Annotated in this window: 47 protein-coding genes (1 of these 47 running past the window's edge); 10 read left to right on the forward strand and 37 right to left on the reverse strand. The window is 42.3% G+C overall.

The window, feature by feature from the left end:
• The first annotated feature begins 537 nt into the window (after positions 1-537).
• A complete protein-coding gene (locus tag TV75_RS16330; RefSeq protein ID WP_044339874.1) occupies positions 538-2,580 on the forward strand; it encodes a hypothetical protein in 2,043 nt (680 codons plus the stop codon).
• Positions 2,581-3,012: 432 nt separating this feature from the next.
• On the opposite strand, the gene TV75_RS16335 is transcribed toward TV75_RS16330, so the two are convergent.
• The 9 genes from TV75_RS16335 to TV75_RS21910 all read right to left on the reverse strand — a co-directional run bounded on the left by TV75_RS16335 (position 3,013) and on the right by TV75_RS21910 (position 16,973).
• The gene (locus TV75_RS16335) at positions 3,013-8,592 is read right to left on the reverse strand and encodes a pullulanase (RefSeq protein WP_044339875.1); all 5,580 of its coding nucleotides are present in this window, start codon (positions 8,590-8,592) and stop codon (positions 3,013-3,015) included.
• A 314-nt stretch (positions 8,593-8,906) separates the two neighbouring features.
• Positions 8,907-11,009: an SA1320 family protein gene (locus tag TV75_RS16340; RefSeq protein WP_044339996.1), complete on the reverse strand. Its 2,103-nt coding sequence runs from the start codon at positions 11,007-11,009 to the stop codon at positions 8,907-8,909.
• 32 nt (positions 11,010-11,041) lie between these two features.
• Positions 11,042-11,968 carry a DUF1672 family protein gene (locus TV75_RS16345; protein WP_044339876.1) on the reverse strand — a complete coding sequence of 309 codons (927 nt, stop codon included), beginning with the start codon at positions 11,966-11,968 and terminating at the stop codon, positions 11,042-11,044.
• Positions 11,969-12,817: 849 nt separating this feature from the next.
• Positions 12,818-13,039, reverse strand: coding sequence for a DUF1672 family protein (locus TV75_RS16355; protein ID WP_156142487.1), 222 nt, complete (start codon positions 13,037-13,039; stop codon positions 12,818-12,820).
• Positions 13,040-13,153: 114 nt separating this feature from the next.
• Positions 13,154-14,065, reverse strand: a complete 912-nt coding sequence (locus TV75_RS16360) for a DUF1672 family protein (protein WP_044339879.1) — start codon at positions 14,063-14,065, stop codon at positions 13,154-13,156.
• Positions 14,066-14,407: 342 nt separating this feature from the next.
• On the reverse strand, positions 14,408-14,989 hold the full coding sequence (locus TV75_RS21230) for a DUF1672 family protein (RefSeq protein WP_052504592.1): 582 nt from the start codon (positions 14,987-14,989) through the stop codon (positions 14,408-14,410).
• A gap of 24 nt (positions 14,990-15,013) precedes the next feature.
• The gene (locus tag TV75_RS16370; RefSeq protein ID WP_044339880.1) at positions 15,014-15,910 is read right to left on the reverse strand and encodes a DUF1672 family protein; all 897 of its coding nucleotides are present in this window, start codon (positions 15,908-15,910) and stop codon (positions 15,014-15,016) included.
• Positions 15,911-15,926: 16 nt separating this feature from the next.
• Complete coding sequence (locus tag TV75_RS16375) at positions 15,927-16,823, reverse strand: DUF1672 family protein (RefSeq protein WP_044339881.1); 897 nt, start codon at positions 16,821-16,823, stop codon at positions 15,927-15,929.
• Positions 16,824-16,847: 24 nt separating this feature from the next.
• The gene (locus TV75_RS21910) at positions 16,848-16,973 is read right to left on the reverse strand and encodes a DUF4408 domain-containing protein (protein ID WP_172655792.1); all 126 of its coding nucleotides are present in this window, start codon (positions 16,971-16,973) and stop codon (positions 16,848-16,850) included.
• 1,049 nt (positions 16,974-18,022) lie between these two features.
• Between TV75_RS21910 and TV75_RS16380 the strand changes: the two genes are divergently transcribed.
• The 3 genes from TV75_RS16380 to TV75_RS16390 all read left to right on the forward strand — a co-directional run bounded on the left by TV75_RS16380 (position 18,023) and on the right by TV75_RS16390 (position 20,320).
• A complete protein-coding gene (locus tag TV75_RS16380) occupies positions 18,023-18,709 on the forward strand; it encodes a SipW-dependent-type signal peptide-containing protein (RefSeq protein ID WP_044339882.1) in 687 nt (228 codons plus the stop codon).
• 242 nt (positions 18,710-18,951) lie between these two features.
• Positions 18,952-19,527 carry a TasA family protein gene (locus TV75_RS16385; RefSeq protein ID WP_044339883.1) on the forward strand — a complete coding sequence of 192 codons (576 nt, stop codon included), beginning with the start codon at positions 18,952-18,954 and terminating at the stop codon, positions 19,525-19,527.
• Positions 19,528-19,609: 82 nt separating this feature from the next.
• A complete protein-coding gene (locus tag TV75_RS16390) occupies positions 19,610-20,320 on the forward strand; it encodes a SipW-dependent-type signal peptide-containing protein (RefSeq protein ID WP_044339884.1) in 711 nt (236 codons plus the stop codon).
• An 88-nt stretch (positions 20,321-20,408) separates the two neighbouring features.
• Here the strand turns inward: TV75_RS16390 and TV75_RS16395 are convergent, their stop codons facing one another.
• The 9 genes from TV75_RS16395 to TV75_RS16435 all read right to left on the reverse strand — a co-directional run bounded on the left by TV75_RS16395 (position 20,409) and on the right by TV75_RS16435 (position 32,261).
• Entirely contained in the window at positions 20,409-21,482 is a 1,074-nt protein-coding gene (locus tag TV75_RS16395) for a DUF5305 family protein (RefSeq protein WP_044339885.1), read from the reverse strand.
• A 36-nt stretch (positions 21,483-21,518) separates the two neighbouring features.
• Positions 21,519-22,712, reverse strand: coding sequence for a signal peptidase I (locus TV75_RS16400; RefSeq protein ID WP_044339886.1), 1,194 nt, complete (start codon positions 22,710-22,712; stop codon positions 21,519-21,521).
• Positions 22,713-22,723: 11 nt separating this feature from the next.
• Entirely contained in the window at positions 22,724-23,563 is an 840-nt protein-coding gene (locus tag TV75_RS16405) for a hypothetical protein (RefSeq protein WP_044339887.1), read from the reverse strand.
• 42 nt (positions 23,564-23,605) lie between these two features.
• Positions 23,606-24,019: a hypothetical protein gene (locus TV75_RS16410; protein ID WP_044339888.1), complete on the reverse strand. Its 414-nt coding sequence runs from the start codon at positions 24,017-24,019 to the stop codon at positions 23,606-23,608.
• A gap of 29 nt (positions 24,020-24,048) precedes the next feature.
• Positions 24,049-24,687, reverse strand: a complete 639-nt coding sequence (locus TV75_RS16415) for a response regulator (RefSeq protein ID WP_044339889.1) — start codon at positions 24,685-24,687, stop codon at positions 24,049-24,051.
• 11 nt (positions 24,688-24,698) lie between these two features.
• Positions 24,699-26,384, reverse strand: a complete 1,686-nt coding sequence (locus TV75_RS16420; protein ID WP_044339890.1) for a sensor histidine kinase — start codon at positions 26,382-26,384, stop codon at positions 24,699-24,701.
• Between the two features lie 455 nt (positions 26,385-26,839).
• The gene (locus TV75_RS21235; protein WP_052504593.1) at positions 26,840-29,920 is read right to left on the reverse strand and encodes a S8 family serine peptidase; all 3,081 of its coding nucleotides are present in this window, start codon (positions 29,918-29,920) and stop codon (positions 26,840-26,842) included.
• 971 nt (positions 29,921-30,891) lie between these two features.
• The gene (locus tag TV75_RS16430) at positions 30,892-31,863 is read right to left on the reverse strand and encodes a glycosyltransferase family 2 protein (protein ID WP_044339891.1); all 972 of its coding nucleotides are present in this window, start codon (positions 31,861-31,863) and stop codon (positions 30,892-30,894) included.
• 20 nt (positions 31,864-31,883) lie between these two features.
• A complete protein-coding gene (locus TV75_RS16435; protein ID WP_044339892.1) occupies positions 31,884-32,261 on the reverse strand; it encodes a GtrA family protein in 378 nt (125 codons plus the stop codon).
• Positions 32,262-32,444: 183 nt separating this feature from the next.
• Between TV75_RS16435 and TV75_RS16440 the strand changes: the two genes are divergently transcribed.
• The gene (locus TV75_RS16440; RefSeq protein ID WP_044339893.1) at positions 32,445-33,944 is read left to right on the forward strand and encodes a hypothetical protein; all 1,500 of its coding nucleotides are present in this window, start codon (positions 32,445-32,447) and stop codon (positions 33,942-33,944) included.
• A 100-nt stretch (positions 33,945-34,044) separates the two neighbouring features.
• Here TV75_RS16440 and TV75_RS16445 read toward each other — a convergent pair whose 3' ends face one another.
• A complete protein-coding gene (locus TV75_RS16445) occupies positions 34,045-34,347 on the reverse strand; it encodes a DUF5658 family protein (protein WP_044339894.1) in 303 nt (100 codons plus the stop codon).
• Between the two features lie 267 nt (positions 34,348-34,614).
• Here TV75_RS16445 and TV75_RS16450 point away from each other — a divergent pair, with 267 nt between their 5' ends.
• On the forward strand, positions 34,615-36,717 hold the full coding sequence (locus TV75_RS16450; RefSeq protein ID WP_044339895.1) for a GDYXXLXY domain-containing protein: 2,103 nt from the start codon (positions 34,615-34,617) through the stop codon (positions 36,715-36,717).
• 320 nt (positions 36,718-37,037) lie between these two features.
• Here TV75_RS16450 and TV75_RS16455 read toward each other — a convergent pair whose 3' ends face one another.
• From TV75_RS16455 to TV75_RS16475, 4 genes are all read right to left on the reverse strand, one after another.
• Positions 37,038-37,265 carry a ferredoxin gene (locus TV75_RS16455; RefSeq protein WP_044339896.1) on the reverse strand — a complete coding sequence of 76 codons (228 nt, stop codon included), beginning with the start codon at positions 37,263-37,265 and terminating at the stop codon, positions 37,038-37,040.
• Between the two features lie 12 nt (positions 37,266-37,277).
• On the reverse strand, positions 37,278-38,300 hold the full coding sequence (locus TV75_RS16460; RefSeq protein ID WP_044339897.1) for an NAD(P)/FAD-dependent oxidoreductase: 1,023 nt from the start codon (positions 38,298-38,300) through the stop codon (positions 37,278-37,280).
• Positions 38,301-38,334: 34 nt separating this feature from the next.
• Positions 38,335-38,814, reverse strand: coding sequence for a RidA family protein (locus tag TV75_RS16465; protein WP_253275557.1), 480 nt, complete (start codon positions 38,812-38,814; stop codon positions 38,335-38,337).
• Between the two features lie 263 nt (positions 38,815-39,077).
• Positions 39,078-39,425, reverse strand: coding sequence for a 2Fe-2S iron-sulfur cluster-binding protein (locus tag TV75_RS16475; protein WP_044339899.1), 348 nt, complete (start codon positions 39,423-39,425; stop codon positions 39,078-39,080).
• Between the two features lie 174 nt (positions 39,426-39,599).
• Between TV75_RS16475 and TV75_RS16480 the strand changes: the two genes are divergently transcribed.
• Positions 39,600-40,406: an aspartate dehydrogenase gene (locus tag TV75_RS16480; RefSeq protein WP_044339900.1), complete on the forward strand. Its 807-nt coding sequence runs from the start codon at positions 39,600-39,602 to the stop codon at positions 40,404-40,406.
• Between the two features lie 49 nt (positions 40,407-40,455).
• Here the strand turns inward: TV75_RS16480 and TV75_RS16485 are convergent, their stop codons facing one another.
• The 9 genes from TV75_RS16485 to TV75_RS16525 form a co-directional block, all read right to left on the reverse strand.
• Entirely contained in the window at positions 40,456-41,133 is a 678-nt protein-coding gene (locus tag TV75_RS16485) for a GntR family transcriptional regulator (RefSeq protein ID WP_044339901.1), read from the reverse strand.
• Between the two features lie 141 nt (positions 41,134-41,274).
• Complete coding sequence (locus TV75_RS16490) at positions 41,275-41,808, reverse strand: chromate transporter (RefSeq protein ID WP_044339902.1); 534 nt, start codon at positions 41,806-41,808, stop codon at positions 41,275-41,277.
• A complete protein-coding gene (locus TV75_RS16495) occupies positions 41,805-42,401 on the reverse strand; it encodes a chromate transporter (protein ID WP_044339903.1) in 597 nt (198 codons plus the stop codon). The genes TV75_RS16490 and TV75_RS16495 overlap by 4 nt, the downstream gene beginning before the upstream one ends.
• 49 nt (positions 42,402-42,450) lie before the next feature.
• Positions 42,451-42,924, reverse strand: coding sequence for a GlcG/HbpS family heme-binding protein (locus tag TV75_RS16500; RefSeq protein ID WP_044339904.1), 474 nt, complete (start codon positions 42,922-42,924; stop codon positions 42,451-42,453).
• Between the two features lie 24 nt (positions 42,925-42,948).
• Positions 42,949-44,412 (reverse strand): aldehyde dehydrogenase family protein, encoded by a 1,464-nt coding sequence (locus TV75_RS16505; protein ID WP_437176719.1) that lies wholly within the window; start codon positions 44,410-44,412, stop codon positions 42,949-42,951.
• Between the two features lie 102 nt (positions 44,413-44,514).
• Positions 44,515-45,243 carry a TenA family transcriptional regulator gene (locus TV75_RS16510; protein ID WP_044339906.1) on the reverse strand — a complete coding sequence of 243 codons (729 nt, stop codon included), beginning with the start codon at positions 45,241-45,243 and terminating at the stop codon, positions 44,515-44,517.
• Positions 45,244-45,497: 254 nt separating this feature from the next.
• A complete protein-coding gene (locus tag TV75_RS16515) occupies positions 45,498-46,964 on the reverse strand; it encodes a hypothetical protein (protein ID WP_044339907.1) in 1,467 nt (488 codons plus the stop codon).
• Positions 46,965-46,996: 32 nt separating this feature from the next.
• A complete protein-coding gene (locus TV75_RS16520) occupies positions 46,997-47,767 on the reverse strand; it encodes a creatininase family protein (RefSeq protein ID WP_044339908.1) in 771 nt (256 codons plus the stop codon).
• Positions 47,768-47,826: 59 nt separating this feature from the next.
• On the reverse strand, positions 47,827-48,156 hold the full coding sequence (locus tag TV75_RS16525; protein WP_044339909.1) for a 2Fe-2S iron-sulfur cluster-binding protein: 330 nt from the start codon (positions 48,154-48,156) through the stop codon (positions 47,827-47,829).
• A gap of 282 nt (positions 48,157-48,438) precedes the next feature.
• Between TV75_RS16525 and TV75_RS16530 the strand changes: the two genes are divergently transcribed.
• Positions 48,439-48,774, forward strand: a complete 336-nt coding sequence (locus TV75_RS16530; RefSeq protein ID WP_044339910.1) for a hypothetical protein — start codon at positions 48,439-48,441, stop codon at positions 48,772-48,774.
• 628 nt (positions 48,775-49,402) lie between these two features.
• On the opposite strand, the gene TV75_RS16535 is transcribed toward TV75_RS16530, so the two are convergent.
• Positions 49,403-50,788 (reverse strand): hypothetical protein, encoded by a 1,386-nt coding sequence (locus TV75_RS16535; RefSeq protein ID WP_044339911.1) that lies wholly within the window; start codon positions 50,786-50,788, stop codon positions 49,403-49,405.
• 1,409 nt (positions 50,789-52,197) lie between these two features.
• Between TV75_RS16535 and TV75_RS16545 the strand changes: the two genes are divergently transcribed.
• Positions 52,198-52,740, forward strand: coding sequence for a tubby C-terminal domain-like protein (locus TV75_RS16545; RefSeq protein ID WP_044339913.1), 543 nt, complete (start codon positions 52,198-52,200; stop codon positions 52,738-52,740).
• A gap of 284 nt (positions 52,741-53,024) precedes the next feature.
• Here the strand turns inward: TV75_RS16545 and TV75_RS16550 are convergent, their stop codons facing one another.
• From TV75_RS16550 to TV75_RS21240, 3 genes are all read right to left on the reverse strand, one after another.
• Positions 53,025-53,654 carry a TasA family protein gene (locus TV75_RS16550; RefSeq protein ID WP_044339914.1) on the reverse strand — a complete coding sequence of 210 codons (630 nt, stop codon included), beginning with the start codon at positions 53,652-53,654 and terminating at the stop codon, positions 53,025-53,027.
• Between the two features lie 82 nt (positions 53,655-53,736).
• Complete coding sequence (gene sipW / locus TV75_RS16555) at positions 53,737-54,282, reverse strand: signal peptidase I SipW (protein ID WP_044339915.1); 546 nt, start codon at positions 54,280-54,282, stop codon at positions 53,737-53,739.
• Positions 54,251-55,009, reverse strand: coding sequence for a DUF4047 domain-containing protein (locus tag TV75_RS21240; protein ID WP_052504594.1), 759 nt, complete (start codon positions 55,007-55,009; stop codon positions 54,251-54,253). Before TV75_RS21240 ends, sipW begins: the two co-directional genes overlap by 32 nt.
• Positions 55,010-55,242: 233 nt before the next feature.
• Between TV75_RS21240 and TV75_RS16565 the strand changes: the two genes are divergently transcribed.
• Positions 55,243-56,967 (forward strand): M4 family metallopeptidase, encoded by a 1,725-nt coding sequence (locus tag TV75_RS16565; RefSeq protein WP_044340001.1) that lies wholly within the window; start codon positions 55,243-55,245, stop codon positions 56,965-56,967.
• Positions 56,968-57,610: 643 nt separating this feature from the next.
• Here TV75_RS16565 and TV75_RS16570 read toward each other — a convergent pair.
• On the reverse strand, positions 57,611-57,671 hold the end of the coding sequence (locus tag TV75_RS16570; RefSeq protein WP_052504595.1) for a hypothetical protein. Its footprint extends 224 nt past the window's final position; only the last 61 of its 285 coding nucleotides appear in the window; the start codon falls outside the window, past its right edge; the stop codon is at positions 57,611-57,613.

Consider the following 57,671-nt stretch of genomic DNA (forward strand, 5'->3'; position numbering starts at 1 on the left):
AACCGCTTGACCAATGGGCCATATTTTCTTAACGTCCCGCTTAAGGACAAGTATTACTATATCATCTGATTTCGCAGAAGTCAACTTCTAAATAACTAAAAATGAAAACTTTTTTAACTTACTTACCAAAGCAATTTTGTAAGCCGAAAAAGAATATACCACAGTTTTAAAGTTTATATCAATAGTAAATTCAATAATCCATCCAAAATAGTTTTGTTATTCTAATTCACAAAATACTATGGACTACTATTGCTCTTTACATATTTAAGAATGCAGTAAAATATCACTACATCGCCAAGTATAAACTATTAGCAGCTAAGATAAAAACATCCTCTGCCCTCCTTCCCCCATTAATTAGAATCACTTCTGATTTTAGAACCCAAAACTTTGAACCTACCCAACAATTTCACAAGAGGTCCGTCCCTCATCACATTAAAGCGATGAGGGACGGACCTCTTTTCAGGTTTAAGCTTGTTTACACACTACCTTTAGGACTTGAATACGATAGTAGTAGATTATGAATGGGGTGATGGATTCATGGAGCTTCCAACGATTTTGTGCGGGCCGATTGTTCGTCGGGTAGAACCTGCAAAAGCTTTTATTTGGATTGCATTGAGTAAACCATATGATATGAAAGCAGAGTTATTTAAGATAAAACAGGATAAAGAATCTCAAAATTTTCACTATATGAGCATAGCCTGTGAAACTGAAACGAAAACGGTACAAGCCGGAAAGAACTTATATATAAGTTTGATAAACGTTTTTCCACAAGCCGGATCTTTTCCTATAAATAAGTTATTGGGATACAATTTATTGTTTGATAATAGTATTGAAACACTTGACCTTGGCAGCTTTGACTTACTTTCCCCTACTCATCCACACTCGATTGTCTACGAAAATCTCGCTTACCCTACCTTTTATATCAACGAAGGAAATCCATCGAATATTCTATACGGTTCATGTCGAAAGCTCCACGGGGTTGGAGCAGATGTGTTGTCAGAAGCAGATAATATCATTGCGTCGTCCTTTATGAATACTGATAGACCCTCCTCTCTATTTTTAATGGGAGATCAAATATATGCTGATGATGTGGCAGATCCCCTATTTAAGATCATAACAAGGTTCGGCAAAGAACTGGTGGGACAAGAGGAAGACCTATGTGCCGTCGATCCCCGCTTAAAAGAAGAACCTTTCAGACAGGGACTTCAACAGATCAATGGCAGGCAATATATTACGGAACATTTTTGCAAATTCACTTCCAGAAAAGCTGCAAATCATCTGCTAGACTTCAGTGACTATGCAGCCATGTATATGTTGTCTTGGAGTCCCTCATTATGGGAACTCGCACATAAGGAAGGGATGTTCGAGACCTTTCAAGAAGCTGCGCATAAGAATGAAGTCTATTTTGCCTTTAAAGATTGTCAAAGCAAAGAGCATGAAACGGAATATGGGCAGCTTCAAGACCGCTACCAAAAGCAGGAAAAGGAACTCGCTAACCTGGAGGAAGCTTTGTATGCTGTCAGAAGAGTACTGGCCAATACACCGACCTATATGATGTTTGATGACCACGATATAACGGATGATTGGAACCTGACACAGGATTGGAAGACGAACGTTTGGAACGCTCCTTTAGGGAGACATGTGATTAGCAACGGCTTGGCATCCTATTGGCTTTTTCAAGGCTGGGGCAATGAGCCGGCTACGTTTACCCATTTTGGTCAAACCATGCAAACCTATTTCGATTCTTTTCAACCTGGTTCACTCTCTCACTCTAACTGGGTACAGGCTCTGTGGAACTATGACTCTTGGCATTTTACCGCCCCGACTGCGCCAAAGGCCGTATTTCTTGATACAAGAACCCAACGCGGTTATGTAAATAAACCAAAGCCTGTGAAAGTTTGTAAACGGATAGATGAGGAAAGGTATAGCCCAAACCTTCTTAGTCAGGAGGGATGGAATAGGCTTTCCACTAAACTGAACGCGACTGGTTGGAATCAGGGTGAACCCTTAATCCTTGTATCCCCCGCCCCTCTTTACGGGATCGGATTAATTGAAAACTTTTTACATGACTACATGCTTCCACTGAGGATGTTTGGTTTACCTGTGCAAAGCAATTTCGACTTAGAAGCATGGAAGTACAATGGGAAAGGCTTTAGCGACTTCCTCCATCAAGTATCGGCTTGGAGCCCGAGTGACTGCATCATCTTATCGGGAGATGTGCATTCGGCTTCGTCCGTTACATCTGATGTTTCCTTTCGCGATGGTCGAACCCTTACGATTCATCAGTTTACAAGCAGTCCAATCAAGAATATGAGCTATACAGGAATTTGGGGCGCCATCATAAAATTCATCATTGGCTTGAATGCCAGAAAAAGGACTGACCGGACGATCTTCCGCTACTGTGATCATCAGTTTGATTTATTTCAGGAGGAACAGGAAAGCAGGGTTCTTTCTGACTATGTATGGAAGGAAAGCATTCGTTATCAAAATATAAGCGATTCTTCCATTATTGAAACTAATAATAATATCGGTTTGTTCAGGTGCGGAGGGACTGGTCCGTTGTCAAGGCTCATCACTTAAAACATTCGCCTCTCCCCTTGACCGGACGGACTAAGTCATATACTTCTTTATGGCTTTCTATCGATTCAAAAATAGAGGAGATGTAAGTAGCCATTTATCCGAATAAGAGTTTTTGCTGTTCTAACTCTCGCCTCCTCCCTACAGTTCAGAGAATCTTTATAAAAGAACTTCAATAGTTAAAATATTCTAATATGTATCGTGCCGATTTTCTCTTCGGTAGCTAAGGTATCTTCAATATTAAACAAACGTTTAATAAGTTTATTTTTTGCAAGGAGTTAGAAGAACTCAACAATTAATCAAACGATTGTTTAACAGTAACCAGTTGACTTCTTTTTCTGAAACCACTCTACCACTTTTTTAATTAATCCTAAACAAAACCTCAACCCTTTTTCTCAGGGTTGAGGTTTTTTGTTTTTATCCAGTTCTATAATACTATTGCTTCTTTTTCTTCCCCTTCTCATCCACCTTAATCACAACAGTAGTCAAAGGATCCAAAGTCAAAGTATCTTTCGTCAGTGTAAATCCAGACTTCTTAGAAACCGGCTTAGTTCCCGCTTCGTCGTTATCCACGATAACCTTGCCTTTAGAGAAGTCATAGCCACCCACCGATAGGGTACGCGCTTCACTATCCGCATTGACGAATACGTAGTACTCGCCCGTACCATCCGTAGATGCATTCTTGTAAGCCAGCATCAAGTCTGTATCCTGGATTTCAGGCAAGTCTAGCAGCGATACATTCTGATCTACGAGCTCTTTCTCACCCAAGCGGAAGGCATTGGTCGATCTTCTTAGCTTGATCAAACCTTCTGTATATTCTCTCGTCGTTGTATTCACTTCATATTTCTTCTTATTCGTTGCTTTTTCCCAGTCGAACTTGTTGATGGCGTCGGATGAATCGTATGAGTCGTGGATGAAGTAACCGAATGGGTTGCCCTCTTCGTCTTCCAACTCATGATATTTCTGTTCCGGTACGCCTTCACCAAGCCATTGCTTGGTTCTGCCGTATTCCTGTCCTGCATGGATGAAGGCTGTTCCCTGCGATGTCAGGATCATGGAGTTACCAACGCGGATACGCTTGTGGATCTCCAGGTTGTTTTCCGGAATGGCCGGGTCCTTTTTGATTGATTGGGCAATGACATCGTATAACGGCAGGTTGTCATGGGCCGCGATATATTGGACCATGTCGCCCGGATCGTCGTCTGCTGTGTTGCCAGGCTGCCCTTTGATGTTGTTAAAAATGGTGTTGATGTCGCGAGCGCCGCCTGTCAGGAATCGCGGCTCCCCTTCTGAACCGAATCCGGATTTCAGTTCGTTACGGATTTCGTCGGAGAAGACTCCTACGTCATCGGTTTTGTCCATCCAATCCTGATCGGCACCCATTCCTTCTAAGGAAGGATCCGATAAGTGACCGGCAAATGTTCTCCAGCCTTCACCGATAAACAGGGCATCCGGGTTGATTTCAGCCGCGGCGTCATAGGCTTTTTGGATGGATGGGTAGGTTGCGTCACCCATCATATCGAACCGCATGCCATCGATCTTGTATTCATCGAACCAGTATTTCACTGAGTCGACCATCAGCTTTTCAGCCATTGTATGGTTGGTTGCCAGGTTGTTACCGAAGCCTCCAAGGAAGTTTCCTTTGTCATCTTGGAATGCATAGTAGTTTGGCACGATGTCGTTCAGTGTACTTGTTTTCGCCATATGCGTGTAGACGACGTCAAGCACGACACCCATACCCTTATCATGAATCGCGTCGATCAAACGTTTCGTTTCTTCAATTCGTAATTGCGGATCGGTGGCATCCTGTGAATACGCACCATCCGGGGAGAAATAGCTGTGTGGGTCGTAGCCCCAATTGTATTCATTGCCACCCGCTGAATACTCAAGCTCACGTTCGCCCATATTCGTTTCATCACCGTAGTACCAGGCCATGATCGGTAGCAGTTGAACGTGTGTCACACCCATTGACTTAATATAATCAAGCTTTTTAATGAAGGCGTCATACGTACCCCATCTTTCCTTCTTCAAATCTTTCTCAATCGAAGGATCGGACGTGAAGTCACGGACGTGTACCTCGTAAATGACGGCATCTTCCCTTTTTTCATAACCATCGATGGAAGCATTGGTGAATTTCTTAGGATCGGTTCCTTTTAAATCGACGATTGCTGCCTTCCCTACGTTATCGCCGTCAGGTCCTGCTTCTCCCTCAGTATTCACGGTAAAAGCAGCCATTGATTTCGCGTAAGGATCCAATACTTTTTTCGTTACGCCATCATTAGTTACTTCGTATTGATAGTAGTAGCCTTTCAGATCCTTTACCTTTAAGTCTTTCGCTTTTACTTCCGTTGACCAGACCCCTTGTTCACCAAGCGTAAGCTCCACACTGCCGATTGGTTTTGCGGCATCTTTTTTGTCAAAGAAGTTCGCGACTACCTTGCTTGCTTTCGGCGCCCATAATTTTAAGGTTGCGTTACCTTTATTGTATGTGGCACCAAGATCGTCACCATCGTAGGCATACTTGTTATCGATCAGTCTCCAGCCAGCCGCCGCTTTAACGGTTCTGCCAGAATAGGTGATGGAAAGCGGAAGTTTTTCCAGGTCAAAATCAGCTTTCACTTCCACTGTTTTGTCTCCGGTGATTTCAGCACTTTCCACTGTCACATCGGATCCGGCACTGTCTTTGATGGCCAGACCGGACACTAATGCTTCTTCCGTCAGACCATCTGTCATCGTGAAATTCAGACGGATCGTATCGTCAGAAATGACCTCAGACGAAATCAGTCCTGTTGCCACGTCGCCGTGTGGGGAAATGTAGACGGTATCGTCACCCTGTTTCACCCATAGATGATTATATTTATCTAATAGATTGAACGTTTTGTTGCCTCCATCCTTACCGGCATCGCCTTTCGACTCATCCAGCACAATGAAGCCAATTTCTTTCGCATTTTCTTTTAGCGGGATGTCTACAAACGCACCATAACGGTCTTTACCCGCTAAATCAGCCGCACCTGTCGGCCAGTTGTCTGAAGGAGCTTCAACATCTCCCCAATTCCAGACACCGAAGTTCTCATAATTCCCGTCTTCACGCTCATAATGGATACGCACCGTGTTCTCCGGCAGATCAACCGGCTCATACGTATACACCTTATCCGAACCTTGTTGGATCCAAATCTCGTTTACCTCAGGAGAAGGGATCGTAAATCCTTTGTCTCCACCATCTTTACCGGCATCCCCTTTGGTTACATCCATGACAAGGAAGCCGATATTCTTCGCTCCTTCAGCAAGAGGGACGTCAATGTATGCGCCGTAGCTGTCGGTTTTCTCAAACATGGTTGCTCCTGTCGGCCATCCGGCAGATGGTGACGCTACATCATTCCATAACCATGCACCAAAGTTTTCGTAGTTTCCGTCGCTACGGTTGTAGTGGATGCGGATGTTGTTTTCCGGAACCGGCTCTACTTCAGGATCTTCTCCCCCTGAACCTGATCCTGCTTCAGCGCCTGTAATCTTCCCGCCTTGGGCAGTCAACAACGCTGTACCACCGTCTGCTTTAGAAGGAAGTGTCAACCTGATTTCATTTCCTCCGTCAGCATTGAATGTCTCACCGGAATATGTATTCGTCACGACTGCATCCGGAGAATCCACTGTCAATGTAATCTCTTTCGCTTCGTCTGCCACGTTCAACCCAACGTATACGGAGTCTTCTTTATAGTCACGGGAGAATACCAGGAACTGATCGCTATTCGAACCACCGACCGTCTTTCTCTCCCCTTTAGCAAACACATCGGAATGTGCCCCTCTAAAGTTTAAAATCTTCGTATAGTGCTCTAACACGTCATTACCTTTTACATCATCCCAAGCAAAATCATAGCGGTTATCATATTCCGGATAATTGTTCGCCCCGCTTTGCCCGAGTTCTTCACCGTAATAAATGACCGGCTGTCCCTTCGACGTTGCCTGAAGAGAAGCGGCCACTTTCAGCTTTCCTTCATCTCCGCCTAACGAATACAGGAATCCGTCTTCATCATGACTCCCTAAAAATTGTCCAAGGGTTGCCGTATTATCAATTTTCCCGTTTCGAGCCGTCAGTTTATCATTGGCTGCTTTCAGGTTGCCGTTCACAAAATCTTTTGCAATATCTTTGAAGCCGAAGTCCAGAAGGGAGTCCATCATTCCGGTATCAAGGTATCCCTGCTGATTGTCGGCACTTGCTCCCCAAGCTTCACCAATCATCTTGTGCTGAGGCATTTTTTCCGTGATGGCGTTTTTAAAGGCCATCCACGTCGTATCTTCCACGTGCTTTACAGTGTCAACGCGGAAATAGTCGATCGTATTCCCTTTTGCCGTTGTTGCTTTTTCAATCCAATCCGTTTGCCAATCGATGATTTGCTGGCGAACTTCTGGATTTTCCGTGATGATGTCTGGAAGTCCCGCTAATTCACCGACCACTTCATCAGTACCTACGTTGCCTTGACGAACGATATTACTGTACTTGTCTCGTTCTGCATCAGATGGGTAACCTGCAGGACGCTGATCTTCAGCCAAGTCACCATCGATTTCTTTTAACCCATACCCTGTATGATTCAAGACCACATCAACCATGATTTTAATGCCCCGGTCATGTGCCTCATCGATTAAGGTATGGAAGTCTTCCATGGAGCCGAAGTGAGGATTCAGCTCGCCGAAGTTGCTGGCCCAGTAACCGTGGTATGCGAAGTATGGCTGGTCCTCTTCCCCTTGACGGACATCATACTTGATGTTTTCCACAACCGGACTGATCCAGATCGTATTTACGCCAAGATTATCAAGGTAATCAAGTTTCTCCGTGATCCCTTTAAAATCTCCACCTTGGTACGTACCGCGTTTGCTTTGATCATAATTCAAATTGTAAGGATCATCATTCGACGTATCCCCATTGAAGAATCGATCTGTCAGCATAAAATAAATGATGGATTCATCCCAATCGAGATCCGAATCGCCGACAGACTGTCTTGCTTTTACTTCGATTTCCGTCGTTCCTTCATAATAGTTCCCGTATGAATCTACTACGGTCAGAGGAATCGATTTTGTTCCCGCTGTTATATCGTCATCGACTGCTAAAGTCACTTCTTTTAATGAAGGATCGATTTCAAGTTTCTCCGACCCGCCTAATGAAGAAACATCCGCTGTGATCTTATGGATTTTCACATCCTCTGTCAGTCCGTCGATAGCAACCGATAAGACAGCGTTTTCATTATAATCTACAGCAGTTGGTGAAACTGAACCCGTAACCGTCAGATCAGCTTTTTGGAAATCAAGGAACGATTCCCCGTCCACTGAATTGTAAGGGTCACTTACTTCTGTCGTTACACCATTTTTTGTAACCAAGAATGAGTACGGGTTTTTTCCATTCGGAATGTTCTCGTATGATAGAGAGAACCTTTCATCCTCAGGTTCATACGTCATTTCTCTCGTTTCCCCGTTGTACTTCAACTCTACTTTTTCAATCGTATCCATCGCATTATTTGCGAACAATTCTTTATCACGATAATAGAACGTCGCATTTCCTTGATCGATGACCGGGGCCGATCCATCAGGCACAATGCGGATTTCCTCGACGCCGCTTGTTATGTACGCCTTGGTGATAGTGTCGTTTTTGTTCACTGGAATAAAACGATCGCCAAACTCCTTCTCCGCCGTATTCCAATCCTCCGTACTGCGAAGAACAAAGCCGAATTGCTCTGTTTCAGGTGCAACGGCAATGTTCGCTACCGCCACCCCGTTTTCATAGGAGTCAAAGTTGATTTGATCATTCATTACTCCTGTGTTCCAGGCCCATATATTCCACCCGTCATATGTTTGGTCTTCACGATCATACGTGAAGCGTACTGTGCGATCACTTGACTCTGCTGATTCAACCGTGGCATTGCCATCCGCCACTGCAGATGCTGCCGGTGCAAATGGTGACCACAGACTTAGCAGCATCATCAAAGTCATAAAAATTGAGAATCGACGCTTTGTCATTTTTCTCATTCACGCTTTCCCCCTCTTAAATTGGATTAATAGAATAATAATAGTGCTCGTGATGATTGTGGAAACGTTTGCACAAAAGGTTAAAAAAATGTGAGATCGATATCGGTGTAGTTATTTTGAACTAGTGCAAACGCTTGCAATATTCTGTCTTTTTTTATTTTACAATAAATTCAAAGGAGTGGCTATATGACAAAAGGGGGATTTTATTCCTATTATTAGCGTAAACATAGTGGCTGCTTTATCGTGACCCAATACGTTTCTCATCTACCGATTGCAAAAGAACCAAAAAATAGGAACAAGCGGATGACCTGTTCCTACAATGTCACACGATCCACTTGTTGACGAAGTTGGATCATATTGTCTTTCACACGTTGTGAAATTTCACACAATGCCTGAATCGAATTTCCTTTATGTTGACTGAGCTGGTGGACGATGTCATCAAAGAGCATTTCCATTTCTTCATGGATGGCCATGGCGGATACATTGTAAATATGGATATTGGAATAGCTCGTCAGATCGAAAATCGCCGAGTCGATATAAGGTCTGAAGCTGTCCAGTAACGCGGGAAATCCGATTGTCAATCTGGTTAATCCGTCCCGGAGTCCTTCAATGGTGGCAGCCAGCTCATCAATCGGCTCCAGTGCGGAAGAAACGTACGAACGGATTTTGTCATCAAAGTCCGAGAACATGCTGATAAGCTTTCCAGGAACCGTTCCACTGAGGGCAATATTCATAGCACCCTTGATTTGAGCGGAAATGACCTCCAATGTGCTTTCGATGGCAAAAGCAAGACCCGTCAAACCGCCCAATAACGGCAATAGAAAGCGGTGGGAAATTCCCTTGAAAGCTTCAAAGGATCCATCGAGATAAATCTCTTTCACCTTCATTCCGATGAGCATGTGACTAGACGTTTCCAGCACGTATTCGTTTTTCTTCGGCATCACTACTTCATGTTGAACCGAAGCCCCTCCCGAAATGCTTGCACTCAAAGAGGAATCACGGGCTCCAAAGTTCTCCCCCAGCTTTTCGACCTGACTCTGAAATTCTGCTATGTGACTATTCATTTTCACACTATTGGCTCTAATAATCTCATAGTGTGAAAGCATCTCGTTCACAAGGAGGTCCTCCAGGGTTTCCTTCCCCCCGCTAAACAGCTCAGGGATTTCTTTATGAAGGATGTTCTGAAGGAATCCTGTCAGACTGGTAATCTCCTGTTTGAATTCAAGCAGCTGATTCCGGGCCTGGCCGAAAATGCTTTCGACACTGACGCTTCGGTTGAATAAGTGCTCCACGAGTTCGACGGGCGGGGAATTCAAAACACCGTTAAGGGATTTACTGGCGTTTTCAGCCATATTCAAAAGAGAAATAAGATGGTCGATTTCCGAGGTCAGACGATGTCCCGTCGTCGTGATGCCTATGAATAAAGGATTCCCGATCAAATTTTCGAAAGAGTCCTCAAAGATCATCTGAAGACGGCTCAACCTCTCGGAGTACCGGTCTCCTTCATGCTGGGCGATTTCCTGTGAATGGCTCAAGTAGTCCTCTGCATACCCCAACCTTGTGGCGACATCCCCTGACAGGGCCTCGGCCAACAGGTTCAGATTCTCACGATTGATTTCGATCCTGTCCGAGTGACCGCCATAAAGGGGTTCCCCCGTCCAGATGCTTGTCATGATGTGGGCATCAGCTTCAACATGGATTTCACCGTAACCAGGTTCCCCATCTAGACCAATTACGTATTTCCCACCATTGGTATACCCCGTATGATTGTTTGTCAGGATACTGAACTTCTCGCCGATCACCGGTATACCTGTCGAAATATCGTATCTCTTTCCAGGGATGCGGGAATCGAGATTCAGGGCAATCAAGGTTCCGGTTAAGACGTCATAGTTGGTGAAGTAGTTGGTGATGTTGTCGTAGTTTTTGTTAGGATCGATCACCCCTTTTGGAAGAAGTGCCGGGTTTAGGGTAACCGCTTTAATATCTGGGCGATTTCTGACGGCGTAGGTTGCTAATGGACCACCAAGAGAGTTTCCCGTGGCGTATTTCACTCCGCCTTTATTTTTACTTTCCTTATCTACTTTTGCGAGATAACTTTCCGCTGCCTCCAGTTGGGGGAGTGTCAAATCACTCAAAAGTTGGGCATCCGTCAGTAAGTCTTGGTTACCGTTTGCAGCCCCTGCATCCGTACCGACGTAAATGACCGAAATTTCTTTTGACTTGACGTTTTCAACGGTGAGTGCATCCAGACCGGTTTGATCTCCATACAAGGTATCAATAACCTCATATGAGTGTCCGTTAACCTCCACAATTTTATGCCTCGCTGGTTTTTGATAAGCTACCAACCCAGCTAATTCAACTAAATCTTTATCAATCTCCACATTATTAACAGTTGCTACATTGGCAGCCTCTATCATTGGTTTGCGTACTTTAGACATATTCAAACCACCTATTCCTTACGAATAATTTCTTGTTCAATTGAATTATCTTTAAACCCTTCAAACGATTCCTTGTGAACTCCATTATCATTTACTGCAACTCTATATGTTCCTTGGGGTAAAGCACTCAGTTCCTCTATATCTTTCGCAACACGTTTCATTACCTTTTCGCTAGGTGGTACGTTCTCTTTTTCCATAAACAGCATGATGTTTATTCTTAAATTGTCCGCGTTGAACAATTTTGGATTATACGCTTGTTTTAATGTATCGATGTTTGCTTCATGATCTTTCATATACAACTCATAGACAGGCTTAATTGCTTCGTCTGTATTTAAAGATGACATAAAGTAATAAGGTGTCATGTTACCAGAACCACCAACATTTTGAAGAGATTCAATTGTTCTTCCTACAACCTCTTCTTCTGATACCACCTTTTCAAGATAAGTATCCAGATTCTTAAATTCATCCTCGAATATTAATTTGTATAACCCTTCACGGATACCTCTCTCAACTTCACCTTCTTGTGTTCTAACTCCACCAGTCACGATTTCTTCCGTTCCCTGGTCTATTGGAACAATGGCATAAGAATAAAAATGTACACGTCCTGTCGACTCTACAAATACCGTCACTCCATCTACATTTCCCACTAGATTATGAACTTTTACCTCAGTCTTATATTCTTCTAAGAAAAACTCCTTCACCGCTTTTTCTACTTCTTCTCTTTTAGCTTCAGCAATTTTATCGTTTTCTTCACCATTATTTAATGTGTACCCTTCACCTTTATAATCTTGCACTCTTTCATACTGAGCTGCCACTTCATTTTGTGCACTTTCCTTTTCATCCACACCATTACCATTTGCATTATCCATATCCATACATCCTCCAAGTAATAATGAAAGTCCGATTCCATATATAATCCACTTATTTTTTCTGTTCATGAATGTCTGATCCTCCTAATTGGATGGGTTCATTTAAAGAATTACCTTTATATTGTATAAAAGTCTGTAAAGTATTAACAGTTCAATCGGGTAATACTTAGAGCAATCGAGTAAAAGAGGATAAAAGTAGGGAAGCAGACTTCTTTTTTACGTTTCTTTCGTCCTATTCATTTTGCATATCCAACTTATATCTTAAGACTCATATATTTGTATAATTACCCCATTTATTTAAAAGATAACTAAAAAATATACCGAAAAATAATCTATTTTCTTTATAACTCCTATTCCTTAACAATCTCATCCGGAGTAGTCTTTTCGAGGGAATTTTCTTTCACCCCTTCAAACGACTGTTTATGGACGGTATTGTCGTTGATGAAGATACTATAAGTTCCCTTTGGTACATCATCCATGCTATCCTATATCGCTTACTACTTTTTTAAATATTTCTTCATCCGGATCAGCACCTTTACCTTTCATAAATAAATTTATAAACTACTTCAAACGTAGTCGGATCAAAGGCTTGTTCATTGTAAGCAGCCCTTAATTTTTCTGTACTAACCTGAGGATCTTTCATATATAGATCATAAACTGGTTTTATCGCTTCATTATTTACAACGGATGAAGACAAGGAATAATATGGGGTCATATAGCCTGAACCTAGGACCTTTTGAAGGGACTAAATCGTTCTTCCGGTAACAGGTTCTTCGTTTGCAATTTTCTTTCAATACTCATTCAAACGATCAAACTCGACTTTGAATATCTTCCTGTACAAGCCCTCTGTTATGGTACTCCCCGCCTGTCCTTCTTGAGAAAAACACACTGTCTGACAAAATTTTTTCATTTGATTGATCAATTGGAACAACTGTATACGTGTTCCTTTACATCTGTCTTATATTCTTTCAAGAAAAAATCTTTCACTGCTTTCTTTACTTCTTCTCGATTCTCTTCAGCAATCTTGTCTGTTTCTTCACCATTTTGAAGGGTGTCTCCTTCTCCAATATACTCCTGGACACTTACAAATTGATTCTTCAACTGCTTTTCATTATTTTCTTTTTCCTTAGTCCCATTCATACATCCACCAAGGAACAATAAAAGTGCGGTTCTGTATATGATCCTTTTATTTTTTATAATCATAAGTGCCTCATCCCCTATGAATAAGGTGTTTGATCCTATCTCCCTCTCACTTTAGTTGTTAACAATATAGTTCCCATGCCCACGACTTAATGAATTATCCTTTTCTCCAGTAAAACTATCCCTATATACCTTGTTGTCATTAAGGAATAAACTATAATATCCTTTTGGTATGCCATCCATGCTTTCTAAGTCATTTACCACATGTTGAAAAATCTCTTCACTCGGAGGAGCGTCTTTATCTTTCATAAATAGACGCACATTAATCAAAAGGTCGTCTGCAGAAAACGAACTCTCTTCATATGCGTTTTTCAGTTCATCTATGTCCGCATGAGGATTACTTACAAACAAATCATATACAGGTTTAATAGATTCATCCTCAATGAATGTTGAGATAAAGTAATAAGGTGTCATATAACCTGTGCCTCCAACATTCTGCAATGATTCCACTGTTTTACCTACTACTTCACCTTCTGAAACCAAACTTTCAAAATAGCTGTTTAACTTTTTAAACTGTTCATCAAAAATAAGACGGTATAATCCACCCTTGATTCCATCCTCTACTTGACCTTCTTCTGAAAAGACCTTCTCACCTAAAATCTTTTTTTCACCTATATCAATGGGGACTATTGCATAAGTATAATAATGAACCCGTCCAATAGACTCTACGAAAACCGTTGCTCCATCTTCATTTCCAACGATATTATGAACTTTAACTTCGGTTTTGTACTTTTCTTTAAAGAATTCCTTAACTGTACTCTCTACCTCTTTCCTATTAGCTTCGGCAATTTTATCCATCTCACCACCATCATGAAGGGTGTACCCCTCTCCCTTATAATTCTGTACACTTACTAAATGTTTTTCTATTTTTGTAGAAGAGCCATTATTATCACCCTTATTCATACATCCTCCAAGCAACAATGAAAACGCCATTCCGCATATAATCCATTTATTCTTAGTTTCCATGCACCCCTACACCTCCTTTTACATTGCCTTTAAATATTTTTTTCCTCATCACTGAACAATGATATAGTCAGGAAACCCTACATCAAGTGAATTATCTTTATACCCATCATCTACTTTCTCATTTATGAGATTGTCATTAATGATCAAACTGTAACTGCCTTTATGGAGCATGGTCTACCTTTTAGATCTTCAGCGATTTGATGGAACAACCGATCATCAGGTTCGACGTACATCTCTTCCAATAGCATAAGATTAATTTTTAAATATTCAACTGAGAACTCCTCTCGAACAAATTGTTCTTTGAGTTCACTAACCGGGGTATCGGGACTTTTCATATATGCATCATAAACAGGCAGGATGGCTTTGTCCGGTGAAGAAGTGGTAAGGAAATAATGGGGGGGGCATATAGCCCGTACCTCCAACGTTTTCGATTGACTCTATCGTCTTCCCCACAACTTTATTTTCTGCTACCACTCTATCAAGATATCGATCCAGTTCATTAAATTCCACCTCAAACATTAAATGGTACAATCCACCACGAATGACGCTCTCGACTTCACCGTCCATGGTGAAAACTTGATTCACCATGATCTCTTCTTCACTTAAATCAATGGGTATGATGGCGGTCGTATAGAAACGAACAGGCCATGTCGACTCGACAAATATTGTCGCAGCATCCACATTTCCGACTATGTTATGGACCTTGACATCCGTTTTATAGGTTTCCATGAAAAAATTCTTGACGGCTCCTATCACTTCTTCCCGCCGCGTAAAACGTAACCTTTTCCTTTGTACTCCTGACCTGAACACTGACAAAGGTACCTTTATATGGTTTGTTGTCATCCTTCTCACCAATGCTAAGCAGCCGGCAAGAACCAGCGAGACTCCTGCCAAATAGATAAGGGATTTAGATTGGTTTCTCATGAAATCCTCCTTAGGTTTTGCTTATTAGCGCTTCGGTGTCAGCTCTGTTTTCAATGAATTATCTTTATATCCTTCAAAAGATTCTTTATGTACCCGGTTATCATTGATCAGGACTGTATACAGAGCATGGGGGATCCCCTCCATTTCTGTTAAGTCCCGTTCCACTCTTTTTAGTACTTTTTCACTTGGCGTGGCATTCTTGTCCTCCATAAATAACATGATGTTTATATTAATATATTCCTTGTCAACCGATTTCTCATCGAAAGCCCTTATTAATTCTTCTTTTCTGGAATCCGGATTATTCATATATAGATCATACACTGGCTTGATTGCCTCATCCCCATGGAACGAGGTAATTGTATAATGGGGGGTCATATATCCCGAACCGCCAACATTTTGAAGGGATTCAACCGTTCTCCCGACTACCTCACCTTCAGAGGCGACTTTCTCAAGATAATGTTCCAACCTTTTAAATTCTTCGTCAAATAGAATCCTATATAAACCTTCCCGGATGCCTTCCTCAACCACATCGTCCCGAGACCATACTCTTTCAGGTACTACTTCCCCCGTTCCCTGGTCGATAGGTACAATGGCAAAAGAGTAAAAATGAACCGGCCCTGTCGACTCGACAAATACCGTCACCCCATCCACATTCCCTACCAGATTATGGACCTTCACCTCTGTCTTATAGTTTTCAATGAAAAAAGTTTTCACCGCTTGTTCGACTTCTTCACGATGGGCTTCAGCGAGCTTGTCGTTTTCTTCACCGTTGTTCAGTGAGTAGCCTTCTCCTTTGTAATCCTGCGCGCGTTCATATTGATCTTGGACCTGGAGCTGAGGTGTATTGTCTGGACCCGTACATCCTCCAAGGAGCATTGAAGTCCCCATGCCGTATGCAGCCCATCTCTTTTTCCCGATCATTCTTACATCCTCCCTTCTAATCTCTGACAATCTCATTTGGATACGCCCGCTCTAGAGAATTGTCTTTTACACCCTCAAACGATTCTTTATGTACTCGATTGTCATTAATGAACACACTATAGGTCCCTTTAGGAATTCCGTCCATCCTCTCGATATCTCCCGTGATTCTATTAAATAATTCCTCGCTGGGTTCAGCGTCTTTCTCTTCCATAAACAGCATGATGGAAACTCTAAGATTGTCTGCGCTGAATTTTTCTTCATTGAATGCTTCCCGCAACTGTTTTACCGATGCTTGCGGGTTACTCAAGTACAACTCATACGCAGGCAGGATCGCTTCATCATCAATGGTGGACGACCCGATGAAATAATAGGGGGTCATATAACCAGCCCCACCAACGTTCTCAAGAGATTCAACCGTACGACCAACAACCTCCTCTTCGGCAACGATCTTATCAAGATACTCATCAAGACGATCAAACTCTTCATCAAAAATGATCCTGTATAATCCATCCGCAATTCCACTCTCCACCTGCCCTTCCTGTGAAAAAACGCGATTCGTACTCACTTTCTCTCCATCGAACGGAATCACCGCATATGTGTAAAAGTGGAGCGGTCCTTCAGATTCAACATACACAGTGGCTCCATCCACATTCCCTACGAGATTATGGACCTTCACCTCTGTCTTATACTCCTCCAGAAAGAACGCCTTTACTTCCTTTTCAATCTTCTCTTTATTAGCATCAGCGATTTTATCGTTTTCAGATCCCTGATTCAGGAAGTAACCTTCTCCTATATAGTCCTGAACCCGTTCATATTGGGTGTTCGGGTTCACTTTAGGAGCTTCTTCTTTTTCAACACAACCGCTTACTAGCATAAGCATGGTAGCATATGTGATAATCGTTTTCTTTTTCAATCTTCATCATTCCTTTACTTTTTCCTATCCTAAATCAATGGAGATGATTGCATTTGTTAAAACGAACAGTACCCGTGGATTCAACAAAGAGAGTTGCTCAATCGGATTCTTTCCAATGTTGTGAACAATGACGGCTTTTTTATTTTTCAATGAAAAAATCTTTGACTGCTTTTAAAACTCCCTCGCGATTGGATTCTGTTATTTTATCATCTTTCTAAATTGGAAAGGATGTAGCCTTGGCCTTTATTATCCTGGACACTACATGTCGATCTTCCTCTTTTCCTTCATCCTCCGAGTAGCAAAAAAATGATAGAAAAACAATTGATCCATGTTCCTTAGTTGTTCATATCTATGTGCCTCCCGCTGAATAGCTTTGTAGTTATTATTTTAAGAGATAGTGTAAAATATTAACAGTTTTAGTGCCAAGTTATTGTTGCAAAAAAGGGATTTTAACTGGAAGAATGTAGTAAAGAAGAAGTATCAATTGCAGGAATGTTATGAATAGTGAGGTGATTCTAAGCGAGGGCGCCATGATTTATTAAAAATGAAAGATGGCGTTCTGAAATTCATTATTCCAGTAGTTCTTCCCGGTATCTACCTTCCCCATGGTCAATTCCAAGAGGCAAGAAAATAGAAAAAAGCTGATTACATGACATAATCAGCTTTTTTCCTTACACGGTATCCGGAAGTACAGAAACAATCCTTTGAACTGAAGTTCATTTTGAGTGGCTTCATCTGCGGGACGATAGCCTTTTTCGAGTGTAAATCTCCCCTACTAAAGCAACCGTAATTATGGCTGCATATTTTAAATAAGCTCTTTAAAGGGAAGCAAGAGGTGTCCGTCCCTGGCTTCTCCTCAAACGAAGCATCTATATAGATTTCGTCCACTTTTACACATATCAGTATGTAATCTGATGTACCCAGAATGTTGTCATTTCTATTCCCTGCATCGTCACCTCATATTGAAATTAAGTCTAAGAAGAGATAGGGACATCATTGAAATGTTAAGCCAGTATGAAAAGATGATTAATGATTGTAATGAGGACCAGTAAGTCTAGATATATCGTATATCACTACAAAGTATAAAGAAAAATTACTCAATAGTAGTAGTTGTTTTACCTCTACCGAATGGCGAATCATTAGCTTCTTCCAACTATATTTAATATGTAAATAAAATATTTATAAGGGGAGAGGTTTTAATGAAAAGTACTAAGTTTATTGCAGGTGCATTAGTGGCCGGAATGATGCTAACAGGGGCTGGATATGCTTATTGGACAGATCAGGTAGCTATTAGTAACACAGTTTCAACTGGTGAGATGAAGGTGGAATTTGATGAGGAATTCATTTTCCCAGGAATAATTGATATCGATACAGCAGGAGAAAATAGATATGTAGATTCTAAAATCACACACGGTGCTAAAACTACTTCTGTAGAGATCAAAAATATGTATCCAGGAGCAATGAGTTTGTTTGCAGCAAAAGTTGAAAACAAAGGTTCGATTCCAGCTGTGTTGGACAATGTAGATATAACTTCCACACAATCCAGCGCAATTTTAGACACAAATTTGCTCGCTGCAGGTGGGTATATTCATCTTGATAAAAATAATAATTTGAAAGGTGGAGACTATTTCATTGGTACTCTAGGAAGTTTGGAAAGTGACCTTAACGATATGCTTGACAGTGTTAGACTTGAACCGGGCGATTACATCTTGTTTGACATCCCAGAAGAATACAAAGATGAAGTGGCTGCTGCAATCCCAGCTTATAACCCAGAAGAACAAAATTGCATCATCTTCTACTTGAATCATAACGCTGGTGACGATGCTGAGCTGCAAACTGCTGAGTTTGATATCGATCTTAACTGGAAACAACACAACGATCAATAATTTTGTTTTTTCAAGGCAGGGAAGATTAAATTCCCTGTTTTTTTTCATTGGGGCTAAACCTTTACAATTCACTAAACATAATACAAAAGTACCATACTCCTCCTTCTTTATTACCAACTAGCATTTAGCTATTACGTAGTAGTTAAAACTACTCTATAGCATGGCGAAGTGAAAGATCAAGAAAGATAAACTTAGTCTTGTAGCAAGGAAAACCAATCAAATTTAAGGGAGTTGTTTCATTAATGAAAGGTACTAAATTTGTAGCAAGTGCTTTAGTAGCAGGAATGATGTTAACAGGAGCAGGGTATGCGTATTGGACGGATTCAGTAGCGATCAGTAACACGGTATCTACTGGGGAGTTAGATGTTTCATTAAGCGGTTCAGATGTAAGTGATGTAAGTGAATATGTAACAGCTTCTGTAGTTAACCAAGCTGATAAAGCCGTTTCTTATAGAGTGGAAAATTTATATCCTGGCGCTTCCTTCAATTTGAAGACTACTATTCAGAATTCAGGATCTATACCGGCTGTTGTCAGCGGTGTTTCGGTTGATAATACTGATGAAAGTGACACTCTTGATAAAAGTAAAATCTTCGTTTCGGGTACAGTCGGTTCATATAACGTCCCTCGAATGACTTTAAGCGCATTTGAAGGACATTTTCCTAGCGCAGCTGGAGCAAACCTTCGCTTAGAACCAAACGCTGCTGGTATGAATGTCAACTTAAAAATCGAACTTGATCACACCTTAACTGGAGACCAGCTTGAAGACACAGACTTAAGCCAAGTACTTACGGTAAACTTCAAACAACATAATGAATAATTAAACACTCTTTCCCTTCTGTCCTACAAAACAGAAGGGGAATTTTATCTACTCAATAAAGAATGTAAAGGAGTGGTCCACAATGAAAGGAACCAAATTAATTGCAGGTGCACTAGTAGCAGGAATGATGTTAACCGGAGCCGGATATGCTTATTGGACAGATCAAGTGACTGTTGCTAACACAGTCTCGACAGGTGAGTTTGAAGTCGGGTTTGTTAACGAAGGTGGTTATCCTAAAATCTTCGGACAAACGAATGAAGCATACTTAACGAAGAGTATTACCCATGACCCTACTATCACTTCTGTGACTGTCGGTAACATGTACCCAGGTTCGTATGTAAGATATGAAACAAAGATTAAAAACAATGGTTCTATCCCTGCTGTATTTGATGTAGCCACTGTAAACTTTGATTCTTCAACTACAGAAGGTTTAAAGTCTAAAATGAAGGCGGAATTTTCTTTTGCAAAGTATGATAAAAATGGAGATAGAATTAGAGGTGTGGGAACGACCACTGGATATTTTTCTCTTGACCAATTACAAAGTAAATTAAATGAGAAATTATCTGGTGTACGTTTGGAACCAGGCGAATCTATATCGTTTGATGTGCCGGAAGAATTATATGATCAGTGGGTTGCAAATAATGCCGCAGAAGGAATCGATGTAACTCAGATTGAGGGAGATGGAAATTGTATCGCATTTAGAATGCCGACTTCTATTAATAATGACGACAATCTGGAAAATGCTACAGCTAAATTCGATATTCAAATTAAATGGAAGCAGCATAACCAATAAAATGATTTTAGACAGGAGAATTCTCCTGTCTTTTTAATGCACAATAAAAGACTCAGCAATCTGAGTCTTTTATGTTATCTATTTTTTATCATCCTAACTTCCTGACTCCATCCTCAACATCCACCTGGACAGTCTCCTCTAACCTGTACATGAAACTCTTATGATTTGTGTGACTCACAAAGAACTGATATGAAGATTTATTGAATTTTATATACAGGATGGGCTGCCCTATCTCATCAGCTATTCTTACAAGATCTTCGAAGGTTTTCACATGACTGATATTACCTATGACAGGTGTCGCTTCTTCATCTAGAGCGACCAAACGATTACCGTGCTTTTTAAATATTCCTTTTAATTCTTTCTTTATAGGATCTATTTCTTTTTGGCTTCTCGTGTAAAGAACGAAGAGTACAAGGAAAACTATAGAAATTCCAGCCCCCGTTCCAAACTTTTTAATGTCACTCGCTCTTACTTGGTTCGCAACTTTCTTGCTTTCCTCAACCGTTCCAGGCTGATTTTGTGTAAGTGTTCCTCCCACTTTAAAATATTGCTCATTCAGGGGAATGATCATGGCAGGAGATAGCTGAGAGTTGATTTTGCCATTTTCCCCCTCCATATTTACTCTCCACATTACTTTAAGTCTTGTATTGGCATTTACCTTTGATTGTTCCTGAACCTGTTCAGCAAATTTTTTGTATTGGTTAAGGTCAATCGTCATGTTTTCTTTTACTGAAAGTTGTTGATCACTTGTTGAAAACTCGGTTTTAGGCTTTAGGATATACTGTCGCGACCAGAGAGGGCTTTTCTTTTCCCCTCCCTCTACTGAGCCCTCCACCACTGCGATGATCTCATACGTACCATTTATATCGCTTTTTTCTTCTCCAGAAAATGCATAAGTGAACTGGGTATCTATATCGTTGACAAAATTCTCGATATACACTTGGTTTTCCCCCAGTGTTTTTTCTTCATAGATGGGATTAGATTTTAAGTTGACCTTATAATTTATGTTGGCTTGTTGATCATATGAATAGAGAGGAACGTTCTCTTCCACTAATGCCGGACTACGAAACGCTTCGACTGATTTAAACAACATGAAGCATCCAGCTAGGGATAATAAGGCTATAACCGTTAATCTGATATGTTTATTTAGCTTAACTTTCATTCATGAACCCCATTTCTATTAAATAATACGTTACTATCAGAATTCCACTCTTTCATTTTCCACTTTATCGTCACTTTTAATTAGCAATGTCGGCCATCCTATCTTAGGTACTGTGTAGATGATTTTCCCTTTTATTTCTTCTGGATGTACCGGCTCGCTGTCTTTCACTGAGTTATTATCTCCTTTTGTGACATATAGCGTTTTTCCTTCCTTCTTAATAATGTCTATCACTCTATGAGAAATTTTAATGTCTCCTTCCACAAATTGAATCACTTCACCGACTTGAACATCCTTACTATCAACTTTTTTCACCAGAATGACATCACCGGGATCGATTATGGGCTGCATGCTGCCTGTGGCTATGACAGAGGGGAAAACTGGAAATATACCTACTGAGAACCAAATAACACCTATTGAAATAACACCTGTAATCACAAGCCGGAGAGGCTTCTCTTCTCTGTTTCTTCTTCTAGCTTCTCTAGCTTCTTTCATATAGATATTGTGAAAGAACATTAAACTAAAGATAGGAATCAGGGTACCGACCAACCCTTCCGTAATCCATTTTAAATTAGGAAGGATTGGAGAGATCCAATATATCAGTTCAATCACACCTAGATAGATAATGGCAGGAAGCACTCCCCCTAAAAATACCAAATAAGTGGCAAACAAGTTTCGTGAAAACTCTGGGGCAAAACTTTGAGCAGAAAACTGAACGATGTTCTCCATTCCTGATAGATTAGTAAATTGACTGAGAGGAAGTTCAAATATAGTCAGCCCTATTGATAGAAGAATGAAAAATAAATAATTTTCCTTTATTCCTCGGCTATTTACAATGAAGCTTCGCGCTGATTCAACCCCTATTATCATCACACTCAGGAGTATGAGATTTTTTCCTATTCCTTTTAACGAATGATCAAACGGGCTCTTTCCAAAACCGTCAATAACGCCCGCTCCGAAATACACAAAGACGTAGATCAAAGCAAATATAAAGGCCCACCAGTTAATGAGTTCTGTAAGACGCCGCTTGCCTTTAAACCTTTCTCGGGGGAACCACCAAACAATAAGTCCCAGCCCTCCATATAATACGACCTTTTCAAGTAAGCCATGGTTACTACCTATCGTTTGAGATGGCAAAGATGAATTTCCAAAGATATAAATAAATAACAGGTATCCAGCCAGAATAATTAATCTCCTTCTGGATGAATGAAGGTGGAGTATTTTTCTTCTCATTTTTCTCACCACTAGTTAATATTTTCGTCTTCTGAAGAAGTTTCACTGTTCATCTCACTGGCGCTGTCATTACTTGGTTGTTCCAACGTTTCTTTTTCCTCAATGGATGGTTCTTCTTTCACCGGTTCTGCTTGTTCTTCTGTTATTTCTTCTTTATTAGTTTCTTCGGGAACCTGTTCATCATCTTGGGCTTCTTGTTGGTTTGTTTTTATTTCTTCTTTTTTTATTTCTGGTTGTTCCTTGGAAGTTGAATTTTCACTCTTTTCTTCCATTACCTGAGGTTTTGGAGCATCTTCTTTTTTACCTTTCTTTTTCGTTCCATGAATGGTAATGTTTCCGCTTTCAATCTTTTCATTACCTGATGTGTAACCTTCATATTGGCCATTTGTTATTTTCAACTCAAATCCATCTTGATTTCCGGGTTCTCCGCGATCTACTATTTTAATGTCCAGGTTCATTTCCTGCTCTTGATCAGAGGAATCCGACTTCACAACCCCTGTAACATTAAATTGAACCCCAATTACAAATCCATCTTTGTCTCTTAACTGTTTAATATTCGTTGCACTTTTATCATTTACTTTTATTTGTTTTATGTCTGTAGCGGGTTGGTGATCATTATATTCTAATTGAACGTTCATACCTTGGGTGAGGGCATGAATAGTAAATCCAAAAGAATTACCGGATTGTTTTCCTCCTCCAGTAATCTTTGTGAATTGTAGTGGTTGCGTTTTCTGCAATTCTGTAATGTTCCCTGTGAATACAAGGCTCTTTTTCCAGTAACCATAACCACTTGGGAGCAAAGTAACAGAAATGACTAAGCTGATGAAAAGAATTGATACAATTGTTTTCAAGAAGAATTCCTCCATTTATTTCTATTTAGTACAATTGATTACCTACTCTTTAATTTGCATATATTCTATTTCCATTTTTTTAAAATCAGAGTTAATAACTAATTTAAAATCCTTGCTTTCAAGTGGGAGAATGGTTTGGTCGTTGTATACTACCGGAACACTCCCTTTATTTAATACCGTATAAGTTAACGTACCTTTGTATCCCGGCACTACACTGGCGTTTATATCTAATGCACCCTCTTCAATATCCACCGACAAATCAGACACGCCTTCCATAGGTTCTAGTAAATAATCATCTTTCAAGACTAAAAGAATATTACCCGTCGTAACCTGTTTAGAAAGCTGAAGACTATCATTCCAGTATGCATAACTAATCCCTAGACAATTGAATAAAACGATAAAGAAAATGAACGTAATCGTTTTCCAGCGCATATTAAATAAGTGCTTCTTCCTCATACACACACCACTTTCACTTGAAAATAATTTTAGCTGACTCTAAACTGTGCGATTCCCTTGATGTTGGCAAACAACGCTGCTTGGGTCCGATCAGTGAAATCGAGCTTATCAAGTATTTGACTAACGTGTTTTTTGACCGTATTCTCCGTAATGAATAACTTTCGTGCTATTTCCTTATTCGAATGCCCCATTCCCAACTCTTTCAAAACTTCTACTTCCTTTGGGGTTAAGTCGTTTATTAATTCCATTTCATCTTTGTTTCCAACGGTCATCATAATTTCAAGTAATCCTGGATCGTAATACTTCCTTTTATTTGCAACCAACCGGATTGCATATAACAATTCCTCCGGCAAGGCTTCTTTTAATACAAAACCTGAAGCTATTTCTTTTGCTTTTTGTAGATCACTTGGTTGAGCAGAAGAAGTCAATATAATAAATTCACATTCAATTTGCATACTCTTAGCTCTTTTAATCAAATCTAAACCGCTTTCTTTTCCAAGCCTTAAATCTACAAGAACAATATCGGGTTTTTCATTTTCAATCATTCTCAAGCCTGTTTCAATATCATACGCTTCTCCTACAGACTCTAAGTCCTCTTCTAAAGTCAATAGAGATATTAATCCTTTTCTTACTAAAGCATGATCATCAACTACCAATACTTTTTTCATCTGGTTCCCTCCTAAATAGCGATAGTTATAGAATGAGATAACTTGATATTAATTTTGGTACCTTTGCCGATTTGAGAATGAATTTTAAAGCTTCCTTTACTCAGTTCTGCTAAATCACACATATTTTGTAACCCTAACCCTCTTTTCAATCCTGGTTTTCTCAGATCGAATCCACTTCCATCATCTTCTATTTCCAGCATTGAATGATCTTGAAAGACAGACAAACGTACCACCAATTCCGTAGCGTTTCCATGTCTTATGGCATTTCCGACCGATTCTTTTACTAGTCTTAATATCCTTTGCTTTTCTATAAAAGGAATTTTTTCTGCATCACCAGAGGTGACAAGATTGATCGTCTTTTCATTTAATTTAGATAGCTGAGTTAGATAAGTTTCCAAATGATCAACAAATGTTTTTTCTGAATTCTTTCTTGAGCTTAATTTATAGATACATTCTCTAAGTTCTGAAGCAGCCTCCCTTGAACACTCCTCTATGACTGATAGCTGTCCCAGTAAATTATCGTCTACAGTGAGTCTCTTCAGAGAGTGAATACCATAGACAATACTGAATAACCTTTGAGATACACTATCGTGTATTTCATTCGCTATACGATTCTGTTCTTCAAGAAGTATCATTTTATGATTAATATCCTCGTAAGCAATACGTTCTAGGACTATTGAAGAGAGATCTGCTAAGAATATAAGTTGTTTAGAGAGCATCTGCTCATCTATGCTTTTCGCCAACTCTACACCTATCACACCAAACTTTCTGGTAGTCGATGTAACGGTTGTTACAAGGAATGTCTTACCCGATAGATGCATTTTGGCAGGTGTATGATGGAATCCCGATTCTATCCAACTTTTTTTTATATTCACGTTCATTTCTTTTATTTTCACTTCTAACCCTTTACCTTTTCTCGAAAAGTAAATATTTTCCTTATCACCTTGATCATTAGACATCCAAAAAAAAGCCAAAGGGGATTTACTTAGTAGCCTTGCATACTCTGAAAAAGTTTTCCCAACGTTTTCTCGACTGTTCTTAGAAGTGATCCCCTCCGTTATCTGATAAAGTGACATGATATGTTCAATGGATTCTTGATTTTGTCTTATGGATACTTCTAACTTCTGATTAGTTGATTCCAAATCTCGCCTTTGCTTCTCTAATTGTCGATTCTTGATTGCTAATTCTTTTTTTGCTGCAGACAACAATTGGACAGCAAGCGTCGTAAGAATAAACACCAGCAATAGCGGGGAGTGTTGACCTATAACTTCAAATTGCATGGAAGCCCCTGTTATTATGTAAGAAGTAACGCTGGTAGAACCCAGGTAGAACATTAAAATCAGCCAGCTATAAGTAGCTGGGAGTACACTAGCTGCAAGCAAAACAGGATTTAAGGCATACCATAGAAAAGGGCTATCAAGAGCTCCCGTAGGAATCAGAAGTAGACTAATTCCAATCATTTCAACTAAGAGAAGCACAATAATTCTCCACTTAATATGCCTCACCTTTTCGTATAACCAGACTATGAGTAGAGAAGATAAGAATAGCAAAGAAACAACGGTGAATTTAAAGACGTTAAAATGACTAGGACTATTTAACAAAAAAAATAGTGACGTAAGGAACCATGAAAGAAATCGATAAATATTGGTAATATCCTTATACTTTAGTGTACTTTGAAACAGCGAAATTCTTTTCAAACTATCAACCCTCCCGTTTGTTCGTTTTAATGAACTACTACTTTAGTGTAATTCAAGGATGATAATAAATAAAACCTTATAAAGGACTAATTATTCTTAATAAAGAACATTTTCCGTTATATTCCTATGAATTACTTCTGTTTCCTTATAATTTTAAGTTTTATAACGAACAAGCGAACCTGTTGATTTGATTACTTAGGAAGGAAAGAACCGAATTTAGTACACTTACTGAGAGGAGACTTTTTGGGGATTGAATAACTAATATGGATGAGCATCTCTCTGATCATACTGTTTGAAAACTCTCAAGTATTCATGAATACTTGTCATTTACGGGGCACGCTTCTAGAGAGTTTGGCTGCATGTTAAGGTGAATGGGGCATGCTAGTTGTAAATTTCAATCATACGGGAAAAGTAAAAGGAGCCACGGGATCTATCCCCTTTGGCTCCTTCTCACATCAATCCATATACTTCAATACCTCTCCAACCACTGCCTCATTAATCCCCCCACCAATCTGATGAACTTCTGAAGAAGTCTTACCTTCAATAGTATCAATCTGAGATCTTTCCAGTCCTTTTTGTGAAACGAGCAGAACCGGAACCCCAAGTTTAGACGCCAGCGGACCCGCTGATAAAGCGTCAACCAGTTTGGCTGTTTCGGATTTGGCGATTAAAATTGTTGGATAGTGATTTTCTGTGTAGAATTTTTCTATCACTTTCGCATTGGTATCATGTCGGGAAAGGCCGCTGATACGGTTGCCCTCCACATTCTTCGTTGTGATGCTATTCATTTCTTTCAGGATGGCTGAATCCAGTACCGCTGCTCCCCCGATAAAGTGAGCGTTCGATAAATCTTCTGATTTCAACCATTCATACGTGGCTTCAGGAACAGACTTTTTCTCTGAAAGAATGATCGGTTGTTTCACCTTTCCAGATTGAGCCGCAATCGACAGTGCATCCGGCTCCCCTCTTCCATAAGCAAGATACGCTTCCGTCACATCGACTGATTTATCGAGCTGTTTTGCAATGAGTAAAGAGGTTTCGTAACGATCTTTACCTCCAATACGAGAAACACTATAACCCAGCTTCACAAGTGCTCCTTTTACCTCATCGGAGATAACCCCGCTACCACCTATTAAAACAATTTTCTTCGTGCCAAGTCGTTTTAATTCTGCTTCTGTTTCTGCCGGCAACGTCCCCTTTGTTGTCAGTAGAATTGGTGCGTCGTTTGCAGAAGCTAATGGTGTGGCGGTTAAACCATCTGCAATCGCACCTCCGTTAACTAAAAATATTGTTGAGGATGTTTCCCACCCCTGCTTAGAGACTTCAACCGCAGTTGAATACCTTGTTGTGCCGATGAGGGTCTTCAGTTGAGGTTTTTCATTCACAACCTGTACTTTAGCAACAGCACTTTTGTTACCCGCTTGGTCTTCTGCATGCACGCTGATTTCAGTGCCTGCTTTTTGCTTGCTGATAGCAATCGTGAATTCACCATTATTGTTTGCCGATGTTTTCCCGATTTCCGTTGATCCGGTGCTCGCATACACCGTGGAATTCGCTTCCGCTTTTCCTGTAATCGAGGTGGACTGTTCTCCTACTGGATTTACATTTGGCTTCACTGGTGCCGTTTTATCTTCGACAGTTACTTTTACAGTTTCACTTTGGTTCCCTGCAGCATCCACTGCATACACACTGATCTCAGTGCCTGCTTTTTGCTTATTGATTGCTAAAGAAAAATAACCTGAACCGTTTACCGATGCTTTTCCAATCTCGGTTGATCCTACTTTTGCATAAAGAGTTACATTAGCTTCCGCTTTTCCTGTGATGGATGTAGAGCTATCCCCTACAGCATTTACAGTTGGTTTCACTGGTGCTGTTTTGTCTTTTACCGTGACCAGTGCTGAATCACCTTGGTTTCCAGCTCCATCGATGGCATAAATGCTTAATTCCGTTCCCGCTTTTTGTTTAGGGATTCCGACTGTGAATGATCCATCACTCGTCGAAGACCCGATGATATCGGGTCCGGCTTTGACCTCTACCGTCGCCCCTGCTTCCGCTTTTCCTGTTACGGAGGTGTGGCGATCGGTTACTTCGTTCACGGTTGGAACATCAGGGCTTGTTCCGTCCATTACCGTAATGGCCGTTGCTTCACTTGTTGCATCACCGTCTGTAACGGTTACCCATAGAGTCGTCCTTGCCGGTTGTTTTGGAATATCGATATCAAAATTTCCCCAATAGGGATATCCGCCTCCAATGACTTCTTGTCCATTGCTAACTTCAATGTAACTGTCATCATCTGTTTCAACTGTTCCACTTACATATGTAGAGTAGTCAAATACTTGTGAAACTTGAGGCGGGGCTACATACCTTGCCACTCCGACTGCTTCTCTCGCATTCACCCGGCCATGGCCGTAGAAGTAATCCTTCCCGGATGCTCCAAGGTCATCCGCCGAAGCGTATAGTCTGTCTGCTACCTGATCATTTGTCAGATCAGGTTCATTTGCTAAAATAAGTGCGGCCACTCCAGCCACTACCGGAGAAGCCATGGAAGTCCCGTCCATCCATCCGTACTCAGAATCCGGCAATGTCGATAAGATTGAAGACCCTGGTGCCGCGATATCAATGTCATATCCATAGTTAGAAAAACCTGATTTAGTATCATACTCAGTAGTCGACGCGACTGAGATGACATTAGGATAAGAAGAAGGATAATGTGAATCACTTGTATTGTCATTACCTGCCGCTGCAATCACCACTACTCCATTATCGTACGCATATTGAATCGCATCATTATAAACACTGCTATAATAATAATTTCCTAAACTCATATTAATGATGTCAGCACCGTTATTCACGGCATAATAAATACCCTCGATGACATCGGAAGAATAGGCAGATTCTTCATTAAAAAAAGCATCGATAGGCATAATGCTCGTCTCTGGTGCAACACCAGCCAATCCCATCCAGTTATCCATGGAACTTCCTATTATGCCTGCTACATGGGTACCATGATCACCTTTAGTCATGGTTGTTGTGTTGTAAACGGTATCATATGGAGCGACAATCCTCCCCGCAAATTCCGGATGATCCACATCCACACCATTATCAATTACAGCTACCACTACATCAGAAGAACCCTTTGTTTGATCCCACGTTCTCTCTGATTCGATGTTTTGGTGATGCCATTGAAGACTGTAATAAGAGTCATTCGGTACGTGGTTCAATTTAATCAAGTGATCAGGTTCCGCATACTCTACATCACTATCATTCTCTAAATCCTTTATAAAAGATTCCACACCCTGCCCGTCAGGGACATCCATTGTCACAATCGGAGCGGCGTTATTTTCTTGATTTGCCAACACCTCGTACCCCTCAATAGCTGCTTTATCCACTGGCTTTTTCAACTTCACAATCACTCGTTCTGCTAATTTATCATCTGAAGGGACAGCAGTATCTCCATTTGCCTTTGCCACTTCAACAGAATAAAAAGGCATAACAAATAAACCTAAAACCATCATCCAAATCCAAACTTTTTTCATACGTAATCCCCTTTTTCAAAAATTGTATATAGTCAACCGAATGTCACAAAAAAAGGGACAGAACAATGTCTGTAACCTTTTATAAAAATAGGAATTTTATGGTTGTTAATTCATAATACTTTTATCCTATTAAATTAGCAATATATGTTTTTAATTATATTATTTAAAAGGGATAATGGAAGAATGCAAAGTTCACAATTTGTTAAAAATGTGGAAATATTTATTGAACACTAAAAAGAAAAGTTGTCATGAATGCGGAAGGGCATAATAGTTCCTGTTCAGATTGCTTCAATCCCATTTTATGCGAAGGCTGTTTTACCGGCAGTCAAAGTAGTGAACGGAAAGAAATAAAAAAGAGATTCACTCTTTCGGGTGTTTTTTAGTTTATAGGCTAATTTTCAGTACTGGTTCATGATTTTGAACGGCTATCATATCTACTTTTTTTATTGCATCAATACCATTTGGAAGGACACTTATTTCGTATCCCTAGTGGTGGGGTATTATTTTGGGGGCTTAGAGGATGGATCATTTATCCATTTGCAAAACTTCTGGATTGGAGGGCTATGGGAGTTTTTGTAGCACCATTCTATTAATACAAGATGATCAAACGTTTTAAAGAAATCAATAATGACACGAACACGTTAATCCAGGAAAACGCATGATTTCAATGGAGAGTAAATGCCCCCGATTTAGTTGTTGACTGGCTTTGGGGGTATTTATTTCCTTTGGATAACCTTCTGGCACCTTCTTGAAATTCACGCTATTATCTGCTCACACTATCTCCGAAACGCTCTTCTCTCAGCATAGGGAACGGACTTATGGCAAACCGCTACCTTCTCCCCCCTATCATTGAAATAGTGTCTAGGTTGAATAGGTTTTGGGTTACAAATCGCACAACTTGATAGCTTAATCCACACTTGTCGCCTCAGTTCGAAAAGAAAAGGAGCCCAGGTACCTCTCCCTCTGGCTCCTTACACATATTCCACCGATTCCCGCTCCCTCTTCGCCGGTTCTTTCAGATTGACGGTTTCCTTCACGATGTAAATCGGTCTGTTTTTGCTTTCGTCATAAATCCTCGCGATGTACTCCCCGACGATGCCCATGCCTAACAGTTGAACTCCGCTAAAGAAAGTGATGGCCACCATGATCGAGGCCCAGCCTGTTTCGACCCCTTGTCCGAATAACTTGACGGCAATCGCATAGACAAGGACAAAAAAGGAAATCAATACAGACGTAAAACCGATGGTCATTACGAGCTTCAATGGCTTGGTCGAAAACGCAATGATTCCGTCCGAAGCAAATTTGATCATTTTCTTCAACGGATATTTCGTTTCCCCGGCAAAGCGCTCGTCCCGTTCATATTCAATATAGGTCTGGTTAAACCCTACCCACGAAAACATCCCTCGGACAAACCGGTTCCGCTCCGTCATCGTCTTGAACACGTCCGCTGCCTTTCGGTCGATGATCCGGAAGTCTCCCGTATCCTTTGGGATGTCGATGTCAGACATATAGTTCAGGAACTTATAAAAATACTTGGCTGTCAGAAGCTTGAATTTCGTTTCCCCGGATCGCTTTTTCCGTTTCGCATAAACGATTTCATAGCCTTCTCTCCACTTTGCTATGAGTTCCGGAATGACCTCCGGCGGATCTTGAAGGTCGGCATCAATGATGACGATCGCATCCCCGGAAGCATAATCGATCCCGGCGGTCACGGCCGTCTGATGACCGAAGTTCCGGGCAAAATTCACAATTTTTGCCTGACTGTCCTTCAGTGCTATGTCATTCAAAATATCCAGGGTTCTATCGGTACTGCCGTCATTGACAAAAATGAATTCATACCGGATATGATGATCCACCATGACGTTTCTGATCCTGTTATAGCATTCCTGTGCCACTTCCTCTTCAAAGTACATGGGAATGACAATTGAAATTAATTCCCGCATGATATCCTCCACTTTCCTTATTAATGACTGCCCTTGGCTGCGAAGGTCCATCTCGCATTCAACAGATAGTTCACTACCATCCCCGAACCAATGGCCACGATATTCGCCACAACCGGATGGAAACCGGCATATTGAACCAGCAGAAACAGAATCAGCGTATTAAAAGCCAGGGTGAAGACATTCACGGAAGCGAACTTCACGAATACATCCGCCTTCGTATCGCGAGCCTCGAACACCCACCGTTTATTCCAATAATAGCTGTTCAATACCCCCAGCACATATCCCAGCACGTTCGCAAGCAGATAGTGTACGCCTATATAGATAAAGAGCGTGTAGCTCCCCAACGTAATCAACGTGTTGAAAACGCCGACTGTCCCGAATTTCAGGAACCTTTTCATCCTATCGAACTCCTACTCTTTCATTCTCGGTTAAAGATACCAATAATTGAAGTTTATATCAATCATGGAAACGACTGTATTGACAAACTTTACAAATTTTTAACAATAGAATGGAGAAAAGAAGTCCTAAATGGTGTGCGCTTTGATATAGTAGAAAATGTATTTTTAAAAAGGAGGAAAATCATGGGTTCCCGGATCTTTCATTTTTTACATAGATTCTTCTACTACATCTTCTTTGCAGTGATACTGCTTTTAGTAGGATTGAACATCTTTATCAGTAGAGGATACAGTACGCTAAGTGTAGAACCACCAGCATATTTCAATTCCATCACCCTGGTGATCGCCATTCTGCTGGCCGTATTGGTATACCGTTTTCGCCTTCACCTGGTGGCGTTCCTCGGAAAAATCCCTGGAATATACGCGGTCATCGGGCTATTGGGTGTTAGCCTGATTCTGCAATTGCTCACGATAAAAGAATTGAACGTCAACCCCACCTGGGACTTCGGGGCGATCGTCGACAGCGCGAAGCTTTTCGTTGAAAAAGGGGAAATCGGGGATTATTTCACAATCTATCCCAATAATATACTGCTCGTCTGCATCCTGGCGGTGATCGGCAAGCTCTCCACACCTGCACTGCTGGTCTTCCAGCTCTTTAACGTCATGGTCATCACGACCAGCCAGTATCTCATCTATCGAATTGCGTCCAAAGTGGCGGGGCAGGCTGTCGGAATGGCAAGTTTACTGGTCAGCGTCCTATTCTTTCCCTATTTCTTTTATGCCCCTGTCGTATATACGGATACAATTTCATTGATCTTTCTGCTCTTGCCATTGCATGTATTGATCAACAAGGATGGGAATTTAAGAGGGGATTTGCTTGCCATCATTACAGCATCCGTCATCTTTTCTTTCGGGATGCTGTTAAAAGGCTCACTGATCATTTTCACGATTGCCTTCGCGATCATTCTGTTCCTCTTTATGAAAAAGTGGAAAAAGCTTTATGCTGTCATTCCATTTATCGTCCTGCTGATTGTCAAAACCTTATTCACGAACGGAATTTATCAGTTGGGGATCCTTGATAAGGAAACCGTGGAAAAGAGGAGCATGCCCGTCACTCACTGGATGGTCATGGGGCAAAATGAAGACCGCTTCGGGAAGTATGCACAGACCGATGTCGACTTCACGACCAACCTCTTAAAGGAATATCCAAGAGAAGAAGTCACCGAGGCCCACATAAAAGAATTAAAAAATCGTCTCACCGAAAAGGGACTGTCCGGAAACATCGCATTCAATATGGAAAAGATCGGTCACACATGGACTGACGGAACCTATTATTCTTTAAATAAACTAAGGAGATATCCGGTCCATCCCGAAAACTTCCAGCGGTTGACGGAGGATAAATCAGGACATGCCTTACAGGGATATGCGAGGGTGCAGCATCTCCTATTATTCTTTGGATTACTGTTGTTGGCGTTCAGGTTCAAAGGGAATCACCCCTTCACCTCCTTTGCCATGCTGTCCATCATCGGGTTCTTCCTCTTCTTCATCCTGTGGGAAACCCGCTCCCGCTACCTCGTCAGCCTCACACCGCTGATCATCATGCTCAGCTGTATGGGATATCTGGGCGCAGGACGGAGGCTGGGTGTGGGACGGAGGGACAGGTCCCTTGTCCCGGATTCTAAGTAGGACATACTTTGACTTAGCGGTTTTGCCAGCACCCTTTGTATATTGGGGGCTGGTTTTTCTTTTAAGATCTAAGTGGGACGGGGTGCCTGTCCCCACGTCCCTAAATAACCTCCACGATCCAATACCCATGCAAAACACAGGTGAAGGTATATGAAACGGCTGCCACTCCTGCGACACTCAGTAATATTCTTGAAGCTTTTTTCTTTGGATTCAGATAGTATAAGAGAATAAGTAACAGGACCGAAAGTTGGACCTTGATGAGCAGGAATAGCCAGGGTCTTGTGAGATACAGGTAATTCATGAGGGGATTGCTTTCTGTTATATAGTTTGAATGTAGCCCATACATGGTGAGTGCGGCATCCAGGAGGTTCAGGAGGGCTATGTAAAAGAGTAGTGGCCTCATGGACTTTCATTCTCCTCTTTGTGATTTTATAGTGCTATTTTGTTCTCTTTAAAGAACAACCACCTTAATCATACTATATGCGACTTCTAATCATCAACTTTATTAAGAACAACACTCCATAAAAATTCCGCTAGACCACAATACATATCGGGACAGGGGACCTGTCCCCACGTCCCACATAAACGGGGCAAAGGATCTGTCCCCCATGCCTATATTCCTCTGCTCCCTCATATAGTAGACTAAGCAACTGAAAAAGGGGTGAACCATATGAAAAAAGTAATTTCACTGTCTTATTTATTCGGGGTTGTGTTTCTTTTGGCAAGTGCACTTTATTTTTTCGCTTCTAACTGGCAGGTGTTTTCCCGGCTTGAGAAAGTGGCTTTGGCAGGGTCGTTGATAGTATTGTTCTATGGGGCGGCTTTTCTGTTGGACCGTGTTTTAAAGGGGGCCCACTTCCTTTCAAATTGGCTGCTGGTCTGCGGGGTGATTTCCTTTGGCTTGTCCGTCGCTTTACTCGGGCAACTGTACAATTCACATGCGGACAGTTACTTGTTGTTTCTGGTTTGGTCTATCCCGGCCTTCCTGTTCAGTTTGTACACAAGGTACAGCGGTTTTTACGCATTAACCCATATCCTCATCCATTTGACGATTTACTTTTATCTGTTCCCTTCGTCTCCATTCGGGCACTGGACACTCGCCCATACATGGATCGCGTTCGTAGTCGCGATCGTGAACACTCTCTTATTTTTAATTACAAAAAAAGGCTACATCGATTCTAAGCCGCTTCTTTATCTGAGCCTGATTTCAGCCAACCTCCTTTTCATGGTCACTGCATTCGATAACGCGTATTCCCTTTTCTTCAGCCTGTTTTATCTAGTCATCCTGGGCGCTGGGGTGTACAGGTACTTTCATAAAGAAACATCCATCTTCATCATTCTTTCGATGTTTGGAACAGGATTTATCATCATCAAAATGTTCGAGTTGATGGCGCGGTATGTGTCGAGCCTTTTCTTTGTCGGTCTCCTGTTTGCCGCCGTTCTGTTATTAGCGGGAAGTGTGTTCCTTGTGAACTATTTACGAAAGCATTCCTCTTCCCGTCATTGGACGAAGACGATCTTCGTGGCAAGTGTCACAACCATCGCCTCTGTTTTCATCGTGGCATCTGTTTTCGGACTGCTTTCTTTACTCATGGTCGATGTCTCAATGGTCACTCTATTTGTCTTTGCGACGGTATTTCTTGTCACACCAAGCACGTTAACCAGCTGGCCGTCCCCTGTAAAATATTCACTCATGATGACCGGCCTCATCATCGGGATGATAGCAAGTGCCTTTGATGACTTTTCATTTGTGATGTTCTTCGTTCTGGCATTTGTGTTTTATGTTGAGAAACGGTCCGCTGCGAGGTTTGTATTCTATGTTCTTTTTCAACTCAATTTGGGTATTTTCCTTGGGGAAACACTGGAATTAGGCGCCCATCCCCTCCTTGTCGTCATGATGCTCTTGAATATTGGTGTGTACCTGGCTACTTATAAAAAACATGTCCTCCAATATGGAGCATTTCTCATTGGATTCCTTGCCTTTTTCTCTTTAACGGCCATCGATCTTTCCCTCACGCTTCATACGACCTATAACACGCTGTTTTTTCTGATCATAACGGGCTGCGTCTATTACTTCAAAAAGCAGGACCGCAGCTTCTATTGGGTTTCATCCCTTGTATTCTGGTTCATGCTCATCGTCCAGCTGTATTATGATCTGGCCTGGAAGCTCGTCCATAAATCCCTGCTCTTAGCCGTGTTGGGTATCCTCTTCTTACTGTTGGCTGTTTACTTGGATAAGAAAGTTGGCTCCGTTCAAGAATCACACTCACTTCTTGCCGGAAAAAGACTCGGAATCCTTCTTATCATATGCCTTCAAGCCGGGTGGATCGGGTATCAGGTTTATTCGAACGAAGCCCTTTTACAAAACGGGGAAACGATTATGCTAGAGCTTCAACCCGTCGATCCGAGATCACTCCTCCAGGGTGACTATGTGGAATTGAACTACACGATTTCTCAGCTTGAAGACATCTCCATTGATGATAGCGGGCCCATCACGATTGTGTTACGCAAAAATGAACAAGGACTCCACGAATATGCAGGAGTTTATCGCTTTAGTGGAAAATGGAATGTTCCTTATGAAAAGAAACCCGGTGATGTCCTCCTCAACGGAAAGGTTTCAAGCTCATGGGACAACAACGCCCAGATAACATACGGAATTGAGCATTTCTTCATCCCGGAAGGAACCGGGCTGGATGTGGAAGGGAACGTGAAGGAAGCCGTGGTGAAGGTGAGTGATAAAGGGGATGGGATTTTAGTGCGGTTGCGGGACTAGACCGGAAGCCACGGGGACAGGTCCCTTGTCCCATTCAAATTGAAAAGAGGGTGACTGATAAGTGAACTTGCTGCTTATTAGTCACTCCTTTTTCTGTGCTCTTTCTAAAAATTTAGTATCTTGTGCTACGTCAATCATTTTTTTAATTTCTTTACATTCAGCCTTCTCTATTTTTCCAAAACAAAAAAGCCCTCTCATTCATGAGAAGAGCTAATTCCATTAATCACATCAAGAATCGTTCTAAACCCTATCAACTTTATCCCGATACGCATAGGGTTACGGGGACGGCGGGACAAGGTGCCTGTCCCCGTGTCCCGCCATCACCCAAACGGCGTATCCGACAGTTTAATAGATTCCGTCGGACAATCTTCATACGCCTCTTCCACATCTTCCATGAACTCTTCCGGGATTGGCGTTGTCCCTTTGTTATCATCCAATAGGACGAATGCCAGTCCTTCTTCGTCGTAGTCGTATACGTCAGGGGAGGATACTCCGCATGATCCGCAGGCAATACAGGTTTCCTGGTCTATGATCGTGTATTTACCCATTTTCAATCTCCTTTACGCTTTGATGGTTTCTTTCTTGTCCGTTTGCCCCATCACGCTTGTACTATGTAATGGCTGCACGCGTGCACTTGGATCGACATATTGCTTCGCATGGCTTACTGCTACTGGTGCCTCTCCGAACCCGGTGGCGATCAGTTTGATCTTCCCTTGATAGGTGGCGATATCGCCGACGGCAAAGATCCCTTTAATATTCGTTTCCATTTTATAATCAACGACAATTGAGTTCTTCTCGATTTGAAGCTCCCAGTCTTTTATGGGACCGAGGGAAGAAATGAATCCGTAATTGACCAGGACATCATCCACATCAACGATTTCAGTCCGCTCCTCTTTCGCGTGGTGCAGGACGACGTGACGAATCGTGGAGCCCTCTGTATTCAATTCAGCTACGTTGAAGGGGGTCATGATCCGGACATTCGAATTCATCAGCTGCTGGACACTGTGTTCATGGGCCCTGAACTTATCCCGTCTATGAACGAGTGTCACCTCGCTTGCAACCGGCTCGAGCATGTTCGCCCAATCGACTGCAGAGTCCCCGCCTCCGCATACCATTACTTTTCGGTCCTTAAAGCGGCTTAAGTCGTTCACGAAGTAATGAAGATTTTCATATTCCTCGTTCAGCTTTTCGATTCCTAACGGCCGGGGTTTGAATGCGCCGGCGCCCGCTGTGACGATGATGGTCTTGGTCTGGTGGACTTCCCCATCATTCGTCGTTAATAAGAAAGACCCATCAGGAAGCCTTTCCACTTTTTCCACGGTCTGCCCCAGGCTTACAGATGGATTGAATTGATAAGCCTGTTCCTTTAAGCCGTCAACTAAATCCTGCGCAAGGACTTTAGGGAACCCCGCTACATCATAAATATATTTTTCCGGGTACAGAGCCGACAGCTGGCCACCTAATTGAGGCATACTTTCAATGATCTTCACGCTCATCTGCCGCATACCTGCATAAAAGGCCGTAAATAACCCCGTCGGTCCTCCCCCGATGATTGTGACATCAAAAACTGGACTTTCTTCCATACACTCGAACCCCTTTTCTTCAACGTTGTTTGACTTATAACTTCTTCAACAAAAGAAGCAAGTCCGTCTCTACCGCTGCATTACCTGGCAGGGAACTGACTCCCACTGCACATCTGGCATGCTTCCCATTCTCACCGAACAATTCAACCAGCAGATCGGACGAACCGTTGATCACCTTCGGAACATCTGGAAAACCTGCTTCACAACTTACATATCCCGTGACTTTCACGACACGTTCGATAAGGCTGAAGCATCCTAATACATCCTTCACGATCGCGAGCTGATTAAGTGTGGTCAACCGCGCTGCCTCGTATCCTTCCTCTATCGATACATCCACTCCAACCCGTCCTTTGTAGGGGAGATCACCATTCCACTTACAGGTCACCCCGCTGACGAATAAGAATGGATCGGCCCGGACAGAACCCAGATAATGCCCGGATGGTTTGGGCTTTTCCGGCAGGATCAGCCCCATCTCTTCAAGCCTGTCTTCAACCTTTAGCAATTGTTTCTCCACATCGATCTTCCTTCCTGGCGATTGCCATTAAATCAAGAAGCAGCAGATTATGATGTTTGCAATAGCGTTTCTCTTCTATTTTTGAATTTACTTGGTTGATGGGAATAAAACACATTGAGGTTTGCCTGTTTATTGCAAAAAGAACATTTCACACCCTCCGGAGCCTTGCGGATATGAGGGACATCCAATATCTCAATTGCCTTCGTCACATGTTTTTTACACGTCCACATTTGCTACACCTCTTTCTTTTAATGTGTTTGTTCTTATTTATTTACTACTTGTTTTTGGATTTTATCGGGCTTTCTTTTCTTCACTACCTTAGTGGTTTCTTCATCCCAGGAAATCGTGACATCCCCATCCGTGACAAATGTTTGGCATCCTAAGCGATACCCTTTTTCAAGCCATTCTTCGCCGAGCTTTCTCCGTTCCTGGACCTTCACGTTGTCCAGGTTCTCAGCCCCCTCCTCGATCTTGCAAAGGCAGCTGCCGCAAATCCCCCCTCCACATTTGTTTGGAAGATCGCCATCATATCGTAAAGACATTCGTAATATATTCGAGTTTTCAGGTACATCCAGAACTTTTCCACTAGTAGAATAATTGATTTTAGGCATCGAGTATTCCTCCCTTGATCCTTCTTGGTATACAATATACCACAAACGAAATATTCTGACAATATATTTTTAGTCATTTCTTAACTTTCTGAATTTTAATTTGAATAACGAATGCTCTACTGCTATACTTTTTGGTATACAAAATTCCATCAATACGAAACGGAGGATTCCAACATGTTAAAAGTAGGATTAATAGGTTACGGCGCGATCGGGAAAGATGTTGTCTCATATATAAAAGAAGATAAGGTAGAGGGGGCAGAGGTACACGCGATTCTAGTAAGGAACTCTGACCAATATGATGAATTAAAGACTGAGAGTTTCATGGTGATGGACAGCGAAGAAACCTTCTTCTCTTCCGGACTGGACGTGATCATCGAATGTGCGGGGCATGATGCCGTCTATCAGTATGCGGTGAAGTCTTTGTCATCGGGCAGTCACTTTATAACGGTATCCGTAGGAGCGTTCTCTGATGTGGAGCTATATGAGGACGTCATAGAAGCAGCGAGGAAATATGGCCGTAAATTGATTCTTCCTTCCGCTGCCATAGGTGGCCTGGACCGGATCGCCGCTTCCTCCATCCATGAGCTGGATGAGGTGAAGCTCATTACCCGGAAGCCCCCTGCCGCATGGAGGGGAACGGTCGCTGAGGAAAAAGTAGATTTAGATACCATCAGTGAAGAGTTTACCATCTATGAAGGCACTGCCCGTGAATCTGCTAAACTCTTTCCGCAAAGCACGAATGTTTCAGCTGCCCTCAGCATTGCCGGGCTGGGGTTTGATCAAACGAAAGTACAGGTCCTGGTAGACCCGGGTGTGAATCATAATACGCATCAGATCGTAGCAAAAGGATATTTCGGAGAGGTGGAAATGACCATCCAGAATACCCCGTCGGCAGATAACCCTAAATCCGGTTACATTGTCGCCATGAGTATTTGCAAAGCATTGAATAATCTTACCTCCCCTGTTGTGATTGGGATTTGAATCCACTACAGAAAAAGACTGTGTCTCATCATCCAGACACAGTCCCTTTTTATTTTTTCTTCACTTTTTCTTTTTGCTTTTCAATGAAATGGATATAGGCTTTTTTGGAATTTTCGATGTGGATCTTCGTTAAGAACTCGGCCATATCCGCTTCTTTATCCCTTACCGCTTTCATGATCTGGATATGTTCCTTTAATGATTCCTTCCTGCGCCCAGGGGTTTCATATCCCATACTGGCAGACATCTGAATATAATCGGTCAACCCGGAAAGGATCTGGAAAAGCTTCGGGCTTTTGGCGGCTTTATAGAGGAGGAGATTCATCTCGATATGTTCCGTATCGATTCCTTCTCCCTCCCCTTTTTCCAGGGCTTCCAGCTTTTCGATCTTCTCATTGAATTCTTGTTGTATGTCATCATCCATTTTCTGTGCGGCAAGCTTTGCAGCCAATACCTCGAGTGAAGACAGGATCGTAAACACTTCGATGACTTCCTCTTCAGAAATATTGGAAACAATGACGCCCTTTCTAGGGACGGTCTTGACGAAGCCTTGAGATTCAAGCCGGAACAGTGCTTCACGAATCGGGGTCCGGCTGATATTCAGTTTACTGGCCACTTCCCTTTCGATCAGGCGGTCTCCAGGCTTGTATTCCCCGCCCAGAATCAGATCTTTTAAATAAATATATGCACGCTCACGGATTGAAAGTAATTCCTCTTCTTCCCACTTCATTTCATTATCCCCTTCTCCGATATAAAATCTCTTATCTACCTATTTTATCAAAGACTCTGTCATTTTTATATTATTAAGACATTTTTAGCGTAGAATAGGTGAAATGCAAAAACGATCAAGCAGAACTTGATCGCCCTTTCATTAATTCGATAAAAAGATCCCTCCATAAAATAGTGCACATACGATCACGAGTGCCGGATGGATTTTCAGCTTTTTCATGACTAGAAACCCTGCAGCAGTCAGGATCACAAGATGCAATACTCCGCTTTTTTCAAAGGCAGACAGGAAGAATTGATACGCCAATACCCCGAGTAAAATGGCGATGACGGGCTGTACGGACAGTGTCATCAGCTTGACCTGTGGGGAATCCTTGAAAAGGTTCACGAATTTGAACAGGATGATGACGGCGATGGCTGATGGAAGAATGGTTGCTGCAAGGGCAATCACCATCCCCAACACGCCTCCCATTTCATAGCCGATGAACCCTGCCATCTTCGTCGCGATCGGCCCGGGCAGGACGTTTGCAATCGCGAACAGATCCCCGAACTCGCCCAGTGTCATCCATTCATATCGGTTGACCACTTCATTTTGAATGAGCGGGATCGTTGAAGGCCCGCCGCCATACCCAAGGAGATTCGATATGAAAAATGCCCAGAAAATATCCCAATAAATCATACGCTTTTTTCCTTTCTTGGCTCATACATGTCCTCGGACACATCTTTCATCCGGTTCTTATATCCAGCCACGATGAATGCTCCCAATAGACAAGCCCCGATCATGATTCCCGGATGCAGATTCAGGAACTGGATCAGTACAAGGGAAGCGCCGCCCAGTCCAAATGCGATCGGCAGTCCGAGACCTTTACGTGCCTTATCTGCGAACTTGTACGCCATTTCAAGGAGCATGATCCCGATGATCGGCGTCACCCCCTGCACCATCCCCCCTACAATCGGGGACGTCCGGTACTTGTAAAGGAGCCCGAGCATGAACAGCATCCCGAACAATGAAGGAAGGATATGGGCCAGGATCGCTACTGCCGCTCCCAGGTTACCATTCACTTTGTATCCGATATACGCAGCCATCTTCGTAGCGATCGGACCCGGCAGCGTGTTGGCAAGTGCCAGGGTCTGGCCGAATTCGTCTTCTGTCATCCATTCGTATTTCTTCACTGCTTCATATTCGATCAATGGTATGGTGGAGGGCCCTCCCCCATATCCGGTCACTCCCGTTCTGGCAAAACCAACCGTAAGGTCCAAATAAGATTTCATGCTACTCCTTCTTTCATTATTTTATCGTCAGGACCTCGGCTGCAATGAATTACTTCTTAATATCTGCATCTGTTACAACGTCATGATCCTTTAAGTAGGACTGCAATGCTTTCAGGGCAGCCGTTCCGACAGCCGTATCCTGTTCACCGTTACCGCCGCTGACCCCGATGCCGCCGATGACTTCATCATCCACTACGATCGGAAATCCTCCGACGAATACCGCGAACTTCCCCGGGAGCATCTGCTGGATACCAAATGCTTCATTTCCAGGCAAGACAGGCCCGTTCGGTTCCTTGTTAAATAAATGAGTGGAACGCTTATGCCCAGCTGCCGTAAACGCTTTGGCAATGGCGATGTCGGGACCGGTGATCCGGGCACCGTTCATACGTTCAAGAGCAATCACATGCCCTCCGTCATCTACCACCGCGATGGTTTCAAGCACATTGATTTCTTCTGATTTTCTTTTTGCCTCTTCTATGATCACTTTCGCTTCTTCGAGTTGGAGTCTTAGTACAGTTTTCATATCGTCGTTACCCCCAGAAAAATTTTAGTATCCTATATATACAGTCTTGATTTGAGTGAAGAAATCGAGTCCCGCTCTCCCTGATTCACGGAAGGTGGACGTACTGGATTTCTTAATTCCGCCAAATGGAGCGTTCATCAGATTACCGGTCGTTGTTCGATTCACTTTCACAGTGCCGGCTTTAATATCCTTCGTGAACTGTTGGGCCGTTTTTAAGTTAGTGGTCACAATCGAAGCGGACAGACCGTATTCCACGTCGTTCGCCACTTTGATCGCTTCTTCATAATCAGAAACCTCGATCACCGCGATGACAGGACCGAAGATTTCTTCCTTGGCAATCCTCATGGATGGATCGACGTCTGTAAAGATGGCAGGACTTACATAATAGCCTTTTCCGTATTCACCTTCCGTTACGTGTTCTCCTCCATACAGTAAGGAGGCACCCTCTTTTTTACCGATTTGAATGTACTTTAATACATTCGTTAATTGCTTCTCACTCGCCAACGGACAAACCGTGACCCCTTCTTCAAAGCCGTTACCGATCTTGAGGTTCTTTGTTTTTTCCACGAGAGCACTAAGGAATTTCTCTTTGACCTCTTTCATGACGATGACACGGCTGGTACCCGTACAGGCCTGGCCGCTCAGATTGTAGCCGCCGTTCACGGTCAATTTGGCGGCAAGCTCGATATCGGCATCCTCCATCACGATCAACGGATTCTTCCCGCCAAGCTCCATCTGTGTTCTCGTATCGAAGGAAACATTGCGGTGAATGCGTTCCCCGGCGCCAGTAGAACCTGTAAACGTCACAGCCTTCACCGCCGGATGGTCGACCAGGCTGTCACCGATCTCACGGGAGTTCCCCGTCACAAAATTCAGCACCCCATCGGGAAGTCCTGCGTGGACCAAAGCTTCCACTAATCTATAAGCAACCAATGGTGTTTCAGAGGATGGCTTGAATACCACCGTATTTCCAGTGATCAAAGCAGGAGCAATTTTACGGGCTGGTATCGATAATGGAAAGTTCCATGGAGTGATGACAGTGATGACACCCAGTGGCTCAAGCTTTGATGATACATCCATGTTGGGATCATCCTGTGGATAGGTCTCTCCGCTGTGACTTTGACCTTCCACCGCATAATATTTCAGGGTATCGGCAGATCTCAGCACTTCCCCGCGGGCAGCCCCGATCGGCTTCCCTTCCTCCAGTGTTAATTCCTTTGCAAATTGATCCACATGGTCGATCAAGTATTGAGCTGCCTTGTTAAGGATCGCTGCCCTCTTGGAAGGCGCCGTTTCAGACCAGGAAGGAAAAGCGGCATCAGCAGATTCAATGGCTCTTTTGACGTCCTCTTGTGTGGATGCCTGGAAGACACCGATCACTTCTTCCTTGTTGGCTGGATTATGGCTGACAAACGTTTTTTCACTGGAGGAATCCTCCCATTGACCGTTGATGTAGTTTTTGTATAATTCGGCTTTTGCTACTAGCACTCGAAACATCCTTTCCTATTCATTTCTCGGATATGATGAACAAATGGCAGTTCCCATACGAGGAAACTGCCACTTATTAATTTTTTAAATGTTCTAAGTATCTTAAGCCTCTACAAGAGTACCTAAATCTTTTTCAAGATACTCTTTCCATAATCCGTCCATGTACATGCGGCGCATTTTCGCTCCTACACGCACAATCTCCAGACATTCCTGCTGAAGCTCCGGTGTATCGGCATGCTCAAGCACGATTTTGTATCCGCGCTCTCCATGGATTTCATCCGATACGATGTGCAGGTCGAAGAATTCGATTTCTTCATCTGTGAATCCGTATTTTTCACGAAGGACAGGCGTTTGTTTACGATAAATATCAGGTACCTGAGATTCCAACCCTACTACTAATGCTGCCGTAGCCACTACAAAGTTTTCACGTGCCGCCACTGAGTAGCACCAGCTTTGCAGTCCAAGAGTCGTCGCAGCCATATTCTTCGGATCTCTTACTCTATCACCTGTCGTTCCACATGCTTCAGCAAAACGGATCAACAGGTCGGTATGGCGATCTGCGGCGATTTCTTCTTCGTACATATTTTGAAGGGTGAAATCTTTCGCGTCTTCGAATTTAGGATGATCCGGCGTATTGTGATAGATATAAGAAAGATAGTTCGCGAATGGCCCAACATAGTGGTAATGGTTTTCAGCCCATTTCGCAAAGTGCTTTCTCTCGAGCTTTCCTTCTGCCCAAGCAGTTGTAAAAGGAGCCTTTTGACTATGATTTCCCTTGATTGCCTCTTCCAGCTCTTTACGGAATTCATCTTTAGATAATAGTTTTGTCATGATCATTCTCCTCCTAAAAGTATGCTGCAGGTGATCTGCACATTGTATTGGGTATTTTGTATACCAAATAGCGTTGAAAAAACAACCATATCTTCCTTTTCGACTGAAGTGACACCATCTAAAGAGATACAGTTCGTGAAAACAACTACTTAGCTTGTTCATTTGGTATACCACTGACTTTATACTACCCTATGGATCTTACTTTGTAAATATACTTTTCTGATTTTTTTAAAAATTATAATTTTAGTGTCGGACTACATAAACAATATGGCCGCAAGTGTGGCCACCACGAGCCCCGTCATGACGGGAATGAAGTTCTTCCTGGCGAGTTCCAGCACGGAAACTCCGCAAAAACCTGCCACTGCCACAAGGGATGACCATGCGATCAGTGTCCCACCGCCTGTCCAAACAGATCCCATCTGACCGATCGCGGCCAGCGTACCAGGATCAATCCCAGCCGAACCTGACATGGCACCTGATAATGCCCCCACTAAAGGAAGGCCTGAGAAACCTGAACCATCCAATCCAGTGATAATACCAACTAAAAGGATACCAAAGGCACTAAAGAAAGCGTTTTCAGGAATAGATGCTTGTGCAGACTGAACGAGATCAAATAGAAAGGCTGGCTTGGCCGCCTCTTCCCCAAGGGATAGAATCGAACCGGTAAAATCCGAGCTCCCCAGGAAAAAGAATCCGGCAATCGGGATAACCGGCCCCATGGCACGAAACGCGAACACAAAACCGTCTGTAATGTGATCCCCGATTTTATCAAGGGCATGGATCCGGCCGAAAGCGACGGACGCCAAAATCAGCAGTACCGCTGCGACTCCACCGATAAAGGCAGCACCGTCCCCACCTGCGAATCTCCCCGACTCAGCATCACTGAACTTGGTAGAAAACATAAATATCATGACGGCGAGCATGGACAATGGAACGAGAACTGCAAACACTTTTCCCCATATCTCTTTTCTGCCTCTGTATACCTCAAGCTCAGACGCCGCGGATACTTCAGCTTCCACAACACTTTTGTCAGCAGTCATGGCATTCAATAGGTTGACCGCATTCTCTGCTTCTTCGCTATTCGGCTTTGCGATCGACTTATACATCATCGCATAAGCGACCCCGACAGCTGTCACCCCGGTAATGATTGATAAGATCATCGCTTTATCGGCAACTTGTACCGTTTCCATCCCTCCAGAAGTAGCCGTCAGCATCGGCGCGATCTGCATGATATAGTCAGACGATAACGCCATCCCCTGCCCAGCAATCGCCACGATCATCGCGGCCCCCATCGCAGGCAGCCCGGCACGCATGGCAGCAGGAACAAGTAGGGCACAAATGAGCGGAACAGCCGGTGTCGGCCAGAAGAATAAGGATATGACATACGTCACAACCATTAATACGAAAAAAGCGACATGACCGTTGACCATGACCTTCTGTATGGGCACGATCATCCGTTGATCGGCTCCGATATCTTTCAATGAGTTTAATAGAGCGACCATCAGGGTAATAATTAAAAAGATACTGAATAATTCTCTGGCTGCAACCAGATTGGCGTTAAAGACCGCCATGAAACCGCCGACGAGGGATCCTTTATACAACCAGGCAACCAAAAAGGTCCCGACGATCGTCGGCAGTACAACCCCTTTGCGAAACAACATCGTAACAATGACAAGTGCAGTAACCAATGCATACAACCAATGAGCAGCAGATAAATCCAAAGCATTCACCCTTCCCACTTTTTTGTAGCGATTTAATTCAGCATTTCGACTTCGATTTTCAATAATTCTCTTAATGCTTGTGCGATATTCTCTGTTGCTTCTGTCACAATTTGTTCCCCTATCTCTCTCGTTGCCTTTGTTGCGTCCCCGATACATCCATTTTTCGTCATTTCTTCATAATGATAAAATCCTTGAATCGCTTTTCCCGGTCTTAATTGTTTATATCTCCCCCCTTCACAGAAATCTCCCGGCGTCAATTTCTCCGGTCTAATCAAGTAAGGTGCTAAGTAAAGTGCTTCTGATACTTCACGTTCACAGCTGTGGCCGAAAATGGGAGAGTCAATGAAATGCCCGATGGACTCTTTGGCTGATGCCGTGGTCTTGGCATAATAGATCTCTACCTTTTCCTCCTCTGACAACACCGTGCTTGCCACACTTAAAGTCGATTGATTTCCCCCATGCGCATTTAGGAATAGAAATTTCTTGATCCCATGATGCTTTAAAGATCGAACCATATCCCTTAAGATCGCAATCAATGTATCCGGCTTCAAGGAGATGGTCCCCGGGAAGTTCATGTGATGGGGAGACACACCCATATTGACCGTCGGCGTAACGATCAGGTGCGGATGCATCCGCTCGGCGATTTTTTTCGCCATCTCGGTTGCAAGGACCGCATCACAGCTTTCGATCATGTGAGGACCGTGCTGTTCATGGGCCCCGATCGGTATGACCGCCATCTTAACGGTTTTTAATGCATCCTCTACCTCTTCCCAGGTCATATTTGTCAGTACGTACGAATTCATATTGTACACCCCTTACGCTTTTACGGTATTTTGTATACCGTTTAAAACTACAAAAAAAATTAACCCTTTGCCTCTGCTGCATCCCTTCTCTTCTTGACGTCCACACCTTCCTGCGTCAGTTCGATATCCGCTTTAATATTCAGCTGACACGTAAGGCGATAGTTTTCATTCACGAGTTCCCCAAGCATCTTATCCTCTTTCCAATTGGGTGGATCTAGGTTTTCACCACCGCTCAACACTTTACACGTACACTTTGTACACTTCCCCATCCCGCATCCATATTTCAGTTTCGGGAACTGCTTAATTCCTGCCAGTACAACCAAATTAGCGCCATCCTTCACATCCTGTTCAACGATTCCACCTTCGACATACAGCTTGACATTTGGCATACCAAACACTCCTTTACTGTGACATTTATCACAATTTTTAGAATTTTCTTAAGTATACATATGAATCTATAAAAATGTAAACCCTTTCGTAAGGTTTTCTTACAAAAACCCCGATTGGAAATGACTGTAATTTTTGAAGTTGAAAGAGCATGAGTTGAAAAAAATAAAAATTCTGAAAACAATATTGATTTCATCCGACTCTTCCTTTACACTGGAGACAAGAAGGTTTGGTATACAAAATACAAAGTGTGCCGGACCCATCATGAAGGAGTGGGTTTATTTATGGAAAAGTATATTGTACTGACCAACAAGGATACCTTTCAGACGGTACTAGAAAATGACGGATTCCAGCCTGTAGAAACGTATCATTTTTATTTCTTCGACAAGTTGAAATCCACCTACACCATTGCCAGGGTCCTGGATGATGACGCGAAGATTCAATTGTATGAGAAGTATGAGGGAAAAGAGTATATCAATCATATCCGGGTGAAGTTCTTTGAATCCTTTGAGACGATCGAAGGTGCTCGCGAAGAGTTATATGAAATTGTGAAGGCGAATGGAAACAGCGAAGACTCGAAGCATTCGAAGCTTGTTAAGTCTGATGAATTAGCTGTTTAGTAAAACGGTTTTTACCTCAATCTATTTTATACAGGCTTACTCTATCCTTTGGAATCTGGAGGGTTAGGTAAGTCTGCTTTTTTGTGGGATTAATAGTTGATTCTCTCTACGGATAAAGTGGTAGTGTGTGAAACATAGACCGTTCTTTTTGCAAAGTTTGTGGTTATCTTAAGAAAGAAAGCAGTAGTTGCTTTCCGCTCCAGGATGCTCGCTTTCCGCGGGGGCGTGAGTTGAGCCTCCTCGGGCTTTGCCCTGTGGGGTCTCAACTTTCCCGCTATTCCCGCAGGAGTCGAGCATCCTTCCGCTACAATCAACTTTCTAAGCATGTTTCTTTTAATACATATAAATAAAATCAAAAGCTATTAGCAAACAAACTCTTTGGAGGTTAGTAGAATAAACATCCTATTGAAAAAACTATCCTTTAATTAGTTCGTTTTTTTACACCTTTAGCTCTGTCACTAAAAAACGTTTAAAGTTGGGGATGGGAACTGCGTAGACTCCGGCGGATTTTGGTCGTACCCCCCTTCCATCAACTCTATTTCTCTACTTTTTATAAAAAACCCAACGCAAAACACCTCCGATTCTAGTACTTGAAAACATACTATAATCGAAGGTGTTTTATTTAGCCTCATACGAGGATTTGCAATATCATGAGGTAGATCACGGTCAATGCCAGGAACGAAATCGTAAATGTGAAGTTCCAATTCGATACTTTGAATGAGCTTGTCTTTACTATGGTCGACATTAGACCGATGGTTGCGTTATAGGGTCCCATAAGAAACGCGGATACTGCCCCTGCGAGCATGGAAACCGTCAGGATATAAGGTGAAACATCCAGGCTGTGGGGGTCCAGGGTTCCTGCCAGTAAGGCGAGTGCCACCGCTGGATGAAGTCCGATAAACGCCAGGGTCAACGGAATCAGAGGGATTAATAGGACAAAGATTTCGATCCCGATTGTATCCTTGAAAGCGGTGATCCATTCATTCACCAGATGGTCCGTATGGGAGAATTCAATCGCCGATATGAAGAAACCTGCAGACAGAAAGATAAAAAACTGATCTTTCATTTTCAGTAAATGGTGCTGATAGTGATCCACCAGACCCTTTTTAAAACCACCTGCTTCTCCCAGTAATAGGCACCAGATGAAAGTAAATGGAATGACGAGCAACGATACGACGATTAAGAACGATAGGGACAACCAATGCTCCAGGAATGAAATCACGATATTGAAGGCAAGGATCGCCAGCAGAATATGTGACAGCTTTCCTGCCCCAGGCCTGCCCTCCATCCCCTCGATAGCTGCAGCTGTTTCATTAGCAGCTGGGCTTGTACGATAGGAAGGACGATTTCTCCTTTTTCTGAATCCACCTGTATACCAATCAAGCAGCAGCCCCATCACACTAAGTGGAAGGACATAAGGGAGCAACCCGCCCCACTTCACCCCTGTCATATCAATCACAATCCCGACAATCGGGGTGACGGGGGCCCACATCAACGGCATGGAGAACCCGTGAGTGATGGCCCTGCTCATGAACCTCTCCCTATCTTCGAGCGAGAAAGCATCCGCGGCCGGCCTGACAGAGAAATAGGTCATAGGCAGCGTGGCCAGATTCATGAAGATACTAAAGAAATAAGAAATCCCGGACGTCAGACTGTACAAACTTGTTGAAGACTTTACCCTTCTGGATATAAAGCCTTGAATATTTTCAGAATAGTTTCCGAGCTTGATAGGAAGTGCCAACAAAGGGACTAAAGCAAACAACGTCAGAAGATTGAGCATCGGGCCGAATGAAAACAGAATATCTTTTAAACTGGCGTCACCCTTCAACAACATAATGAATCCCAATACAAGAAACGTTCCCCCTATCACCTTTACAAACTTGTTTACTCTGAATAAAGTAATGATGACAATCAGGAAGCAAATCACAGAGATGATGGGAGCAATATCGATCCCACTGAAAAGTTCGTTGATCAAATAAAATAGGATAGCTGCAACGGATAAAAGTTTGATCATCTAATCACCAATTCTTTTTTTCTGATTATTCTTTATATTAAACCTCTTGAGAATGAAAATCAATTATATGGTATACATTATTTCAGGAAAGAGGCCGTTTTTTGATTTTGATTGTTGTTGCCAACTCGGATACGCGAACCGATCCCTTGCTGATAATTGCGGTTTTATAGGGATTTGAAGCGTTTTTCAAAAAAAGGGCCACTAATTATGGTATACCATAATTACTTTTATAACTGTTTTTTAGGTTAATAACATTAAAAATAAGGTATTTGGTATACAATAATTGTTGACTTACACATATCAGCCTCTTATAATAAAGACATAACAAATAATATAAAATCTCCGGGAGGGGTCCATATGTTCCAACTATTATTTGGATCAAAACACGCTTTAGAAAAAGCAAACCGTAAATTTGCCAGACTAAAACGTACATTAAAGTTTTAATGATATAACATTCTGTCCTATATAATTCTCATTTGGGGGGGGGCAGTTCAGTCTCCATCAAAAAAGGTGGTCCAATCATAGGACCACCTTTTTTGGGAACATGAGGGCATACATGAAACGGGGCACGGCGCCTGTCCCCCGCCCCACCATCTGTTAATATAATAGAATTATTCGTGGAGGTGAGGAGATGGATTATTCCGTTATTGGAAAGAAGACAAGAGAGTTTTGATATAACGCTATGGCACTTGGGTATATATCTCCCTTCTTCAGCCAGTTCCCCCTGCGTCACCCCCACCACTTTCCTCCCACGATGACAAGATTCGTTGTCATGATGCTATATGGGTTGCTATTTTCTATACTGTTTTACTGGGATTTCTTTATAAAATGTTGATAAATCAACGAAAACTCCTGCGATTTACAGTGCTAAAATGTCTGCTAAATCCTAAGACATTTGCAATGTTTCTCCACATAAACTGAACTACTTAGATTAGTCCTCTCGTCTTTTTAATTTTTGAGACAGGGTGCCTGCCCTTTCTTCCTGACTCCACAATAAATAGAAAAGGGAATACTAGCGAAAATGATTCTTTCGTCCGATCTACTCTTTCTTGTTGAAAGAGTATATACAATGATATGATTGACTTTAAACGCTAATATATTACATTTATATAAATATATGGGTATTTCCGAAAGATAGCCGCTATAAATATAATGGAGATTTTTTTTAATCACAAGAGGTGAACAGGCTATGGCAAATGTAGATAAGAAAGAAAACAAAACATTTTTCCAACGACTAAGTTTCGGATTTACTATTTTTTGTGTCGTATAAGGGTAAAGGGACGGAGGGACAGGTCCCTTGTTCTGGAATCTAGATAGAGATGAGGGGATTAGTCTCCTCGTCTTTTTCAATTTTGGGACGGGTTGCCTGTTCCCACATCCCTGCCGAATAATCTTTAGGAGGAAGTCTGATGAGAACGTATAAGTTCCGACCACCAATGATGAACCGATCAACAAAAACTTTCGCTATTAATGATAACTCAGGCAAAAAAGTTGGAGAAATCGAGAGATATTTCAATTTTATAGGACAAAATGTACTTAGTACATTTATCAATATGTCAAATGTGAAGGTCAGAAGCGTGTTGGGGGAAACTTCCCTGGACTTTAAAGAAAAAAGTCTTTTTAAAAATTTGTTATTTAATAAATGGGACGTGAACTATAAGAAGGATGGGAAACTTCATCACTTTGAACTTAGAGATAAAACTAAAATTAAGACAAACCAATTATTTTTATATACATTTCTGGGTAGAAATATGCATGTGAAATCAAAGGTAATGGATCGTACAACTCGTTTTTACAAAGAGCAAAGCGGACACTTGAAAATTGTAGCTGAAGTATCTTATGATACCTTAATACCTCCCTATACTTACACCCTTAATCTACACGACGATTCCATCCATTATTGTGAAATTGCCGGAGTCTATTACTTAATGCATATCAACAGCAGCGACTAGTTTAAGAAATGTTTGGACAAAAGTTGTTTCAGCTGGTAAACAGGGAGTTACTACGTCAGCGTGAGAGAATCGGGACGGAGTGCTTGTTCCCACATCCCTATTAAACATCTGTTTAACGGTCCCAAAAAGATAATTAAGCCGTTTTGAGAACTTAATCAAACGTTTGTTTAGTGGGGACACAGGGACAGGTCCCTCGTCCCAAAAACCAAATAAAAAACGAGGGGAATAAATCCCCTCGTCTCTATCACTTCCGGCGGGACACGGTGCCTGTCCCCACGTCCCATTTAGTTGCTAGCCGGATCTGTATCGTCATGGTAAGTTGAGTTACCTGTCTTGGCGTCGAATGTCCAGTCTACTTTCAGTGTGTCGCCTTGGAATTGGTTTTGGTCCTCGCCGTTATCGACAAACTCGAATAGTACAAAGATTTTTTCTTCTTGTCCCACAGGGATCCCATCCGGTACAGGCAGGGCTCCGTCATCGCTGCTTCCAACAAAGGATCCGATTGCTGTTACATCAGGGGTTTCCCCTTGTAATTCAGCCAATGTCGTTTCGACCGCTACGTTGGTGGCACTGCTTGTATTGTACATGATCGTTACTTTGATATGTTCTGCCATGTCCCCTGTGTTATCACCTTTTACATCCTCCACTTGATACTTGGTATCTAATAGGACTTGATAAATATCAAGTGTCCCATTGTTTTTCAGAGTGAACTCCCGGTAAATTTCGTCGCCTGGCTTGATATTATCGATGTTGACAACGGTGCTCGGGTTCATCGCCAGATCCAATGTACCTGCCGCAAAGGTGTTCTGTGTGGCCTCTGCATCGCTGAAGTATGAAAACGTCCCTCCCCCAATCAATGATAAACCTAACGCTGCACTCATGATCCCTTTACTTACATTCTTAGTAAAACTCATCAATGAATCCTCCTTATTATTAGAAAAAATATAGTAAACTCTTATGTACGTTTGTTGATACATAGGAGATGAAACCAATACATCATGCTTTGCTTCCTTCAAGTTCATTCTTCGCCACGATAATGGAACGGAACGCAGAAATCAGCAATAAGATCCCTGGAACAATTAACAATAGAGCTGAGCCTGCTTTTGAATTAGCGTAATTAAGGGCATATCCTATATAGGGAATCGTCAAGTTGGTGTACTTTCCGATGATATTTTGTGCGGGAACCGTCCATAGATCGGGGCCGTTATTGTTATCCCCCTTGGTTTTATACACTGCTTGTCCATTCTCTTGTTGGACATCTATGATTCTATGTGTAATCAGCTTATCTTCCATGCGAAAGGTAATGATATCCCCCGTTTTATAAGAAGTATGCTCATCTCCCAGCTTGATGGAAATGATGGACCCTGTCTGGAATGTAGGTTCCATGGATCCTGATAATACTGCTTTGACCTGGTAGCCCAGAAAGGTCGGTTCCCCTCCTGATAGTCTGGAAGAAAGGACGATGAATGCTGTAAAACAGATCATCACGAGAAAGATCGCTCCTATTGCACTACTCACTATGTTCCACAGTTTCTTCTTCATGTTCTGTCACCTGCTTATCATTCGTTATTTCCGATGGTGCTTCATCAGTCATTTCCGTTGAGTCTTCATCCGTTATTTCCGTTAATAATGCTTTATCCTGAAATTCAGAGCTCTCTGGGTCTGGATTCGTCTTAGGTTGTTCTATAGAAGGTTTTTCTGGGTCTGGATTCGTTTGATTTGAATCTACAGAAGGTTCCACTTGATCTTCCAGGTCTTGTATCTGCAATAAGATAGAAGAACGAATGGCCTCTATATGTGAAAAGTCAACAGTTGCTCGAACCTTTTCCATCATATCTTCAACATGCTGAAAACCCTCACGTACATAATCATATGTATGGACGTTCGTGACTTCCTGTTTCTGAATGTCCATATGATACGCGGACATTTCATCATACAGATTTTTCATAGTACTTATTTGGCGAGTGAGCTCCTCTTCCATGGCTCTCACCTCATCCAGTTGCTTATGTAATTCTTCTATTGATGCTTTTGGTGGAGGAGCAACAATGGCATGAAAAGTGTGTTCCATACTTTTTGACACCTTCTGTACACGATCCTCAATCCCGTGAATGGTTGCCGGAAAAACAAACGCCGCATTCATGGTGATCGGACCTGGTGAAACCTGGCTTGAAAATGCCGCTTCTGTTTCTCCTACCAGCTGAGTCCCTGCATAAAAGGCCATACAACATAAAGAAGGCAGGAGTATGGTTTGTTGAATTCGTCTTCTCACTTAATCACTCCCTTTTGCTGACTCTAAGTATACAGAATTATCAAACAAAGGAAATTGGGTTATTCTGACCGGAAAACGGGGAGGAATTTTGTCGAATAATGCCGTTTTTGCGGAAAATCACACAGTAATTAACCCAATTGATTTCACCTTCAACTTTCTCAATAATTTAAATTGTTAGATATCTTATCTCGACGAGAGGGTGAAAGTGTTTGAAAAAGAAAAAGCAGAAGAAAATGAGTAAAAAAGCGGCCATTCCAGCTGTACTGGCTCTATCGGTCACATTGGGAGGATTAGTGCCATCCGTGCCTGGATTTGCAGGATCATCAAGCGTCGTTTCTGTACAAGCTGAGGGATTGAGCAAGCAAGAGGTTGTAAAGGCGTTCCTTCAATCAAAAGTAATGGAGAAAACAAAATCCCTGACGGCAGGAGATCAGTTCAAAATCATCAGTGAGGAAACGGATAGCGAAACCGGTACATACCATGTACGCACTGTCGAGCAGTATCAAGGCATACCGATCTATGGTTCAGGTCAAACCGTTGCGTTAGATGCAAATAATAACGTATATGCATCATTTGGTAACGTGACCCAAAAGCTTGCCCGTACCATCATCCCGACAGAAGCAGCCATTGAAAAGGAAGCAGCAGAGAACATCGCCAAAGCTGGTGTGTCATCCGACATTGGGGTAGATGAGCTGGAAACGTACGATGGCCTCGATACAGAGTTGACGATTTATCCCCATGAAGGGAAATACTACTTAACCTACTTGGTGAAAGTATCTACTTCCACTCCGACTCCAGGCTATTTCCATTACTTCGTGGATGCGACAAACGGGGAAGTGGTCAACAGCTTTAACGCCATACATGAAGTGGATCCGACAAGTCTTTCAGTAGCGGTAGGCAGAGGATTGAACGTATTTGGGAAAATGCAGTCATTCCCTGTAGGAAAGGATACGGCAACCGCAACCAGTTATTTATATGGCGGTTCTATTGCGGGGGGATCATTTAGCAAACCTAATATTGTACCTATAGCGACATTTGATGCCCGCCGTATGGGGGAAACTCCATTTATCCTGCTTTCGGCACTATTTGGATTCACTGGATTTGAAATCAAGACCAATAGTTCCACGAATTTCTTCTACGACCCTGCAGCCGTTTCAGCACATACAAACGCTGATAAAATAAACAAGTACTATCAACTTGCCCACAAACGCAACGGAATCGACGGCAAAGGTACACCATTCATCAGTACGGTCCACATAGGTTCTAAGTGGAATAATGCTGCCTGGAACGGTAAGCAAATGCTGTACGGAGATGGCGACGGGAACCTTCTTGGTTCATTAGCCGGCGGCTTGGACGTGGCTGGTCATGAAATTACGCACGGTGTCATTGAACACACGGCAAACCTGACGTATCAAGATGAATCAGGGGCCATTAATGAATCATTAGCGGATATCTTCGGGGAAATATCTGAAATGTACTCATCCGGTTCTTATACAAATCCTTCAGAGTGGGAAATGGGTGAGGATATCTATACTCCGAATAAAGCGGGAGACGGCGGGCTTCGGTCAATGAAAGATCCTCGTTCCAAAACCGTCCCTGCAGCATACGGCCTGAGGGATAACCGTTACCCGGATCACTATGAAGACCGCTATGTCGGGGAACTAGATAAAGGCGGCGTGCATATTAACAGCAGTATCAACAATAAAGCAGCCTACCTGATTTCAGAGGGCGGCACACACAATGGCGTAACGGTGACTGGAGTTGGTGCCGGCATAACAGGCACCATCTACTACGATGCATTAACAAAGTACCTGACACCTTCCTCTGGATTCAAAGAAATGCGCGAAGCTGCCATCCAGGCCGCTCGAGACAAATATCCAGATAAGAATGGTCAACCATCAGTACAAACAAAAGCAGTCATCGATGCTTACGATGCTGTAGGTGTTCCAGCTGAATAATAGTGGGACATAATGGGTCTGGTGCCGGGACGGGGGGACAGTTCCTTGTCCCAGGAGCCATCGAAACGAGGGGTTTTCCCTCGTTTTTTTTAGATTCTTTCCTATTAATAGAAATCTATTTATTTACGATAGTAGTTTTAGAGCATGGGCTTCTTTTATACTCTTCCATTACTTGAGGCAGTAAAAAGTTTCAGAGTAACCAGGTTTAACTGACCACCTGAAGAAAATTCGACAAGTAGGATCAATTATTTCAAATGAGGATTAATGAATTGAATACAGGATCAATAATCCGAATGCAGGACTAATAATCCCCATTCAGGATTGAAAATAGTCCGATCAGGATTAATTCTTCAACAGAGAGACCCTCACCATCATTTCCGGCCACAATATGTACCCATGGAACTCTCAATATCCCATCTCAATTCAATATTCTGCAACTTACCTGCAGATTTCCGACAAAAAAGAGAGAGTAGAAACATATGAGCATCTGCTCAATCACAAAAACCAGTCGATGCATTTTCTGCTGAAAATAAAAAATGGAACGTGGTGCCTGTTCCCACGTCCCATCATAAAAAAAGGATTCATACTCCTATGAGAATGAATCCTTTTGAAAAAAGAGATAAAATTCAACCTCGCCTACACCCTACATTCCTGCTGAAGATCCTGCGGCCACAAGGATCCAAAACCCAAATTTATAAATAAAC

Source organism: Rossellomorea aquimaris (assembly GCF_000935355.1).
Lineage (GTDB): Bacteria > Bacillota > Bacilli > Bacillales > Bacillaceae_B > Rossellomorea > Rossellomorea aquimaris_B.

What these genes read in the sequence shown, in the direction of transcription:
- TV75_RS16330 (WP_044339874.1), top strand. Translation starts at nt 538, where the DNA reads ATGGAGCTTCCAACGATTTTGTGCGGGCCGATTGTTCGTCGGGTAGAA.
- TV75_RS16335 (WP_044339875.1), bottom strand. Translation starts at nt 8,592, where the DNA reads ATGAGAAAAATGACAAAGCGTCGATTCTCAATTTTTATGACTTTGATG.
- TV75_RS16340 (WP_044339996.1), bottom strand. Translation starts at nt 11,009, where the DNA reads ATGATAGAGGCTGCCAATGTAGCAACTGTTAATAATGTGGAGATTGAT.
- TV75_RS16345 (WP_044339876.1), bottom strand. Translation starts at nt 11,968, where the DNA reads ATGAACAGAAAAAATAAGTGGATTATATATGGAATCGGACTTTCATTA.
- TV75_RS16355 (WP_156142487.1), bottom strand. Translation starts at nt 13,039, where the DNA reads ATGAATGGGACTAAGGAAAAAGAAAATAATGAAAAGCAGTTGAAGAAT.
- TV75_RS16360 (WP_044339879.1), bottom strand. Translation starts at nt 14,065, where the DNA reads ATGGAAACTAAGAATAAATGGATTATATGCGGAATGGCGTTTTCATTG.
- TV75_RS21230 (WP_052504592.1), bottom strand. Translation starts at nt 14,989, where the DNA reads ATGAGAAACCAATCTAAATCCCTTATCTATTTGGCAGGAGTCTCGCTG.
- TV75_RS16370 (WP_044339880.1), bottom strand. Translation starts at nt 15,910, where the DNA reads ATGATCGGGAAAAAGAGATGGGCTGCATACGGCATGGGGACTTCAATG.
- TV75_RS16380 (WP_044339882.1), top strand. Translation starts at nt 18,023, where the DNA reads ATGAAAAGTACTAAGTTTATTGCAGGTGCATTAGTGGCCGGAATGATG.
- TV75_RS16385 (WP_044339883.1), top strand. Translation starts at nt 18,952, where the DNA reads ATGAAAGGTACTAAATTTGTAGCAAGTGCTTTAGTAGCAGGAATGATG.
- TV75_RS16390 (WP_044339884.1), top strand. Translation starts at nt 19,610, where the DNA reads ATGAAAGGAACCAAATTAATTGCAGGTGCACTAGTAGCAGGAATGATG.
- TV75_RS16395 (WP_044339885.1), bottom strand. Translation starts at nt 21,482, where the DNA reads ATGAAAGTTAAGCTAAATAAACATATCAGATTAACGGTTATAGCCTTA.
- TV75_RS16400 (WP_044339886.1), bottom strand. Translation starts at nt 22,712, where the DNA reads ATGAGAAGAAAAATACTCCACCTTCATTCATCCAGAAGGAGATTAATT.
- TV75_RS16410 (WP_044339888.1), bottom strand. Translation starts at nt 24,019, where the DNA reads ATGAGGAAGAAGCACTTATTTAATATGCGCTGGAAAACGATTACGTTC.
- TV75_RS16415 (WP_044339889.1), bottom strand. Translation starts at nt 24,687, where the DNA reads ATGAAAAAAGTATTGGTAGTTGATGATCATGCTTTAGTAAGAAAAGGA.
- TV75_RS21235 (WP_052504593.1), bottom strand. Translation starts at nt 29,920, where the DNA reads ATGAAAAAAGTTTGGATTTGGATGATGGTTTTAGGTTTATTTGTTATG.
- TV75_RS16430 (WP_044339891.1), bottom strand. Translation starts at nt 31,863, where the DNA reads ATGCGGGAATTAATTTCAATTGTCATTCCCATGTACTTTGAAGAGGAA.
- TV75_RS16435 (WP_044339892.1), bottom strand. Translation starts at nt 32,261, where the DNA reads ATGAAAAGGTTCCTGAAATTCGGGACAGTCGGCGTTTTCAACACGTTG.
- TV75_RS16440 (WP_044339893.1), top strand. Translation starts at nt 32,445, where the DNA reads ATGGGTTCCCGGATCTTTCATTTTTTACATAGATTCTTCTACTACATC.
- TV75_RS16445 (WP_044339894.1), bottom strand. Translation starts at nt 34,347, where the DNA reads ATGAGGCCACTACTCTTTTACATAGCCCTCCTGAACCTCCTGGATGCC.
- TV75_RS16450 (WP_044339895.1), top strand. Translation starts at nt 34,615, where the DNA reads ATGAAAAAAGTAATTTCACTGTCTTATTTATTCGGGGTTGTGTTTCTT.
- TV75_RS16455 (WP_044339896.1), bottom strand. Translation starts at nt 37,265, where the DNA reads ATGGGTAAATACACGATCATAGACCAGGAAACCTGTATTGCCTGCGGA.
- TV75_RS16460 (WP_044339897.1), bottom strand. Translation starts at nt 38,300, where the DNA reads ATGGAAGAAAGTCCAGTTTTTGATGTCACAATCATCGGGGGAGGACCG.
- TV75_RS16475 (WP_044339899.1), bottom strand. Translation starts at nt 39,425, where the DNA reads ATGCCTAAAATCAATTATTCTACTAGTGGAAAAGTTCTGGATGTACCT.
- TV75_RS16480 (WP_044339900.1), top strand. Translation starts at nt 39,600, where the DNA reads ATGTTAAAAGTAGGATTAATAGGTTACGGCGCGATCGGGAAAGATGTT.
- TV75_RS16485 (WP_044339901.1), bottom strand. Translation starts at nt 41,133, where the DNA reads ATGAAGTGGGAAGAAGAGGAATTACTTTCAATCCGTGAGCGTGCATAT.
- TV75_RS16490 (WP_044339902.1), bottom strand. Translation starts at nt 41,808, where the DNA reads ATGATTTATTGGGATATTTTCTGGGCATTTTTCATATCGAATCTCCTT.
- TV75_RS16495 (WP_044339903.1), bottom strand. Translation starts at nt 42,401, where the DNA reads ATGAAATCTTATTTGGACCTTACGGTTGGTTTTGCCAGAACGGGAGTG.
- TV75_RS16500 (WP_044339904.1), bottom strand. Translation starts at nt 42,924, where the DNA reads ATGAAAACTGTACTAAGACTCCAACTCGAAGAAGCGAAAGTGATCATA.
- TV75_RS16510 (WP_044339906.1), bottom strand. Translation starts at nt 45,243, where the DNA reads ATGACAAAACTATTATCTAAAGATGAATTCCGTAAAGAGCTGGAAGAG.
- TV75_RS16520 (WP_044339908.1), bottom strand. Translation starts at nt 47,767, where the DNA reads ATGAATTCGTACGTACTGACAAATATGACCTGGGAAGAGGTAGAGGAT.
- TV75_RS16525 (WP_044339909.1), bottom strand. Translation starts at nt 48,156, where the DNA reads ATGCCAAATGTCAAGCTGTATGTCGAAGGTGGAATCGTTGAACAGGAT.
- TV75_RS16530 (WP_044339910.1), top strand. Translation starts at nt 48,439, where the DNA reads ATGGAAAAGTATATTGTACTGACCAACAAGGATACCTTTCAGACGGTA.
- TV75_RS16535 (WP_044339911.1), bottom strand. Translation starts at nt 50,788, where the DNA reads ATGATCAAACTTTTATCCGTTGCAGCTATCCTATTTTATTTGATCAAC.
- TV75_RS16545 (WP_044339913.1), top strand. Translation starts at nt 52,198, where the DNA reads ATGAGAACGTATAAGTTCCGACCACCAATGATGAACCGATCAACAAAA.
- TV75_RS16550 (WP_044339914.1), bottom strand. Translation starts at nt 53,654, where the DNA reads ATGAGTTTTACTAAGAATGTAAGTAAAGGGATCATGAGTGCAGCGTTA.
- sipW (WP_044339915.1), bottom strand. Translation starts at nt 54,282, where the DNA reads ATGAAGAAGAAACTGTGGAACATAGTGAGTAGTGCAATAGGAGCGATC.
- TV75_RS16565 (WP_044340001.1), top strand. Translation starts at nt 55,243, where the DNA reads ATGAGTAAAAAAGCGGCCATTCCAGCTGTACTGGCTCTATCGGTCACA.